This window comes from Cysteiniphilum sp. 19S12-1 (assembly GCF_052030685.1).
Taxonomy (GTDB): domain Bacteria; phylum Pseudomonadota; class Gammaproteobacteria; order Francisellales; family Francisellaceae; genus Caedibacter.
Genome location: NZ_JBQAJM010000020.1, coordinates 1 through 45,575 on the forward strand (window position 1 = coordinate 1; position 45,575 = coordinate 45,575).

General features: G+C 38.5%; 50 protein-coding genes and 1 other RNA gene. 29 read left to right on the forward strand and 22 right to left on the reverse strand.

What is annotated here, in order from left to right:
- Nucleotides 1-133: 133 nt before the first annotated feature.
- Entirely contained in the window at nucleotides 134-1,756 is a 1,623-nt protein-coding gene (locus tag ACTS4L_RS07565) for an arginine decarboxylase (RefSeq protein ID WP_440651909.1), read from the forward strand.
- 78 nt (nucleotides 1,757-1,834) lie between these two features.
- On the opposite strand, the gene ACTS4L_RS07570 is transcribed toward ACTS4L_RS07565, so the two are convergent.
- Nucleotides 1,835-2,116 (reverse strand): nucleotidyltransferase domain-containing protein, encoded by a 282-nt coding sequence (locus tag ACTS4L_RS07570; protein WP_440615521.1) that lies wholly within the window; start codon nucleotides 2,114-2,116, stop codon nucleotides 1,835-1,837.
- 26 nt (nucleotides 2,117-2,142) lie between these two features.
- A complete protein-coding gene (locus ACTS4L_RS07575) occupies nucleotides 2,143-2,556 on the reverse strand; it encodes an HI0074 family nucleotidyltransferase substrate-binding subunit (protein WP_440615520.1) in 414 nt (137 codons plus the stop codon).
- A gap of 156 nt (nucleotides 2,557-2,712) precedes the next feature.
- Between ACTS4L_RS07575 and ACTS4L_RS07580 the strand changes: the two genes are divergently transcribed.
- Together ACTS4L_RS07580 and ACTS4L_RS07585 are read left to right on the forward strand one after the other, a co-directional pair.
- A complete protein-coding gene (locus tag ACTS4L_RS07580) occupies nucleotides 2,713-2,997 on the forward strand; it encodes a superinfection immunity protein (RefSeq protein WP_440615519.1) in 285 nt (94 codons plus the stop codon).
- 13 nt (nucleotides 2,998-3,010) lie between these two features.
- The gene (locus tag ACTS4L_RS07585) at nucleotides 3,011-5,224 is read left to right on the forward strand and encodes a UvrD-helicase domain-containing protein (RefSeq protein ID WP_440651917.1); all 2,214 of its coding nucleotides are present in this window, start codon (nucleotides 3,011-3,013) and stop codon (nucleotides 5,222-5,224) included.
- Here ACTS4L_RS07585 and ACTS4L_RS07590 read toward each other — a convergent pair.
- Nucleotides 5,219-7,018 carry an aminopeptidase P family protein gene (locus ACTS4L_RS07590; RefSeq protein ID WP_440615517.1) on the reverse strand — a complete coding sequence of 600 codons (1,800 nt, stop codon included), beginning with the start codon at nucleotides 7,016-7,018 and terminating at the stop codon, nucleotides 5,219-5,221. The two genes, ACTS4L_RS07585 and ACTS4L_RS07590, sit on opposite strands and share 6 nt — an antisense overlap.
- 237 nt (nucleotides 7,019-7,255) lie before the next feature.
- Here ACTS4L_RS07590 and ACTS4L_RS07595 point away from each other — a divergent pair, with 237 nt between their 5' ends.
- The 8 genes from ACTS4L_RS07595 (at nucleotide 7,256) to ACTS4L_RS07630 (ending at nucleotide 12,189) form a co-directional block, all read left to right on the forward strand.
- Nucleotides 7,256-8,263, forward strand: a complete 1,008-nt coding sequence (locus ACTS4L_RS07595) for an OmpA family protein (RefSeq protein WP_440615516.1) — start codon at nucleotides 7,256-7,258, stop codon at nucleotides 8,261-8,263.
- A 148-nt stretch (nucleotides 8,264-8,411) separates the two neighbouring features.
- Nucleotides 8,412-8,984 (forward strand): hypoxanthine-guanine phosphoribosyltransferase, encoded by a 573-nt coding sequence (locus ACTS4L_RS07600; protein WP_440615515.1) that lies wholly within the window; start codon nucleotides 8,412-8,414, stop codon nucleotides 8,982-8,984.
- Nucleotides 8,985-9,006: 22 nt separating this feature from the next.
- The gene (locus tag ACTS4L_RS07605; RefSeq protein ID WP_440615514.1) at nucleotides 9,007-9,789 is read left to right on the forward strand and encodes a TatD family hydrolase; all 783 of its coding nucleotides are present in this window, start codon (nucleotides 9,007-9,009) and stop codon (nucleotides 9,787-9,789) included.
- A 107-nt stretch (nucleotides 9,790-9,896) separates the two neighbouring features.
- Nucleotides 9,897-10,268 (forward strand): type IV pilus modification PilV family protein, encoded by a 372-nt coding sequence (locus ACTS4L_RS07610; RefSeq protein WP_440615513.1) that lies wholly within the window; start codon nucleotides 9,897-9,899, stop codon nucleotides 10,266-10,268.
- Between the two features lie 17 nt (nucleotides 10,269-10,285).
- A complete protein-coding gene (locus tag ACTS4L_RS07615) occupies nucleotides 10,286-11,131 on the forward strand; it encodes a hypothetical protein (RefSeq protein ID WP_440615512.1) in 846 nt (281 codons plus the stop codon).
- A 115-nt stretch (nucleotides 11,132-11,246) separates the two neighbouring features.
- Nucleotides 11,247-11,624 (forward strand): type II toxin-antitoxin system RelE/ParE family toxin, encoded by a 378-nt coding sequence (locus ACTS4L_RS07620; RefSeq protein ID WP_440615511.1) that lies wholly within the window; start codon nucleotides 11,247-11,249, stop codon nucleotides 11,622-11,624.
- Nucleotides 11,621-11,926 carry a helix-turn-helix domain-containing protein gene (locus ACTS4L_RS07625; RefSeq protein WP_117003969.1) on the forward strand — a complete coding sequence of 102 codons (306 nt, stop codon included), beginning with the start codon at nucleotides 11,621-11,623 and terminating at the stop codon, nucleotides 11,924-11,926. The genes ACTS4L_RS07620 and ACTS4L_RS07625 overlap by 4 nt, the downstream gene beginning before the upstream one ends.
- 11 nt (nucleotides 11,927-11,937) lie before the next feature.
- A complete protein-coding gene (locus ACTS4L_RS07630) occupies nucleotides 11,938-12,189 on the forward strand; it encodes a hypothetical protein (RefSeq protein WP_440615510.1) in 252 nt (83 codons plus the stop codon).
- Nucleotides 12,190-12,424: 235 nt separating this feature from the next.
- Here the strand turns inward: ACTS4L_RS07630 and ssrA are convergent.
- Both ssrA and ACTS4L_RS07640 read right to left on the reverse strand, forming a co-directional pair.
- Nucleotides 12,425-12,835, reverse strand: a transfer-messenger RNA (tmRNA) gene (ssrA, locus tag ACTS4L_RS07635).
- Nucleotides 12,836-12,890: 55 nt separating this feature from the next.
- A complete protein-coding gene (locus tag ACTS4L_RS07640) occupies nucleotides 12,891-14,399 on the reverse strand; it encodes a hypothetical protein (protein WP_440615509.1) in 1,509 nt (502 codons plus the stop codon).
- 180 nt (nucleotides 14,400-14,579) lie between these two features.
- Here ACTS4L_RS07640 and ACTS4L_RS07645 point away from each other — a divergent pair, with 180 nt between their 5' ends.
- From ACTS4L_RS07645 to ACTS4L_RS07660, 4 genes are read left to right on the forward strand one after another with little or no spacing between them, the layout of a single operon-like run.
- Nucleotides 14,580-15,332, forward strand: a complete 753-nt coding sequence (locus tag ACTS4L_RS07645) for a YebC/PmpR family DNA-binding transcriptional regulator (protein WP_440615508.1) — start codon at nucleotides 14,580-14,582, stop codon at nucleotides 15,330-15,332.
- A complete protein-coding gene (gene ruvC / locus ACTS4L_RS07650) occupies nucleotides 15,329-15,844 on the forward strand; it encodes a crossover junction endodeoxyribonuclease RuvC (protein ID WP_440615507.1) in 516 nt (171 codons plus the stop codon). The genes ACTS4L_RS07645 and ruvC overlap by 4 nt, the downstream gene beginning before the upstream one ends.
- On the forward strand, nucleotides 15,841-16,488 hold the full coding sequence (gene ruvA, locus ACTS4L_RS07655) for a Holliday junction branch migration protein RuvA (protein ID WP_440615506.1): 648 nt from the start codon (nucleotides 15,841-15,843) through the stop codon (nucleotides 16,486-16,488). Before ruvC ends, ruvA begins: the two co-directional genes overlap by 4 nt.
- Nucleotides 16,485-17,039 carry a DNA-3-methyladenine glycosylase I gene (locus ACTS4L_RS07660; protein WP_440615505.1) on the forward strand — a complete coding sequence of 185 codons (555 nt, stop codon included), beginning with the start codon at nucleotides 16,485-16,487 and terminating at the stop codon, nucleotides 17,037-17,039. The genes ruvA and ACTS4L_RS07660 overlap by 4 nt, the downstream gene beginning before the upstream one ends.
- Here the strand turns inward: ACTS4L_RS07660 and ACTS4L_RS07665 are convergent.
- The 4 genes from ACTS4L_RS07665 to smpB form a co-directional block, all read right to left on the reverse strand.
- On the reverse strand, nucleotides 17,013-18,209 hold the full coding sequence (locus ACTS4L_RS07665; RefSeq protein ID WP_440651911.1) for a multidrug effflux MFS transporter: 1,197 nt from the start codon (nucleotides 18,207-18,209) through the stop codon (nucleotides 17,013-17,015). The two genes, ACTS4L_RS07660 and ACTS4L_RS07665, sit on opposite strands and share 27 nt — an antisense overlap.
- A 395-nt stretch (nucleotides 18,210-18,604) precedes the next feature.
- Nucleotides 18,605-19,861, reverse strand: coding sequence for a C4-dicarboxylate transporter DctA (gene dctA / locus ACTS4L_RS07670; RefSeq protein WP_440615503.1), 1,257 nt, complete (start codon nucleotides 19,859-19,861; stop codon nucleotides 18,605-18,607).
- A gap of 94 nt (nucleotides 19,862-19,955) precedes the next feature.
- On the reverse strand, nucleotides 19,956-20,741 hold the full coding sequence (ttcA, locus tag ACTS4L_RS07675; RefSeq protein WP_440615502.1) for a tRNA 2-thiocytidine(32) synthetase TtcA: 786 nt from the start codon (nucleotides 20,739-20,741) through the stop codon (nucleotides 19,956-19,958).
- Between the two features lie 5 nt (nucleotides 20,742-20,746).
- The gene (gene smpB, locus ACTS4L_RS07680; RefSeq protein ID WP_440615501.1) at nucleotides 20,747-21,238 is read right to left on the reverse strand and encodes an SsrA-binding protein SmpB; all 492 of its coding nucleotides are present in this window, start codon (nucleotides 21,236-21,238) and stop codon (nucleotides 20,747-20,749) included.
- A gap of 74 nt (nucleotides 21,239-21,312) precedes the next feature.
- On the opposite strand from smpB, the gene ACTS4L_RS07685 reads away from it, so the two are divergent.
- The 7 genes from ACTS4L_RS07685 to ACTS4L_RS07715 all read left to right on the forward strand — a co-directional run bounded on the left by ACTS4L_RS07685 (nucleotide 21,313) and on the right by ACTS4L_RS07715 (nucleotide 27,000).
- Entirely contained in the window at nucleotides 21,313-21,756 is a 444-nt protein-coding gene (locus ACTS4L_RS07685; RefSeq protein WP_440615500.1) for a type II toxin-antitoxin system RatA family toxin, read from the forward strand.
- Nucleotides 21,753-22,055 (forward strand): RnfH family protein, encoded by a 303-nt coding sequence (locus ACTS4L_RS07690; RefSeq protein ID WP_440615499.1) that lies wholly within the window; start codon nucleotides 21,753-21,755, stop codon nucleotides 22,053-22,055. The genes ACTS4L_RS07685 and ACTS4L_RS07690 overlap by 4 nt, the downstream gene beginning before the upstream one ends.
- Nucleotides 22,056-22,072: 17 nt before the next feature.
- Nucleotides 22,073-22,219, forward strand: a complete 147-nt coding sequence (locus ACTS4L_RS07695) for a hypothetical protein (protein ID WP_440615498.1) — start codon at nucleotides 22,073-22,075, stop codon at nucleotides 22,217-22,219.
- Nucleotides 22,206-23,243 carry a PDDEXK nuclease domain-containing protein gene (locus tag ACTS4L_RS07700; protein WP_440615497.1) on the forward strand — a complete coding sequence of 346 codons (1,038 nt, stop codon included), beginning with the start codon at nucleotides 22,206-22,208 and terminating at the stop codon, nucleotides 23,241-23,243. The genes ACTS4L_RS07695 and ACTS4L_RS07700 overlap by 14 nt, the downstream gene beginning before the upstream one ends.
- Nucleotides 23,244-23,324: 81 nt before the next feature.
- Nucleotides 23,325-23,747 (forward strand): PaaI family thioesterase, encoded by a 423-nt coding sequence (locus tag ACTS4L_RS07705; RefSeq protein WP_440615496.1) that lies wholly within the window; start codon nucleotides 23,325-23,327, stop codon nucleotides 23,745-23,747.
- Nucleotide 23,748: 1 nt separating this feature from the next.
- Nucleotides 23,749-25,737, forward strand: a complete 1,989-nt coding sequence (gene mnmC / locus ACTS4L_RS07710) for a bifunctional tRNA (5-methylaminomethyl-2-thiouridine)(34)-methyltransferase MnmD/FAD-dependent 5-carboxymethylaminomethyl-2-thiouridine(34) oxidoreductase MnmC (protein ID WP_440615495.1) — start codon at nucleotides 23,749-23,751, stop codon at nucleotides 25,735-25,737.
- 51 nt (nucleotides 25,738-25,788) lie between these two features.
- A complete protein-coding gene (locus ACTS4L_RS07715; protein WP_440615494.1) occupies nucleotides 25,789-27,000 on the forward strand; it encodes an MFS transporter in 1,212 nt (403 codons plus the stop codon).
- On the opposite strand, the gene ACTS4L_RS07720 is transcribed toward ACTS4L_RS07715, so the two are convergent.
- The 8 genes from ACTS4L_RS07720 to ACTS4L_RS07755 form a co-directional block, all read right to left on the reverse strand.
- The gene (locus tag ACTS4L_RS07720) at nucleotides 26,997-28,211 is read right to left on the reverse strand and encodes a multidrug effflux MFS transporter (RefSeq protein WP_440615493.1); all 1,215 of its coding nucleotides are present in this window, start codon (nucleotides 28,209-28,211) and stop codon (nucleotides 26,997-26,999) included. The genes ACTS4L_RS07715 and ACTS4L_RS07720 overlap by 4 nt on opposite strands.
- A gap of 13 nt (nucleotides 28,212-28,224) precedes the next feature.
- On the reverse strand, nucleotides 28,225-29,394 hold the full coding sequence (gene bamB, locus ACTS4L_RS07725) for an outer membrane protein assembly factor BamB (RefSeq protein ID WP_440615492.1): 1,170 nt from the start codon (nucleotides 29,392-29,394) through the stop codon (nucleotides 28,225-28,227).
- A gap of 23 nt (nucleotides 29,395-29,417) precedes the next feature.
- Nucleotides 29,418-30,065 carry a YfgM family protein gene (locus ACTS4L_RS07730; protein ID WP_440615491.1) on the reverse strand — a complete coding sequence of 216 codons (648 nt, stop codon included), beginning with the start codon at nucleotides 30,063-30,065 and terminating at the stop codon, nucleotides 29,418-29,420.
- A 113-nt stretch (nucleotides 30,066-30,178) separates the two neighbouring features.
- The gene (locus ACTS4L_RS07735; protein WP_440615490.1) at nucleotides 30,179-30,940 is read right to left on the reverse strand and encodes a TatD family hydrolase; all 762 of its coding nucleotides are present in this window, start codon (nucleotides 30,938-30,940) and stop codon (nucleotides 30,179-30,181) included.
- A 372-nt stretch (nucleotides 30,941-31,312) separates the two neighbouring features.
- A complete protein-coding gene (locus ACTS4L_RS07740; protein ID WP_440615489.1) occupies nucleotides 31,313-31,573 on the reverse strand; it encodes a BolA family protein in 261 nt (86 codons plus the stop codon).
- 4 nt (nucleotides 31,574-31,577) lie between these two features.
- Nucleotides 31,578-32,198 carry a 5-formyltetrahydrofolate cyclo-ligase gene (locus tag ACTS4L_RS07745; RefSeq protein ID WP_440615488.1) on the reverse strand — a complete coding sequence of 207 codons (621 nt, stop codon included), beginning with the start codon at nucleotides 32,196-32,198 and terminating at the stop codon, nucleotides 31,578-31,580.
- The gene (secB, locus tag ACTS4L_RS07750; RefSeq protein WP_440615487.1) at nucleotides 32,179-32,637 is read right to left on the reverse strand and encodes a protein-export chaperone SecB; all 459 of its coding nucleotides are present in this window, start codon (nucleotides 32,635-32,637) and stop codon (nucleotides 32,179-32,181) included. The genes ACTS4L_RS07745 and secB overlap by 20 nt, the downstream gene beginning before the upstream one ends.
- Nucleotides 32,638-33,018: 381 nt before the next feature.
- A complete protein-coding gene (locus tag ACTS4L_RS07755; protein WP_440615486.1) occupies nucleotides 33,019-33,906 on the reverse strand; it encodes an NAD(+) kinase in 888 nt (295 codons plus the stop codon).
- A 375-nt stretch (nucleotides 33,907-34,281) separates the two neighbouring features.
- On the opposite strand from ACTS4L_RS07755, the gene nadA reads away from it, so the two are divergent.
- From nadA to nadC, 3 genes are read left to right on the forward strand one after another with little or no spacing between them, the layout of a single operon-like run.
- On the forward strand, nucleotides 34,282-35,316 hold the full coding sequence (nadA, locus tag ACTS4L_RS07760) for a quinolinate synthase NadA (RefSeq protein ID WP_440615485.1): 1,035 nt from the start codon (nucleotides 34,282-34,284) through the stop codon (nucleotides 35,314-35,316).
- A gap of 13 nt (nucleotides 35,317-35,329) precedes the next feature.
- A complete protein-coding gene (locus tag ACTS4L_RS07765; protein ID WP_440615484.1) occupies nucleotides 35,330-35,773 on the forward strand; it encodes a GNAT family N-acetyltransferase in 444 nt (147 codons plus the stop codon).
- A 1-nt stretch (nucleotide 35,774) separates the two neighbouring features.
- A complete protein-coding gene (nadC, locus tag ACTS4L_RS07770; protein ID WP_440615483.1) occupies nucleotides 35,775-36,644 on the forward strand; it encodes a carboxylating nicotinate-nucleotide diphosphorylase in 870 nt (289 codons plus the stop codon).
- 1 nt (nucleotide 36,645) lies between these two features.
- Here nadC and ACTS4L_RS07775 read toward each other — a convergent pair whose 3' ends face one another.
- The 3 genes from ACTS4L_RS07775 to ACTS4L_RS07785 form a co-directional block, all read right to left on the reverse strand.
- The gene (locus tag ACTS4L_RS07775; RefSeq protein ID WP_440615482.1) at nucleotides 36,646-37,125 is read right to left on the reverse strand and encodes a hypothetical protein; all 480 of its coding nucleotides are present in this window, start codon (nucleotides 37,123-37,125) and stop codon (nucleotides 36,646-36,648) included.
- Between the two features lie 196 nt (nucleotides 37,126-37,321).
- On the reverse strand, nucleotides 37,322-38,149 hold the full coding sequence (locus ACTS4L_RS07780; protein ID WP_440651913.1) for a glycosyl hydrolase family 18 protein: 828 nt from the start codon (nucleotides 38,147-38,149) through the stop codon (nucleotides 37,322-37,324).
- A gap of 14 nt (nucleotides 38,150-38,163) precedes the next feature.
- Nucleotides 38,164-38,568: a hypothetical protein gene (locus ACTS4L_RS07785; RefSeq protein WP_440615480.1), complete on the reverse strand. Its 405-nt coding sequence runs from the start codon at nucleotides 38,566-38,568 to the stop codon at nucleotides 38,164-38,166.
- 223 nt (nucleotides 38,569-38,791) lie between these two features.
- On the opposite strand from ACTS4L_RS07785, the gene ACTS4L_RS07790 reads away from it, so the two are divergent.
- From ACTS4L_RS07790 to ACTS4L_RS07805, 4 genes are all read left to right on the forward strand, one after another.
- Nucleotides 38,792-39,556, forward strand: coding sequence for an enoyl-CoA hydratase-related protein (locus ACTS4L_RS07790; RefSeq protein WP_440617878.1), 765 nt, complete (start codon nucleotides 38,792-38,794; stop codon nucleotides 39,554-39,556).
- Between the two features lie 18 nt (nucleotides 39,557-39,574).
- Nucleotides 39,575-40,705: a CaiB/BaiF CoA transferase family protein gene (locus ACTS4L_RS07795; protein WP_440617879.1), complete on the forward strand. Its 1,131-nt coding sequence runs from the start codon at nucleotides 39,575-39,577 to the stop codon at nucleotides 40,703-40,705.
- 92 nt (nucleotides 40,706-40,797) lie between these two features.
- Nucleotides 40,798-41,895 (forward strand): WD40 repeat domain-containing protein, encoded by a 1,098-nt coding sequence (locus ACTS4L_RS07800; RefSeq protein ID WP_440651915.1) that lies wholly within the window; start codon nucleotides 40,798-40,800, stop codon nucleotides 41,893-41,895.
- Nucleotides 41,896-41,906: 11 nt separating this feature from the next.
- Nucleotides 41,907-42,911, forward strand: a complete 1,005-nt coding sequence (locus tag ACTS4L_RS07805) for a hypothetical protein (protein ID WP_440617881.1) — start codon at nucleotides 41,907-41,909, stop codon at nucleotides 42,909-42,911.
- Nucleotides 42,912-42,914: 3 nt separating this feature from the next.
- On the opposite strand, the gene ACTS4L_RS07810 is transcribed toward ACTS4L_RS07805, so the two are convergent.
- A complete protein-coding gene (locus tag ACTS4L_RS07810) occupies nucleotides 42,915-43,526 on the reverse strand; it encodes a hypothetical protein (protein WP_440617882.1) in 612 nt (203 codons plus the stop codon).
- Nucleotides 43,527-43,560: 34 nt separating this feature from the next.
- Nucleotides 43,561-45,495, reverse strand: a complete 1,935-nt coding sequence (locus ACTS4L_RS07815) for a DUF1554 domain-containing protein (protein ID WP_440617883.1) — start codon at nucleotides 45,493-45,495, stop codon at nucleotides 43,561-43,563.
- Nucleotides 45,496-45,575: the final 80 nt, after the last annotated feature.

Sequence of the window (45,575 nt, forward strand, 5' to 3'; positions counted from 1 at the left end):
GGCGAATCAAGCAAGTTATCAAATGTATTTAAAAATGAAACATGAATGTGAGAAATTTAAAAGTGCGTAACTTCAGTCATTTAACACACGTAACACATTTCAGCCTTACTTCAGTTATGATCAAAACAATCAGTTGTGTGTTCATTATGGTCAGAGCTTCACACAGTCGAAACCATTGACAGAAATCATTGATAAAGTACTAGAAAAGGGCGGCAATAAGCCTTGCGTGCTAAACTTTAAACATATCACCGAAGATAGGATGTTAAGCCTTTATCAAAGCTTTGCAAATGCAATGGCAAATTACCGTTATCAAGGTGCTTATCAGTTAGCGTATCCCATCAAAGTAAACCCTAATGCCGTGGTGATGGAAACCTTAAAAGAGTGCGCTTATAAACATGATTTACCTTTTAACTTTGAGGTTGGTAGCAAGTCTGAGTTATTAAGTGTGTTAGCACTTGCCGCGAAGGAAAATACTATCATTTGCAATGGCTTTAAAGACAAAGCGTTTTATGAGCTTGCCAATTTAGCTGGCAAGCTAGGTTACACGGTCATTATGGTGTTGGAAAATGTTGATGAGTTAGCAGTTGTTAAATCGCTAAGCTATGAATCGGTGATTTACTTTAAGTTGGGCTATCGCACAAAACCCTTTCATGAGGATTTGCATAGTGTTAAATTTGGTCTTAGCTTAAAAGATATTCATTCTGTCAATAATGAGCTAAAAGCACTTAATCTTAATGACAAAGTAGTGTTGCTGCATGGACATATCGGTTCACAGCTTAAGCAATTAAGTCAGGTTGAGAAGCATATTAATATGATGGTTTGCTTATATGGCAATCTATTAAATGACTGTGCAAATCTCACTATGATTGATTTAGGTGGTGGCATAGGTATTGATTATGAAGACACCCAAAATCCACGTTTTCAATTGCCATATTATGCTGAAACGATTGTTAGAACATTTAGCTATTTTATCGATCTTTTTCAACTACCACATCCGACGATTATTACTGAGTCAGGCAGAGCGGTCAGTGCGATGTCAAGTGTGTTAATCGTTTCACCTCTTTATCAAAAAGCAGAAAATGAAATCGTTACTCAAACAAGCTATGATGAGGCTTTACAAGTAGGTTGGTTAAATGGTGAAATTGATTTAGCTGATTTAGTTGACAGCCCAAGTGTTAGCTATTTGGGTGATCACAATGCGCAAAAACTATGGCTTAACTTTTCGTTGTTTCAGTCGTTGCCAGATCACTGGGGAATTGGACAGCATTTCCCATTATTACCAGTAACACACTACTCAGAAGCGCAAACTATCGACTGCCAGTTATTTGATATCTCATGTGATGCTGATGGTGTTTTTAAAGACAAAGAAGGCAATGATTATATTAACTTGCCATGCACTGAGATTAATGATCTTGCCTTTATGTTTGTTGGCGCATATCAAGATATGCTCAGTAGCAAGCACAATATTATAGGGCGTACAACATCCGTTGAAATCGATTTTGATAGTTATGATAACTGTTTATTACATGTTGAGCAGGCTGAAGATTATCATGCGCTGTTGTGTCAGTATGGTCATAACCCATTGCAATTAAGCTCAAGATTACAACGTTTGGCTCACTTCCATTTAACGGAAGAGTTAACTGAGCATGAGCAAAGTCTGTTGGACAATATTCTTAGTGGTAATCCGTATTTGCAATCTACAAACTCAGATCAAGCCGTTTATAGTTATCAGCAACAAACATTAAAGGAAATATGAGATGAGTGATGACTTGATTTCATAGTCATCGACTTTTGGTATAGCTGTTTAAGTACGAATAGTGTGCCGTCACCAACCTTATCTAGGGACGGAATAGATAGTAATTCCTACATCATTGATATGCTTTAATAGTGCTTCCGAAGCAATTGTTTGATAATCAACAAGATCAACGAAATAGGGAATATTACTATTTTCAAATTGATCTTTAAGGTTGATCAATACTTTGAAGTTAATTTCTTTACCAAGAAGAGCGATATCAATATCTGATGCCTCTTTATAATTGCCCATAGCGCGTGAGCCAAATAAAACGGCTGTTTTAACCTCAGGGAATGAGGATAAAATAACATGAATACTGCGCATTTGATCTTTGCTTAACCCGCATTTTGTCATTGCTGTGACTCTAAGGTTTGATAAAGTTGTGTGACGAGCTTTAGATACTTATCAACAATAAATGTAAGCATTATCTTCGTGGTTGTTTCATCATAAGTATGACTTGCTAAGTTTCTAAGCTGAAGCGCTTCAAGCCAAAGCTCTCCTTGATCGATGATGTTTGACTGATACGCTTGACGTATCACCGTCTTTGGTGTGCTAACTTCCTGAAAACCTTCATTCTCAAGATAATCTTTTAATACTTTCCACGATAGCTCTATAATGATTTCAAAACCTTGAATTAGAGCCATTTGATAGGCTTCTGAATCTTGATGTTGCTGATATTCAGTTACTCGTCTTTGTAATACATGATAGGCTTTAGAGAAGTTCTCAAACCGTAACTTCCAACGAAGCGGTGGGGTTATTGTCATTGCAGTAAACGTGTTACTTTAGATTGGCAGTAAGCATAACAAGATTAAGCCAAAAAGACAGTAATAAGTAGATAAAAATACGATTGCTTTGGTTTTTACAAGCAATCTTTGTTATGATTTTGTCAGATAAAAAAAGACTAACTCTGGAATCTGTTCATGCGTATTTTTCTTAATTTGCTGTTTGTTGTTGCAGTCGTTGTTGCTGTTTTGTTCTTTTTTCCGCTTTCAATGCTTGTGTTACTTGGCGTATTGCTATTGATGCTTTACTTTTTACCAAGCTATATTGCTTTTAAAAAGCAGCATCCGAGCGCCATTATCATCTTTATTGTTAACTTATTACTTGGTTTTACTTTTATTGTCTGGTTGATTTGCTTAATTTTAGCGATTGCCTATCAACCGCGTACGATCATTGTCGAAAAACATCATTATCACGGTGTGTAATGTGATGACAGTGATGCTTGATATGATCAAAACGCTGAATAAAGCGCAGCAAGAAGCCGTACTTTTAGCAAATGAAAATGCATTGATTTTAGCCGGCGCTGGCAGTGGTAAGACGCGTGTGTTAACGCATCGCATTGCCTATTTGTGTCAAGAGAGAAATATCTCGCCTTTGAATATATTGGCTGTGACCTTTACTAATAAAGCGGCGCGTGAGATGCGCGGTAGGGTTGAAGAGCTTCTGGGTTTTTCAACGGTTGGTATGTGGATTGGTACATTTCACGGCATAGCACACAGATTATTGCGCCAACACGCACAAGAGATTGGATTTGATCGACGTTTTAAAGTACTCGATCAAGGTGATCAATTACAAGTCATTAAAAAAGTCATTCAAAGTTTAAATTTAGATGAGAAATATTATCCACCTAAGTATTTTCAGGGTTTTATTAATGGTAAAAAAGATGAAGGAATGCGCGCGATTGATTTGCCAACAGCTGAGTTTGATAGCGAAGTGGTTAAAATATACCAAGCTTATGAAGCACGTTTAAAGGCAGATAATGCGTTAGATTTTGCTGATTTGCTACTATACGCGTATGAGTTGTTTAAACACAATGAAGTGCTTCGCAGCTATTATCAAAAGCGCTTTCAGTACGTATTGGTTGATGAGTTTCAAGATACCAATAGTGTGCAATATAAATGGTTGATGTGTCTTAAATCAGACAATAACGTTTTTATGGCGGTTGGTGATGATGATCAATCCATTTATGGTTGGCGCGGTGCAAAAGTTGAAAATATCGAACATTATTTAGCAGATTTATCACCCGTCAAAGTCGTGCGTTTGGAGCAGAATTATCGCTCCACACAGCTGATTTTAGATGCGGCTAATGCCGTTATTGCCAATAATAACAAACGCATGGGCAAGATGTTGTGGTCTGAAGCTGAAAAAGGTGAGCCGATAGCACTTTATGAGGCGTTTAATGAGCGTGATGAGGCGGATTATATTGCCGATAAAATTGATGATTTACATCATAATCAATCCATTTCCTTGGCTGATATTGCTATATTGTATCGCTCTAATGCGCAATCACGTGTGATCGAGGAGGCATTACTTAAGCGTGGATTGTCATATCGCATTTATGGGGGCTTGCGCTTTTTTGATCGCGCAGAGATCAAAGATGCACTGTCTTACATGCGTTTAATTGCTTTGCGCGCCGATAACTTAGCCTTTGAGCGGGTGATTAATCTACCAACGCGCGGCATTGGTAATAAAACCTTAGAAAGTATCCGTGAATATGCCAGAGCAAATGATTTGTCATTATGGCATGCGACATTACAGATGATTGAAATAAAAGCGTTTAGTAGCCGCGCCTCTCAAGCACTACAGCGATTTATTGATTTGATTGAAGATATGTCTGCATTGAAAGATGCATTGACTTTAGGGCAGTTAATGCATCACGTGCTTGATGCCAGTGGTTTAATGTTAATGCATCAGGAATCAAAAGCTGAGAAGGCACAACAAAAGCATGAAAACTTAAAAGAGTTAGTCAATGCAGCTAATGAGTTTATTCCGCCTGTGGAGGATGTTGCTGATGAGGATTTACTGGTTGAGTTTTTAAGTTTTGCCGTGCTTGAGTCTGGGGAGATGCAAGCTGAAGATAATATGGATGCAGTACAATTAATGACGCTGCATACGGCAAAAGGTCTTGAATTTCCCTATGTATTTATGACAGGGCTTGAAGATGGCTTGTTTCCATCATCGCGCTCGATTGAGGTGCGTGACAAATTAGCTGAAGAAAGGCGACTTTGTTATGTTGGTATCACGCGCGCAATGCGTTATCTTACTTTAAGCTTTAGTAAAGTGCGCCATCAATATGGGGATGTTAATTATCAGATTAAGTCGCGGTTTTTGGATGAGATTCCAGATGAGTATATTCAATATGTCCGCCAGCAGATGAAAAATATACAATCGTCAAAAATGGAAAAAACTAAAAAAACTAAAAAAACCAAAAAAACAAGTTTTGGCATGTCGCCTTTTGAGTTTATGCAAATTCAAAGTGTAAATAGCAATGCCTTTAAATCAGGTGATTGTGTTGTTCATCCAAAGTTTGGTATAGGCGTTGTTCTAAAAACTGAAGGGCAGGGTGATGATCTATGTTATCACATCGATTTTCAAGCAGGTGGTGGCAAAAAGGTATTACTTGCTAATATGGCAAAGTTGTCAAAGTTATAATGCCTTAGTTTGGGCAATTAACCATGCTTTAATCGCCTCATCACTGATCATTGGCAGAATTTCTTTTTCCACACGCAAGTGGTAACTGTTGATCTGCTTAATCTCATCATTAGTCAAAAGTGCAGTGTCAATCAAATTGCGCGCATAAGGCACGAGTGTTAGATCTTCAAAGCAATAAAAATCGCCAAAATCATGGTGTGCTTGCTCGCGCATCGGTTTAACAAAACATAAGTTTTCAATACGAATACCAAATTGATGAGGGAAATAAACTCCTGGCTCATTACTTACAATCATGCCAGATTCAAGTGGTTGATTGCTAAAGGCTGGAGAAATACGCTGTGGTCCTTCATGCACACATAGGAAGCTGCCAACACCGTGACCTGTACCATGTCCATAGTTTAACTGTTGTTGCCATAATGGCTGGCGGGCAAGTGTGTCTAGCTGCTCGCCACGCGTGCCTTTAGGGAAGCTTGCATTTTGGATTGCCAAGTGCCCCTTAAGCACTAATGTGTAATAGTATTTATGTTCCGATGTTGGGTTGCCTAGATGAAATACACGAGTGATATCTGTTGTACCCTCCAAATACTGTCCACCTGAATCTAGTAAGTAAAGGTTGTTATTATCAATGACTTTAGAAGTCTGAGCAGATGAGCGATAGTGGATAATTGCGCCATTTGAGGCAAAGCCGCTAATGGTATCAAAACTCGCACCTTTGAAATTAGGCTGTTTTTGACGGAATTTCAATAGCATATCTTGCGCTTTAAGCTCATCAACGCCTTCATGCCAGTGATTTTCAAGCCAATGAATAAATTCGATCATCGCAATAGCATCTTTTTTATGCGCATACTTGCTGCCATCAATTTCAGTGATGTTTTTACATGCCTTTGCAAGTGCGATAGGTGATGGTGCAAAATGCGCAAGATGATCGTTACATTCGATATTTAAGTTTTGTAAGATGGCATAATTTGCCGTGTGTGGGTCAATCCAGATTTTGCCTTGAAGCTTTGATAATTGTGGGTAAAATACATCATAACGCATGATACTAACTCCTTGAGCCTCAAGAATAGACTTAACCTCATTACTCAATTTGGTTTCATCAACAAAAAACTCACAGCGATCTTTATAAAGGATCACGTAACTAATCACTAGCGGGTTAAAATCAATATCATTGCCACGAATATTGAGTAACCACGCAATTTCGTCAAGCATGCTAACAACTAGCGCATCAACTTTGCTCTTGTGCATCAGTGCACGCATTTCTTTAAGCTTCGTCGTGGTATCTTTGCCACTGAAATGGTCTTTTTGTAAAAACACACTGCTATGTGGCAATGTGCTTTGATCTTTTAGGGTGACGCGAGCTTGATCGATTAAATTTTCTTGATCAAAGATGCACTTACCTTCAAGTGAGTGCATAACTTCCTCAAGCTGTTTAGCGCGTTTAATCGATACGGTAGTTGGGTCAATAGCGATGCTTTTGCCATAGGCATTGTCTCTTAGCCAATTCTCTAATTCGGAAGCAAAACCTTGTTGTTTTTGTAAGTTATAAATACTGCTATCAAGCTGCGCTTCAGCTTGTAAAAAATAACGTCCATCGGTCCAAAGAAAGGCATTTTCTTGACCAATTAACGCCTCACCGGCACTGCCATCAAACGCGCTTATCCAAGGACGGCGCTGCCAAGCTTTGGGTAAATACTCGTTATTATGTGCATCTGTTGAAGGGGCTAGATAAAAATCATATTGTTTTTGCTGCATTAATTGACGTAGTTTTTGAATTTTTGTGGAGATCTCCAGCATGAAATTTTCCTTATTGCTTATTTCATAAGTTATGGTTATTTAATCCTAGATAGTTGCTATAGACAATAAAATTTAAATTTTTTCATTGAAAAAGCGCTAACAACACTCCCAGTCTGCTAAAAAGTTAACTATACTAACCACGGTTTAATTAAAAGGATTAGCTTCTTATTGTGAGGCTCCCGCAATGTCCTGTTATGGATAAACTATTTTTATAACCCAAAAAAATGAGGAAGAAACATGAAGAAAAAAATCATTGTTGGTCTACTAGCGGCGGGTTTGTGTTCAGCAGCTTTTGCAGCAAATGATCATAGCAATCAATTATATGGACAGTTTGGCTTAGGCGGTTATGTCAATCACAGCTACTCTGAAAGTGGTCCTGCTGTATCAGGCACTGTTGGTTATGGCTTTAACAAAAATCTTGCGGCACAAGCAAGTGTGAGCTACATGGGCAATAACCAAAAAACTGTTTTAGCAGAAGGTATTTGGAATTTTGCTAATAATACTAAATTTACACCATATGTTGCCATTGGTGGCGGTTACATGGATATGACAACCAATTCATTTGGTCTTGATGCAGGTCTAGGTGTTAAGTATGACTTTGCTCCGAATGCTTATGTGTCAGCCGACTACCGTTATCTTCAATCCTTTGGCTCTAAGACACCAAATGGTAGTATGATTAGTATTGGTCTTGGGTTGTACTTTGGCGGTGCGAATAATACATCTGCTTATGGCGCCATGGGTTCTGTGGCAGCTGATCAACAAGCGCGTGAAAATGAATATCACGCAGCTTATGCATTGCCAAAAAATGTCATGGAATGCCACGCAGGTACTTCGAGTATGACACGTGAATCTATCGGCTGCTACACGGTTGATGGCGATAAAGTAACAATGCATTTAGATGCTAAGTTTGCCTATAGCAGCTACGCATTAAACGCAAAAGCTAAAGCGGCAATTGAAAACCTAATCAATTTTATGAACGAGTATGATATCAAGAAAGTGGTATTACAAGGCTTTGCTTCACAAGGTAAAAAAGGTCCAGCATTTGCACAATACAACCAACAGTTATCAGTAAATCGCGCACAAGCTGTTAAATCGTACATGATCTCTAAAGGTGTTGATGCTAGCAATATCGAAGTGGTTGGTTATGGTTATACACGTCCATTAGTGCCAAATACAACAAAAGCTAATCAGTCAATCAACCAACGTGTTGAAGCAAGTATTCCTGTTCCTTTAAAGGCTCAGTAATTATTTTTGTTTGAATTACAAGCAGCCTTGTTTTGTCAAGGTTGCTTTGTTCCTGATTGTTATCTATTTCTTAAATTTTTTAGTTCGCATTCATTAGGAAATCGGATAGAATAGCTTGAAATTTCCATAAAGCGAAACGTCAAAATCCATGTCAAAAATTACACCTACTTTCATTAAAGAAGTCTTTGATGCTTCACGTGTTATTGTGCCTCAGCAAACTTTAGAAGCATCATTTGAAAAAGTAGCGACTGAGATTACACAAAATCACATCAAAGATAATCCGATTGCTGTGTGCGTGATGAATGGTGGCTTGTTTATTACCTCAGAAATTGTTAAACGCTTGCGTTTTCCATTACAGGTTGATTATATTCATGCGAGTCGCTATGGCAATGAGTATACGGGTGCCAATATGCTAAATTGGGTTAAAACACCCAATATTAATCCACAAGGTCGCACGGTTATTTTGTTTGATGATATCTTGGATGGTGGTTTAACTTTATCTGAAGTTAAGCGTTATTATGAAGATCGTGGTGCTTTAAACGTCTTAACAGCGGTGATGCTTGATAAAAAAGCGCCAAGGGATAAAGGGGGGTTGATTAAAGCAAATTACTCTGGTCTTGAAGTCGAAAATGAATTTTTATTTGGATTTGGTTTGGATTATCACGGTTATATGCGCAATGTGCCAGAGATTCGTGCTGTTGATGCTAAACACATGATTTAATCACTCTTTTGTTATTATTCTTATGATTATTGATTCTCATTGTCACCTCAACTATTTACAAAAAGAAGGGCAGCCGACACTTCAGGAAATTGTCACTGAAGCCAAAGCGAAAGGCGTTGAAAAAATCATCTCTATTGCGACTACGTTAGAAGATGTCAAGGCAATTAAATCCATTGCTTTAGATTTTCCCGAAGTTTATTACTCTGTTGGTGTGCATCCCAGTGAAGTTGAGGGCGTTCAACCGCTTGATGCACAAACTATTATCGATTATATCGACCATGATAAATGTATCGCAATTGGCGAGACAGGGCTTGATTATTATTATAATGATCAAGAGACACACTCACTGCAACAACAGAAGTTTATTGCCCACATTGAAGCGGCAAAAATACTAAAAAAACCTGTTATTGTACACACGCGTGGCGCTAAAGAAGATACATTAGCTATTTTAAAAACGCATGGCATTGACCAGTGTGGCGGCGTGCTGCATTGCTTTACCGAAGATTGGGAGATGGCAAAAAAAGCGCTTGATATGGGAATGTATATTTCAATCTCAGGCATTGTGACCTTTAAAAATGCGCAAGATGTGCAATCGATGGCGCAGAAAATTCCGCTAGATCGACTACTTATCGAAACCGATGCGCCATACTTAACACCCGTGCCATATCGCGGTAAACCCAATTATCCAGCTTATGTTTATTATGTTGCGGAGTGCTTAGCCAAATTGCGTGGTGAGGACTTTGAGCGCTTTTGTCACGCAACAAAAGAAAATACTAAGTGCTTGTTTAATGGAATCAATGCGTAAAAAGAACTTTTGAATCGATTGCTAAGCTGCAAAAAAATATTTCTCAGGCTATACTTTTATTAAGTCTATGATAAGCATGTATCATTGAGACAATCAAGGAAGCGGCTATGGTATGTAATAGAAAATATAAGAAATACACAAAGCAGATACGTAATAAACGTTATTATAAGTCACGCAAACAAGCCGGGTTTGGTTTGATTGAGTCTTTAATCGCATTGACTATATTAGTCTTTGTCTTTACCTCATTTATGGCAGTGATGCTGCGATCAGCCACTGTGGCAAGTCGCACAAATAATGAGGTTGACATCGATATTCTATTGGATAACCGAATTGAACGATCATGGATTACCGGAGAAGCAATTGAGCTTGCGCCTGAGGGGAATATTGTCTTTACTCAAGGAACAACGCAATTAACAGGACGTAATACTTTGTTAAACGTTGAGCAACAACGTACTTACACAGTGATTCTGGATAGCTAAGGATGATAGGTGATTGAATGAATACAAAAGAAAAAGGAGCCAGTTTAATTCAAGTATTGATCGGTATTGCTGTTGCTGCTTTTGTTTTGGTGATGGCAGGTGAGATGTATTACACCGTGCGTCATAGTTATACTCGCACAGTCACACAATTGGTGGATAATACTAAGGCAAGTGTTGTTGCTCAAACCTTTCGTAATCTTGTGGATCAATCAACCTCGCCATCGCCTTATGGTTTATGGCCATGGCAGCAGGTTGACTTACGTGTGACAAGCTCCACCTTTAATCCGTTATCTTATCCACCGGTTTATGCTGCAAGTTCGCTGAGCTTCTTTGCGCCAAGCAATCATGCTCCGGGAACTGACTTTTTAATGTTGCAGGGGGTTGTTTCTAGTGAATTATCGGGGGCGATTTCAGCCAGTGCCTCACCGATGAATATCACAACGGGGTTAGATATTGGCAATAATGACTATATATTGCTTGCAGATGGAGCAGGCTATCAAGTAATGAAAGCAACGGCAGATGCATCAGGCGGATCTGTGCCTGTTGAAGAGGGGCCAGCGCGCAGCTATGCCCAAGACAGTTTTTTGGCACAATACCATGTCTATATTTTATATCTACGCGAACAAAGCGGCGTTAAAAGTCTTATGATTAATATTGATAATGCAGGAAGTTCACAAGAGCTTATTGATAATGTGGATGATTTGCAAATTCTCTACTATGCCAATGGCGTTTGGGAAGAAGTTGATGGTGCGCCTAATGATCGTGAGCTTTGGTATAAGGCAGTTAAGGGGATCGAGATTAGATATACTGTGTCAGGGCAGTCTTATGAAATTTACATCGCATTAAAGGCAAATATTTTGTAGGTGAGTGACCTCTCTTGTCAATTGGCTACACTTTTGATGGTCTTATAGATCTTATGCAATAGTTGCTATAGTTCTAGGTCAGAATCTTAGCAGGGAATAACGGTGGGGATAACTATTGTTTTATAATATCTTGATTAATACTTTTTATCGTACTACTATAAAAGGAACTAAAAGAGAAAAAGTTTTAGATATGTGGGAAATAAAGTATCTTAAAATAGTAGAAAAATGGCTAGATGCACTAACTATTCCCCAATATAAATCAGTTGCCAAGGAACTTAAGCTGTTGGAGATGTGTGGTAACAAACTTAAACTCCCACACAGTAAAACACTTGGTGGCGGATTGTTTGAGCTAAGGAAAAGAAAATTTGGCTATAGAATATATTATAAATTTGAAAAGGATTGTGTGGTTTTGTTATTGCATGCGGGTGACAAAACATCTCAACAAAAAGATATAAAGAGAGCTAAAAAATTATTAAAGGAGATTCACTTATGAAAATTAAAAGTTTTTCAGAGCATCTTGAAAAAAGGCTTGATAAAGAAGAAATTAAAGAAATTGAACAAGCAGCTAAAATTGAATTTGATGCGCTGCAAGCATTGCAAAATGAAGTGTCACAGGCAGTGATACACTATATGTCTGATAACAATATAGGCTTTAATGACATGGTTTCAAAGCTAGGTAAAAGTCCATCACAATTATCTAAAATAATTAAAGGGGAGGCTAATTTAACAGTATCTACCATAGCTCAAATATCTTCTATTATGGGTTACAAGCCTCATTTACACTTTGCTAGATAGGTTATTTGATTATGAGTAACAGCTATCGCAAAAATCCTATTATTGGCTATACAACTTGTCAAAGTGAGAAGCAAGATAAAAAGCTTTGGCATAAAAAATGGCGATCAAAAGAGAAAGCCAACATAAATACGGCACGCAAAATTAATTTTGACTCATATTTACCAATATCCATCAATCAAGTCAGCAATACTTGGCTGATGGGTAAGGATGGAAAGCAATATTTAGATAAATCACATCGCTCATACAGATATACTGCGAAATGATTTTATTTATAAGGTTTTGATAGTGCTTATTTTTGGTGGAGGCGGCGGGAGTTCTTGCTGCACTTGGCTTCCTGCCAAGTTTGCAAGTCGGCCTTTTGCAATCCATGCTTCAGGCGTTCGCCAGCAAAAAGCTAATCACTTTTTGTGCCCTAGCTCACCCCACGTCCCGCGAGTTCAACTTTAGCGGTTAAAAGCGTTATTATAAGGTTATTAGTATATTGATTGGTTTTTGATTTGGTGGAGGCGGCGGGAGTTGAACCCGCGTCCGCAAACTCGCAATCTTCAGATCTACATGCTTAGATTTATCTATTATCTTTAACTTAAATCCACCCGATAAATCAGGGTAACATTTAAGCGAGTCTTACGATTTAACCGCAGTGTTTAGACAGACACTTTGGCGATCTTGTGAAAGATATGAACGAACGTAAGATAGATTCACAAGCAAATACTATCGGTTCGTGCGTATCTAGGTTCTTAAGCTAGATTAAGCAGCTTTACGAGCAGCGAAAGCTGCATCGTTAGCTACAACGCGGTTTGCTTTATTTTTGCCAGTTATTAGCAAATTGTAACGTGTTTTACGAGGTAGATACACCCTCGGCATGCACCGTAAGACATTGACATTCCCGTCGAAGCCATATTCGCCCCCAGTGAGGTTTGTTATTGTAGGTAATGACTCAGATAAAGGCAAGTAACAACAGGGATTATTTTATGCATTTTGATGATTTTGATCTCTGTGCAAATCGGGCATAGACAACAATGCCAATTAATGGCGCTAATAAACCAATAACTGAGACGGTGATTAAAAGCAAGCCTAGTTCACTATAATTCGCCGGTGTGGTAATGGTGTTGTTGGTGTGATTCACAACCTCACGTGTGATGACAAAGATTTGATTAAGGTATTTACTCAACAGTGATCCTGCGGTTAGGGCTAAATTCATAAAGCTTGCCATTAAAGCAAACCAAGTCGCAGCATTGCCCTTAGGTGCGTAACGCGCGATAAGGGCTAACATTGGAATCATTGCCAATTGAGCAAAAGGTGAGGCAATTGCGCTATCAATCAGTACAATGGTGCGAGCACCAAAACCAAAATAAACCATGGTCCACTCATGCAGACCATAATAAAGTGCGATAAGTGGTAATTCTAATAAAAAGCCTGCAACAGTGAGCCATAATAGTACCCATGCGATGGATTTCTCGGTGATAAGGCGCGCGAAAAACCACATGCCGACAATCGACATAAAGGCACCAATTTGTGAAAGTGTGCCAAAAAAAGCTTTATCAAATCCAAGTACATCGATCATAAACCATTGTGCACCGGGGCCAGCCGTAGGCGAGGCGCGAAAGATAAAGATCATAAGGGCGGCGACAAAAATAGCGCGCAATAAATCTCGCGGTAATTCTTTAGTAATTGATTTGAGTAAATAAATAATAATCACTAACGACACGACAAAAACAATCTCTTGCGCAAAAGGAATATTACTTAAGCCGATGACAATAATAAAAACAGCGTATATCAGCCCACCAATAAGCACGGTTTTGTTGATCGGTTTTCTTGGGACTTTATCCAAGCGGATACACAAAATACCCGTAATACTAATCAATGGAATCGCTAAGGTCAGTAGAAATAGATTTTGATAACTCATCACTTGTGCAAGCCAGCCACCAAGACCAGCAACAAGAAACATGCCTAAACTTAAACTTAAGCGTCCTAAGAGTTGAACCATTGCCAAGTCTTTATCGATATCTTCTTGAGGTCGCCCCTTGCGCTCAACTACTTCAACACTCATGGCATCAGCTACGACATCCTGTAACACAACACCAAGGACTGTTAGAAGTGATGATATAAAGAAAAGGGTATTATCAGGTGCTAAAGCCACGACAAACGACCAGCGTCCTGCCAACCCTGCCATCAATAGTGAGCCACAAACCATTAAGATCGCAGCAAGATAGATATAGGCTTTGCGCTGTGAGCCAAACAAGGGCAAGCTGTCAACAAATTGCCCAAAAACCATTTTGATATTCCATGGCAAGCTTAACCATACACCGATAACAATCAGGCTTTCAGCGGATAAGTTTAATTGTTCTTTGACAAAAAATGACTCGCCGATGCCTGAGAAGATGCTGCAACCATAAGAGAAGTAAATCATTAATAGCGGCAAATAACGCAGACGCATTGCTTTGATTGGTTGGATTAAGCTATCAACTTGCATACTAAAATCATCCTTGCCTGATATTCCCTGTAATGTTAAGCATAGCTAAGATTATATAATTTACAAAAATCATATCAAACACACTAATCACGGCATTGTTTTGTCATGTTTTATGATACAATTGCCGCGTTTTATTAAGCTGAATATCAAAAGAATCAAAGATTTAACAGAGGTTTTAATATGGCAGGTCACAGTAAATGGGCAAACATTAAACATAAGAAAGCAAAAGAAGATGCAAAACGCGGTAAGGTGTTTACTAAGCTTATTCGTGAGATAACCGTCTCAGCTCGCCTAGGTGGAGGAGACAAAGACTCAAATCCACGTTTGCGTGCAGCAGTGGCAACCGCATTGTCGAATAATATGACCAAAGATACGATCGAGCGCGCAATTAAGAAAGGTGCCGGTGGCGAAGAGGGCGATAACTTAGAAGAAATTCGTTATGAAGGTTATGGGCCTGCCGGTGTTGCATTTATTGTTGAGTGCATGACCGATAATCGTAATCGTACGGTAGCTGAAGTGCGTCATGCCTTTACTAAAGCTGGAGGTAACTTAGGTACCGATGGTTCAGTGGCGTATATGTTTCATAAAAAAGGTATTATCAGCTTTGACACAGGCTTAGATGAAGATATGGTAATGGAAGTCGCGCTTGAAGCGGGCGCTGAAGATGTAGTGAGCTTTGATGATGGTGCAATTGATGTGATTACTGATCCAAATACTTTCTCAGAAGTCAATGATGCGCTAGAAGCCAAGGGGCTAAAGCCAATTTCAGCTGAAGTAACGATGGATGCGGATGTTAAAACCAATATTGATGATGCCGAAGTCGCACAAAAAATTATGAATATGATCGATCGGTTAGAAGACTTGGATGATGTACAAAGCGTTTATAGCAATGTCGAGTTTGACGAAAGCGTTATGGATGCACTTAATTCGTGATCATTTTAGGCATTGATCCAGGTTCGCGTATTACTGGATTTGGTGTAATCAAAGTGCAAGCAAAAGAATGTTTGTATGTCACCAGTGGCTGTATCCGTATTACGAAAGAATCAACTGCTGAGCGCTTAAAGCAAATTCAAGATGGCATCAATGACATTGTTGCCGCTTTTCAACCAACGGAAGCGGCAATTGAGCAAATTTTTATGTTTCAAAACCCAGGAGCAGCATTAAAACTTGGACAAGCACGTGGTGTCGCCATGTGCGCTTTGGCAAATCAAAATCTCACAGTTAATGAATACTCAGCTAAGCAGGTCAAACAAGCTGTTGTTGGAAATGGTAATGCAACAAAGTTTCAAGTGCAGCATATGGTGCAATCTTTTTTGCAACTAAGTAGCAAGCCACAAGCCGATGCTGCAGATGCTTTAGCCATCGCAATTTGCCATTTTCACAGTCGCAATAGTTTGCAGTTTATTCCGGGGGCTAACAAAGTTGTACGAGGACGATTACGATGATTGGAAGAATAAAGGGCGAGCTTATTGAGAAGCAACTGCCATTGATATTGGTTGAAGCCGCTGGTGTCGGCTATGAGATATGGGTGCCAATGAGCTCGATTTATAAGCTTGGTGATATTGGGCAGGAAGTGATATTGCACACCCATTTTGTCGTTCGCGAAGATGCGCAACAACTCTATGGTTTTGCCACTAAGTCAGATCGCAGATTATTCCAAGAGCTTATTAAGATCAATGGCATTGGTGCTAAGATGGCATTAGCGATCTTATCAAGCATGGACGGTGTGACTTTTGTTGGTTGCATTGAGTCACAAGATCATGGGTTGTTATGTACCATTCCTGGCGTTGGCAAGAAAACGGCTGAGCGTATTATCATTGAGATGAAGGATAAGATAACGAAATTAGTCCTTGAGTTAGATGCTTTAACGCAGAATATGCCACATAGCGTACAAGAGAATCCAAGCCCTATTGATTCGGTAAGCACGAATTATCAGGCAAGCTCAATGGTTCATCAGGCGGTTGATGCATTGGAAGCACTTGGTTATAAGCGCAAAGAAGCGGAAAAATACGTTCAAAAAGTCAAAAATGACGCGGATAGTATTGAGAGTCTTATTCGCTTGGCATTGCAAGGGACGCAAAAGATATGACCCTAATGCGTTGTCCTTGGGCAAACTCAAGTCTTCAGATGCAAGACTATCATGATCATGAATGGGGCGTGCCACTGTATGATGAGCAAAAGCTGTTTGAGTTCTTATGTTTAGAAGGAGCACAAGCAGGCTTAAGTTGGCAGACGATATTAAAGCGACGTGAGAATTATCGCCGAGCTTTTTATGGTTTTCAGATTGATAAAGTTGCTCACATGACAGCGGATGATGTTGAAACTTTAATGCAAAATACAGCTATTATTCGCAATCGTCTTAAGATCAAAAGTGTAATTAATAATGCAAAAGCTTGGCTTAAGTTATCTAAAGCACACTCTATGGTGGACACGCTTTGGCAATTTGCCCCTAAGCAAGTGATTGTTTATACAGAGCATGAAGCAATTCCGGCATTTACTGAAGAATCAAAAAAGATGAGTAAATGGCTTAAATCACAAGGTTTTAGCTTTGTCGGACCAACGATATGTTATGCCTTTATGCAGGCAACGGGGATGGTCAATGACCATTTGAAATCATGCTTTGTCTTTAATGCCAAATAATACGATCGCGGCAACTAATGACATCACAAGGATCAATAAAGCGATCAGTAGATTTGGTTCTAAAGGTAGAGATAAAGCAAAGCCACTGATTAGACCTGCAGCAAGCATACTAATGCAGCCATATAGGCTACCCACGGCACCTAAGCGTGCTTTGAATGTCACAATAGCCAAGGTGCTACTGGTTGGAAAAATGACACCTGCAGCGAAGTTAAAGATAATGACTGCGAGCATGATAAATTCAAGGCTATGGCTAAAGAACACAGCTTGAATCGTGATGAGTATTCCTGAAAGTAAAAAAAGCATCACAGCAATGACTTGAGATCGCTCAATGGAAATATATTTAAGCGCCATGCCATTGGCAAACATCCCTACAGCAATTAAAGCTTCACCGATACCAAAAACGATAGCGTAATGTATCTCGCTTAAGCCAAAGTATTGTTGAAATAAGAAGGCACTTATTGATAAGTAGGCAATGATAGCGCCCATAATGGTGCTCGATATGATCATGTTTTTAATAAATGTTTTGTTTTTCATAACCCATAAATAGGTTTTAACGGATAGTTTAGCCGAAAGACGCTTTTTCGGGTTTAGCAATGTTTCAACCAAATAAATATAAGCGCCAATATAACAGAGTACACTTAAAATTAAGATGAAAATAAAATCGGCACGCCAATGATAAACATGCGCTAGAAATGCGCCAACAATTGGTGCAATCACAGGTGCCATTAAGGTGCCAATACCCATAAATGACATAAAGCGCGCATATTTGACTTTATCAGGAATAACATCACGTAAAATCACGCGCCCCAATGACATCGGTGCTGCCATACCAATGGCCTCGAGTGTGCGTCCGACCATTAACATGCTAAAGTTTAGACTAAACACGGTGATTAGTGTGCCAATAATACTAATAGCAAGTCCCGTGAGAAAGATTTTGCGTCGCCCAAAGCGCTCTGATAAAGGACCATAAATAAGCTGGGCGCAGGCAAAAACAATAAAGTAGTAGGTAACACTAAATGCTAATAAGTGGGCTCCCGTGCCAAAATCCTCACTAATACTCGGTAACGACGGGACATAAATATCAGAGACAAAAATACCCAGCATCGAGGTGACCATAATAATAAAAACGAAAATAACCTTAGCCGATGTAGATGCTTTAATATGTAACATGAATTTTGCCCAAAAAATGTATATTGTGGTTTTATAAAATGAACGATGGTTCAGTATAAAGTAAAACTATTTGTTGTGCTAGCTAGATTCGGATGAATTTTGTAGTGAAATTGTAATAATTCTATTGTAAGCCCCATCGTAAATCATTTTGCGGTGTTTTATTGCAAAGTAGTTTATGAAGTAATGGCACCACCTTAATGAGTCGCTTGTAAATATAGGTTTTGCAACGAACTCAAATCAACCATCCCTGACAAAATGGATTGCCACGCATCCATGCTCGCAATGACACCCTCTGATTTGTCATCCTGAGCCAGGATGGCGTGAGGATCCAATGCGAAGCTGCCATGGATGGTTATTGAGTGCCATTAGTTTATGATGGACATAGCTATTAGAGATTACGTTGTCTTTTGTAAATGCTTTGCCATGACGGATAAATCTAATTTCTTTTGCCATTTGGCGATAATAATAGTGGCAACCGTATTGCCAATCATATTGGTAATTGCACGTCCTTCAGACATAAAACGATCAATACCTAGAATAATAACAATGCCAGCGACAGGCACTGTACCAACCGCAGCTAATGTACTTGCTAAGATCACAAAGCCGCTGCCGGTGACACCTGCTGCACCCTTAGAGCTAATAAGCATCACCCCAAGCATAAAGAGTTGTTGCTCGAGTGTTAATGGGACATCTAATGCTTGAGCAATAAAAATAGCCGCTAAAGAAAGGTAAATAGCTGTTCCATCTAAATTAAAGGAGTACCCAGTGGGGATAACAAGCCCAACAACACTTTTATCACAACCTAATTTCCCAAGCTTTTCAATCAAGTTAGGCAGAACGGTTTCTGATGATGAAGTACCAAGGACGATCAGAATTTCTGTTTTTATATAGCGAATCACACTAAATATACTAATCTTGCAATAGATGCGTAAGATTAAACCAAGAATGACGACAAGAAAGATAATACACGTTAGATAAAAACAAAGCAGTAAGCCAATAAGACCGGCTAATGTATGAAGTCCATATTTGCCGATTGTAAATGCCATTGCCGCACATGCGGCAAGTGGTGCATAGTACATAATGCTATGGATGATCTTGAAAAATACTTTAGACAAGTGCTGGATGCCTTCTAATATTGGTTGACCTTTTTCACCATACATTAACAACCCTGTAGCGAATAAAATGGCAACAAATAAGACTTGTAAAATCTCACCGTCACTAAATGCACTGACAAAAGTGTGGGGGATAATATTTAAAATAAAACCAGAAATACTATCCATTTGCTCAGCTTTGCCAATATAGGCTGATGCTGCGTGCATATCTAATGTATTGGCATTAATATGCATCCCTGAACCCATTGGGATAAGGTTCGCAACAATTAAGCCAATAGTTAATGCTAAGGTTGTGGTAATCAGAAAGTAAATGAGTGCAGCGCCGCCTATTTTGCCAACCGATTTCAAGCTTTTCATAGCTGCAATACCTGAAACGATGGTCAAAAATATAATCGGTGCGATTAAAACTTTAATTAATTTGATGAAAATATCGGCAAATGGCTTTAAACTCACGGCAAATTGAGGAGACAATGCGCCTAAAATAATGCCGATAATAATCCCTAAAATAACTTGTGCATACAGGTGTTTAAATAAACGCATAGCTTTTTCCAGTTACTGCAACTTAATGTAATAAATTGTATCAGTTAGTAGCGGAAGTCAACTTAATTTTTTTTATTGTAATTTTGTCGTTTTATTAAGCGTTGGTGGTGTTGATGCGACGTTGATCACATTCACGGATATCAAATAGCTCTTGATCATATAAATGAGTTGGTACGACATTGCTAAGCGAGGCAAAAATGTTTTGAGGAATGATTGGGTTTTGCTTAGCCAAATCATGAATAAGCGCTTTAACCTGTTGGCGTTTTAGATTTTCCTGTGTGCCACATAGATTGCATGGAATGATGGGAAAGTTTTGTTCTTTAGCAAAGTGCGCAATATCACGCTCTTGACAGTAAATCATGGGTCTGATCACCACGTTTTTTTTGTCTTCAGTTAATAGCTTGGCAGGCATTGACTTAATCTTGCCTTGATAAAACATCGACATTAATGCCGACTCAATCACATCATCTTTATGATGCCCCAACATAATCTTATCAACGTTGTTATCGCGCGCAAAGCGATAAATATTACCACGACGTAGGCGCGAGCATAATGAGCAATAAGTCTTATTCTCAGGTACTTTATCAATAACAACAGAATAGGTATCACGCTTTTCGATAATATAGTTGATATGATGATTATCAAGGTATTGTCTTAATTCGGCATCATCCCAACCGGGTTGGGTTTGATCCAAGGTGTAGACAGTTAAATCAAGATCATAAGTACCATTAGTTACCAAGTCATGTATCACTTTAACCAGTGTGAAAGAGTCCTTGCCACCGGATAAGCAAATCATCACCTTGTCACCTTTTTTTAGCATCTTATAATCGGCAATTGCTTTGGTAATATAGAAATGAAGTTTCTTTTCTGTTTGCGTCATGGTGGTTATAGGCTCTTTTTGAATAAACGCTCTTTTTCACGTTTCCAATCATGTTCTTTAGAGGCTTGACGTTTATCATGCAATTGCTTGCCTTTAGCAATTGCGATCTCAATTTTGACACGAGAACCTTTCCAGTACATAGCAAGTGGCACAATGGTATAGCCTTTGATATCAACTTTACCTAAGAGCTTATTGATTTCTCTACGGTGTAATAGCAATTTGCGTGTGCCTGCAGGAACAGGTACGACATGCGTTGACGCAGAATGTAAAGGGGTAATGAGTGCATTAAAAAGCCAAGCTTCATTATTCTTAACATGAATGTGACTATCGGTTAGTTGAACGCGTCCAGCACGAATGCTTTTGATTTCCCAACCTTGAAGCACGATACCGGCTTCAAAGCGCTCTTCAATCAAATATTCATGAAAAGCTTTTTTATTTTTGGCAATGGTACTATTGGTTGCCGTTGATTTTAGTTTTGTATTTTTTGTCTTTGCCATTGTTTTGCAAAATAGTGCATAAGCGTTACAATAGCCAAGATTCTAACATGAACTTATGACATAAGAGAAACACTATGACAACAATTCATCGAACGGCATTGGTTGAATACAGTGCTAAAGAGATGTATGACCTTGTAAATGATATTGATAAATATCCTGAGTTTTTACCCATGTGCCAAGCAGTAGAGGTGCATATGCATACTGAAACAGAAGCCGAAGCGACACTTAAAATTGCCAAAGGCGGTGTCAAAATTGATTTTGGTACACACAATGACATGATCTCAGGCAAAGAGATTAAAATCCGATTAATTAAAGGCCCTTTTAAGCGTTTACTGGGTGTGTGGCATTTTATTCCTCTAAATGATAAAGCCTGTAAAGTAACACTTGATTTAGAGTTTGAATTTTCTTCTAAAGTCATGGCATTAGCATTAGGTGTTGTCTTTAATACACTGGCTAATACAATGCTTGATGCCTTTTGTAAGCGTGCTAAAACAGTGTATGGAGCAGAAGCTGTATGAAAGTAGAAGTTGTGTATGCCAATCCCCAAGAGCAAAAACTATATCAAATTGAGTGTGATGAAAATAGTTTTGTCCAAGATTTGATAACACAAAGTGGGGTGTTGAGTGATTTCCCAGAGATTGATCTAACAACACAATCAATTGGCATTTATAGTGAAATAGTGACTCTTGATCATATTGTAAAGCCTGATGATCGTATTGAAATTTATCGCGAATTAACCATTGATCCTAAAGATGCCAGAAGAATTCGCGCGGAAGAGAAACGTAAAAAAGATGGCTTGAAGTTGTTTGGCGCTTAAATTAAAAGAGAGTAAAGATGGCAATTAAAAAATCAGAGTTATATTCATCCCTGTGGGCAAGTTGTGATGAGCTACAGTTAAGCATTAAATATTATTTTGTAGGATTCTTGCAAACAATGGATATCGTTATAGGTATTGAGAGACAAGTAGATGAGCCTTTCTAAAGATACTCAATTTGTGAGCTTGATTAATGATATTGCTATTATTATTGAAAGCAGTAGGCAACAAGTACGCCAAACAGTTAATCATGCCATGGTTCAAAGCTATTGGGAGATTGGTCGGCTAATAGTTGAGCATGAGCAAAACGGAGAAAGTCGAGCCGCTTATGGTAAGCAGCAGTTACAGTTACTTTCCAAAGAACTTACCAAACGCTTGGGGAAGGGGTTTGATGCAGGTAACTTACGTAATATGCGCCAATTTTATATTACTTTTCCAATTCGCTACGCAGTGCGTAGTGAATTGAGTTGGACACATTATCGTATTCTTATGCGCATAGATAGTTTGGTTGCTCGCGAGTGGTATTTGCAAGAAGCAATTATGCACAACTGGAGTGCCCGAGCATTAGAACGCCAGATTAGTAAGTTATATTATGAGCGATTATTATCAAGCAAAGACAAAAAACTGGTGGAATCAGAAGCTCAGAAAGCAACAAAACCTCTGGTTGAAAACGCCAAAGACTTTTTGCGAGATCCTTATATTTTAGATTTTCTTAACCTTCAAGACAAAACCTATCAAGAAAGTGACCTTGAAGAAGCTATTATTAGTAATTTACAACAATTCTTATTGGAGTTAGGTAAAGGCTTTGCATTTGTAGAACGTCAGCAACGTATTCGCTTTGAAGATGAAGATTTTTATATTGATTTGGTGTTTTACAACTTTAAGCTTAAATGCTTTTTATTGGTTGATTTAAAGCTAGGTAAACTTAAGCATCAAGATATTGGACAGATGGATACTTATGTGCGTTTGTATGATGAACAGAAGAAAAGCCAAGACGACAACCCAACGATTGGTTTAGTGTTGTGCAGTGAAAAAAGTGAAGCAGTTGTTAAATACTCAATATTATCAGATCAAAAGCAGTTATTTGCCGCAAAATATTTGCCTTACCTACCTACTGAGGAAGAGCTGATAAGAGAACTTGAGCGTGAGCGGACACAAGCACTGATAAAGCTTAGTCAAGCTAGCGAATAATATTGCAAAAGACTCGTTAAAATTCTTTCCTCTGAATATTTTAGGGGACAAAATAAATCTTATTAAAAACATGGAGAAAAAATGAGCATTTGGAAAACACCCGTAACAATAGAACAAATGAATGAGCGCGGAGCTGATTTATTCTCTGATACTTTAGGTATTCGTTTTACGGAAATTGGTGATGATTATTTATTGGCAGAAATGCCTTTGCAGAAAAAACACAAGCAACCCTTAGGGATTATGAATGGCGGGGTTTCTTGTGGTATTGCTGAAACCGTTGGCAGCACTGCTGCGAATTATGCCGTTGATCTGACAAAGCAGTATTGTGTTGGGTTGGATATTAATACTAATCATATTCGACCGGCAACAGAAGGTGTGCTAACGGCTAAAGCCTATGCACATCATATTGGACGGACAACCCATGTATGGGCAATTGAAATTATTGATGAAAAGGGGCGATTGATATCGATCAATCGTTTAACGATGGCTGTTAAGGATCGCTAAATTGCAATATGCAAAACTCAAATGGCAAGACACAGGTGAGCCATTTTCGGATGAATTTGATGATGTTTATTTCTCAAAGCATAATGGGCTTGCTGAAAGTGAATATGTTTTTATAGATGGCAATCAGCTGAAAAAAAGATTTGAAAATCTTGATGAAAATGTGCATTTTGCCATTGCTGAAACGGGTTTTGGTACGGGATTAAACTTTTTAGCAACCCTAAAGCTTTGGGCGCAATACGCACCGGAAACTGCTAAATTAAGCTTTATCAGTTGTGAGAAATATCCATTAACTTATAGTGATTTAGAGAAGGCATTATCTATATGGCACGAGATCAAACCTCAAGCTGATCAATTATTTCAGGTTTATCCAACGAGTTTTTACAGTGGTGCAACAACTCTAAATATTTCAGAAAATGTTCATTTAACCCTATTGATTGGTGATGCAGCTAAGATGTTAGCAGCAATTGATCTTAGTATTGATGCTTGGTTTTTAGATGGTTTTGCTCCGGCTAAAAATCCTGATATGTGGTCGGATGATTTATTTAAAGAGATCTATCGTTTAAGTTATGGGCAGACGACTTTATCAACCTTCACCGCAGCGGGTTTTGTGAAGCGTGCATTGGAGACTCAAGGTTTTGAAATCAGAAAACAAAAAGGCTTTGGTCATAAACGTGAAATGATTTGTGCTGTTGTTAAAGACACACAAAAAGAGGTAAAAACTAAAATTAAACCGTATTTTGCCAAGTCGCAATGGACTCTTAACAAAACTCATAAAATTGCAATTATCGGTGCTGGCATGGCAGGATGCGCGTTAACCTATGAACTAAGTCAAATAGGTTTTGAGGTGGATTTATTTGATCAATGTGACGATATTGCCCAGGGTGCATCTGGCAACCCTTATGGCATACTGAAGCCTTACATGACTGTTGATGGTAATATCTCTGATAGCTTTCATACTCAAGGGTTTATGCATACCAGAGATTACATTCTTAAACATAAAAGCGAGATTGATTTTAATGAATGTGGTGCTTTGGAGTTATTGAGTGATAATAAAACACGACAACGTTTTGACAATATTATCAAAAAGCGCGCCTCTCTTGAGGATTTGTTACAAATCGTGGATAGAGAAACAGCTTCTAAAATAGCAGGATGTGATGTTTCATCAAATTGTGCTTATTATCCAACGGCAATGGTGGTTAATCCTTATTCGTTATGTCAGAGTCTTATTGGTAATAGCAAAAACGTAAATTTATGTTTCTCACATCACTTAGATGAGTTTGTAAGATTAGATAATACTTGGCAGCTTAGCTTCAGCGATAACAAAAATAATAAAAAAAATCAAAAAACGTTAGCATATGATGCGGTGGTTTTTGCGGGTAACGCTTCGCTTATAAAAGATCTTGAGGCATTTAAACATATAGAGATTTATCCTTCATACGGACAAATCACCCAAGTGCAAAAGGTATTAAATAATAAAGCAATCCTGATGGATAAAGGTTATATTTTACCAAGTGTTGATGGCAAGCAATTACTGGGCGCTACATTTCGTGATAACGATGATTTAATTGCTGAAGTGCGCAATAGTGATGACCAGATTAATTTAATGCAAATAAACAATATCATTGGCAATCAAACAAATGCGCAAATTAGCGCACAGCGCGTATCCCTACGATGTGTAACGTCTGATCATGTGCCGATGGTTGGCGCAGTTGCTGATGCACTTAGTTTCTCACAGCAATACTATCAAAGATTACAAAAAGGTGTTATTTTAAAGGCAATGCCTCAAGCTGAGTACTTATCCGGACTCTACTTATTAACAGGCTTCGGCTCAAAAGGATTATGTTCAATGATATATGGTGCTAAACTATTAAGTCAGTTAATGGTTAATGGGCATCAAGCTTCAGTGCCAAATCAATTAATAGAAGGACTTCATCCATTGAGGTTTAACGTTAGAAAGTTAAAAAAGAAAGCTGATTTTTGTGAGTTTTAATCTATAATAGCGGATGACAATATTAGGACAGGAAATGGATATTAAAAGACCATGGAAATAAAGAAACCATCAATAGTCACCAGACCCAGCAAAATAATATTAATCATTCTATTTGTTGCTGCAGGATTTGTCTTAGCTTATCCGCAAGCGATGATGGATATTTATTTGCCGGTGTTGCCATTTTTGGATAAAGCATTAAATACCTCAAGAGAAATGGTACAGTATACGGTGGCACTATTTCTGTTGGGTAGTGCGATTTCACAACTTATTTCAGGGGTGTTATCTGATCGTTTTGGACGTGTACGCATTTTAATTTTAGGCTTGCTGATTACCATGCTAGGCAGTGCAGTGTGTCATGTTGAGCATACGATAGAATGGATGCTCGTTGGACGTGTTTTACAAGGTATTGGTTCTGGCATGGCTGCGGTTTTAGCGCGTGTCATTGTCGCGGACTCTTTTCAGGGCAAGGCTTTCTCAAAAATCTATGCCTTATTGATTGCTTTTTCAGTATTTACCGTGTCAATTTCTCCAGTGATCTCAGGTTACTTAATGCAATATCAGGGATGGCATAGTGTCGTTAGCTTTATGTTTTGGTATGCTTTGATGATTGCATTAATCGTAGGTTTTGGTTTGATTGTTGGTAGAAACAACATTAAATCAAATACTTCACATATAAAAATAAATATCGCTCAAGTACTAAAAATTATGTTTAATCTACGTTTTTTATGTGCGACTTTAGTAATGTTTTTTGTGTATGGTGTCGTTGCAAGTGTGCTTTTAACCTATCCTTATATTTTTGTTCAAGAATACAATATGCCAGTTGCTGCTTTTGGTTGGGTTGTTGCGTTGGTTATATTATGCATGCTTATTGGTGCATGGTTAAATGGTATGCTTCTTAAGAAGTGCGCGATGATGACGTTGGTAAAAGCGGCATTGATTGTTATGTTTATCAGTATGGTGGGTGTGACGTTATCATCCAATACCAGTACCTATATTACAGATATTATTTGCTTATCGGCTTTTTGGCTTGTCTATCTGTGGGTTTACCCCAATATGATGGCAATTGCTACATCGGTTTATCCAGAGTATAAAGGCACATCAATCGCGATATTTAGCTTCATTCAAATTATTGGCGGATTTGTATTTACTGCACTAGGCGCTTGGCATATTTTGGATACGGTTTATGAGCTTGGTGTAACGGGCATGGTTGGAGTTGTTTTGGCTTTGATTTGTTTTGTCATTGTTGAGCGTCTACCACGCTAGTTTTTTGGTTCAGCCTGCCTTAGCCAAAGCATATAAATGATCAAAATCACAATACTTAAGCTAGATAGAAAGGTGAAAGCAATCGGCATTGACAGTGTATCGCTAAAGGGTAATACCGTCACAATTGCGGTGATAAGTGATGCCGCACCCATTTGAAAAAAGCCCATCATTGCAGAAGCAGAGCCTGCGGTTAGGGTAAAAGGAGCAAGTGCCTTTGCGGTAGCGATTGGAATCACAAATGATATCCCAGTAAAAAGAATGATAACAGGTGTTAATAAGCTATATAAATGCACAATGTTTAGTGACATAAAACACAAGAGCATAATTGCACCTAAAAGGCTTATCAGCATACCAATCAGTAAAATCCCATTTTGACTGATCTTATGTACCAAATAAGTGCATAATACCGAACCAATCATAAACGCCAGTACAATCCCTGCAGCAATGACGATAAACCAGATTTTGTCTAAATGTAGTATGTTGATGACAATGCCTGGCGCTTCCACCAAGCAGGCATAAACCATGCCGATATTAAGCCCCAATAAGCATAGATAAACAAAGTAGCCGCGCGCTTGATATAGCTTGAAATAGTTAGTAAGCAATTTCTTGGGACGTGTTGCACCATAGTTCTTTTGGCGCAGTGTCTCAGGAAAGAGAAAAATAACCGAAATAAGTAAAACAATTGCTAATATCAATAGCACGATAAAGTTCGTTTGCCATGAGATAAAGGTGCCAACAATCGCACCAGCTCCAGGAGCTATGGCAAAAGCTGCATTCATCTTAGCAAAAACTTTGCCTTGATCCTTTAGCGAAAAGGCATCGCGTACTGCGGCACTAGAGATAACTGCCCCTGCACATGCGCCAAAGCCTTGTAAAAAACGTGCAAAAATCAGGATGGTGATATTAGGGCTAATCAAGCAAACAATCGAACCAATTAGAAAAATAACCGCACCGATAATCATAATTGGTTTACGTCCAAATCGATCAGAAAAAGGACCATACAATATCTGACTGATAGAGTAACCCAATAGATAAAAGGTAATGGTTAATTGGACATTATGATAAGGGGTATTAAAAGCTCGAGCAATACTAGGCAAAGAGGGTGCATAGATCGTGTCACCAAAAGGACCCACTGAAATCATCAGCACCAGAATAAACAAAGAAGGGGCAATAAATGCCGCAATTTTCTGTGAAGTGTTAGCGCTAGACATTTACAATGTGTTTTTATAATTGGATAGCAGCAAGTGTGCCACGGTTGGTTTGGACAATAATCGATTTGCCCGCAGCGATAGGTGTTGCATTAATACCATCACCGCCAATTTCAACACGAGTGAGATATTTACCAGTTTCGGCATTGAAAATGTGTACATAGCCTTCGTAATCGCCCACGGCAATCATGCCATTAATATATAAAGGTGCTGATGGTTTACGCCCTTCAAGCTCAGTAGCTTGCCAGAGCTTATCACCTGTTTTGAGATTATAAGCTGTAACATCACCTTTAGTGTCAGTGGTGAAAATCGCCTTTTGCCCTAATGCTATATTGCGATAAACAGACGCTTTTTTCTGCCAGTTCATGCTACCTAGTTTTGTATTGAAACTAATCAAGTTGCCTTGGAATGTTGCTACATAAAGCGTGTCATTATGAATAAGTGGTGTGGCAGTAATATCAACCATCTGTTGCGCAGGTGATCCTGATTGTGGTAAAGCAATCGGGTTATCCCATTGTTTTTCACCCGAGGCTGTTTTTAAGCCCCATAAGCTACCAGATGAAGTGCCAACAATTACCAAACCTTGGTATACGATAGGCGAACTATTACCAATTAACATTAAATCAGGCGTGGCAATGCTTTGAGTCCATATTTGCTTACCGTCTTTGAGGTTATATGCTGAGATACTGCCGTCATGTGTTTGTGTGTAGATGACATTGTCAACAATAGTGGGCGCTGAAAATAAGCTGCTCGGTAATGCGCTTTGCCACAGTACTTTGCCAGAGCTAGTATCAACTGCCACTAATGTGCCACGTAAGCTACCGGCAACAACAATATTGCCACTAACAGCAATAGCAGAGCTTAACTGAAGCTTGGTGTCGGTTGACCATAGGCGTTTGCCTGTTGTTGCATTTACCGCTGAAATATAACCATCATAGCTTGACGTATAAATCACACCGGTTTCAATAGCAGGCGTTAACGTCAAATCGATTTGTCCATCATTGCCATTGCCAATGTTGGTATCCCAGACATACTTAGCATCTAAGTTTGATTTAAACTCAACAAGTGGTTTAGGTGGCGTGTCATTACTTTTGTTGCCACAAGCAACTAAAGCGCCACCAAATACAGCAATCAATGCTGTGCTTAAAATAATTTTTTTAGTATTTTTGATTGTTAATTTTGTCATATGTTTATCCGTTATCATTTGCTTCATTTGCTTAATGCAGCAAGATTATCGATTTTCATTTGTAATAAGCTTTTAATATTTGCTAACTCTGGCTTGTCAGCTTCAGATAGGGCGCTTTGCCAGTATGTTTTTGCCTTGGTATAGTCTTTATTGGCGAAATAAGCATCACCCAATAGCATGTTGCTTGAAAGACTAAAGCCTGCCAATGTGATGCTATTAACTGTGGCAATGGCATCAGTTATTTTGTTTTGCGCTAATTCAACGCGAGCAAGACGAAGTTTGGCAATGGCTTGCAGATTTGGATTAACACTACTATCAGCAACCTGCTTAAGGCTTGCGGCTGCTTGGTCTAATTGATTTTTTAAAACGGATTGTTTGGCGATTTCTAAACGCGCAAAGTCCGCATAAACTGATTCAGGATAAAGGTTTATAAGGTTTTGCGCTTGGTTTAAAATCGCTTCTGAATTGCTTGATGCATTATCGGCAATAAGGGCTAACTTTTGGTAAAGCTCAGCCGCTTGAACATTGTTTTCAAGCTTTCTTTTTTGCCAATATTGCCAAGCGACGATCATTATTAAAATAACACAGATAAGTGTCACTAGCTTCGAGCCATATTTTTTCCATAAAAGTTTTACTTTATCTAACTCATTATTATCCAGTTGTTCAGCCATATCTATTGTTCGTTTTGATCAAAACATTGGGTGGCAATATATCACAAAGCTTGGTGTCACTGTAGTGGATTATTGGTGTTTGACAGATAAAAACGGCAAAATATTGAGGTTGATCAGTGACGTTGTATTCCAAATATTCTCGAATTTTGTGCTAGGGCTTGATGTGTATCGTCTTTTGATAGTTTAAAAATGTCAATAAGCAGATCACGGGTTTGCAGTAGAGATAATGGTGTGTTTATTTCGTTAACACTATTTGGGATAGGCATATCAGGCGAGTCGGTTTCAAGTAAGATATTTTCAATGCCAATGCGTTTTAAAACATTGGGTAATTTGCTATTAGGGTAATGCAGAATACTGCCAACACCGAGTTTAAAACCAAGGTCGCAATAGGCTTTTGCAATATTGAAGCTACCTGAGAATGCATGAATAATGCCACCATGCTTAAAATCATGATGCTTTAATGTGGCAATCACTTCACTATGTGCTTTAACACTGTGAATAATCACCGGCTTTTGTAAGTCTTGAGCAATAGCTAGTTGTTCATTAAAGAAGAATATTTGCCGATCAAAACTATCAATAAAGCGCTTATCTAAACCAATCTCACCAACCAGTGGAATATGGTGCGCTAGAAGCCAAGGTTTGAGCGTTTCAAGGTGTTCGTTCTGATGTTTTTCAACATAACATGGATGTAAGCCCAATGCTGGGGTGATTGATGGATATTGTAAACTTAAATCAATTACTCTTTGCCAGTTACTAAACGCTACAGTCGGATTAATGAAGTGAGTAATATTTTGCTCAACACAATGATCTAAAAGATTGTTGCGCATGCGATCAAAACAAGGGAAATCAAGGTGGCAATGACTATCTGTAAGCATAAAGTTAAGTGTTATTTACAAATCATGGACAATATTGTAATGCAAATATAGGTTTTATTGCTATAGTCAATAAGGCTTAAATGGCGCTACCTAACTTGATCGATTTGTTATTGTTGAGTCCGGTAGTGTTTAAATTGTCTCATGCATATTTTCGTAAAAATAAGCCGGCTATGACCATATGCCCGCCCACTTTGATTGCGTAAACGTTGGCTGAGCGTAAGTCGAAGCCTCCATGAAGTGTGATTTTCCTAAGCGTATCCACTTCGACTGATTCTCAGTGCATCGCTTCGATTTATGCTCAGGGTATGGTGAGCACTTGTGGGTGAATATTTAGTCTTAGCCAATAAGTCATATTACTCGTAAACCATTCATTTAGCTTTTATCAATCTCAATTGATAGGGCATGAATTTGGGTTTGCATGAGCTCACCTAAACAAGCATAGATTGCTTGATGTGCCTTTAATGTGCTAAGTGAAGTAAGCTGTTCACTGGCAATGCGTAATTTAAAATGCGATTTCCCTGCTTGAAACTGTTTGTGTTTTTGGTGTTTATGCGTTTCGTCAATAAGCTCTAATGTAGAGGGCGAGAACGCTTTTTCAAGCTTGTGAATGATCTCTTTATATAGTGTATTCATATAATCAGCGAATAATGCGCGTTGGTGTGATAATGGTATGCATTTTAATATCCCAATCATTCATTGCAATGGGCTTATGTTCAAATTCGTCAAATTGTTGTTCATCAAAAGCAATGCCAACAAACTCAGTATTATTAAAAGCTTTGCATAATGCTAATGAGCTATCATAAAATCCACCACCCATGCCAATGCGATTTTTATGTGAGTCAAACCCAACCAATGGCACGATAATCAGATCAAGCTCCCATGGTGCTAAAATATTTTCAGCGATAAATAATGGCTCTTTTAGGTAATATTTGTTTAGTCGTTTGTTCTTTGTTCGCTTCGCAAAAAAAAGTTGACGCTTTTTAAATGGATGTAATGCAGGATAGTAAAGCTCATGAGTTTTACCTAATATTTCATCAATCCATCGTGGTGAGATTTCCTCAGCAGATGCATAGTAGCTGGCTATTTTTTTCGGACTTGACGTTAATAAATATTCGTAATAGTCAAAAAAATTCCTGTGAAGCGCTTTAGCATAGGCTGCTTTTTTTGTCTTAGGAATTGCTTGCCGTTGTCGACGTAAGGCTTCACGAGTGATATGTTGCATAGCAAGCACAAGCGTATTAGTGCTGTGTTTGCTCACCTGATTGCTGTTGTGCAAGTCTTTGCATATAAAGTGCATCAAAGTTAATTGGTGCTAGATTAATCTGTGGGAATCCACCACGATTAATTAGGCTATCAATGGTTTCTTTGGCATATGGGAATAGTGTGGTTGGGCAGAAAGCACCTAGCATTGGTGCAATTTGATCTTCTGGCATATTTTGTAATGTGAAAATGCCTGCTTGTGAAACTTCGATCAAATAAGCATTGTTGTCATTATTTTTAACGGTGACAGTTAAGCTTAATTCAACCTCATAAACATCATTATCAAGCTTTGAAGATGTTGTATCGACGTTAACATTAGCTTCAGGTTGCCATTGTGCTTTAAAAACGTCAGGCGTGCTTGGCGCTTCAAATGAAATGTCTTTTGTATAAATTTTTTGAACAACAAAGTTAGGTTGATCGTTTTGTGTGTTTTCCATGTTTAATCCTATTATTTTCAGTCAAATTTAAGCCGTTATTATGCCCGATCAAAGCCTAAATACCAATAGTTTTACTGGCAAACAAAGACATTGATTGTGGTGATGATTTTACTCCTGCCCACAACCCTTGTGTAAGTGTTGGCTAAGCGTAAGTCGAAGCCTTTTTAAGCATAGTAATAATTCAAAAATAAGTTGAGCTTCAATTACTCCCCTCACCCGTGCAGCTTAAGCTGCACGACCTCTCCCGCAAGGGGAGAGGTGCTAACTGACGCAACTTATTCTTGATTCATTACATGGTGTTTACAAGCGTACTCTTTGACTTACGCTCAGGGTATGAAGGAGTATTTTGGGCGAATACTTAGTTGTAGCGTTGATTAGGGCTTAGGGGAAGAGCATTTTGCCCCAATGAAGTTTTGAACGTAATGAGTGAAAATAGTCATAATCAAGAGGGTGCAAAATTGTCACTGATTTTGGGCAGCGACTAAGCTTAATAGTATCTCCTTGCGAGAGTTGTAACTTCATATGTCCATCAAAACTTAAACTGGGTTCTGGATTGTTATATTCTCCAACGGTTATTTGAATATCACAATTGGCATTTAAGACAATAGGGCGGCTATTTAAGGAGTGCGAGAACATTGGCACCATGACGATCGCATCAAGCCCTGGATGCATAATAGGACCTCCTGCAGATAATGCATGCGCAGTTGAGCCGGTAGGCGTTGCAATAATCATACCGTCAGCACGTTGGTCAAAAGCGTAGCGACCATCGATGTGGACATGCATTTGGAATAAACGACTATGTTGACCTGCGGCAATAACAATATCATTTAATGCAACGGTTTTTTCAGGTGGGCAGATATCGCTTTTAATCGATGCTTGTAGCATAAAGCGTTGTTCTTGTTGATAATTCCCTTCAAGCACATCAAACAAACGTGTGCTTAATTCATCCGGATTAATATCAGTTAAAAAGCCCAGTTTACCACGGTTAATCCCGACAATGGGAATGCTGCTTAGTAGAGATAAGCTTCTTGCAGCATTTAAAAAATTACCGTCCCCGCCAACGACTACTGCCACATCGCAGTGTTTGGCAATGGCTTTTAAGTCATAACCTTCACCAAAGCGATGATCTAAGCTCTCTGCCGTCTCAGATTCAAGATAAATGCGTGCCGAGTGCTCAATCAATGTATGTGCTAGATATTCAACAGTCTCAGAAACCGCTGGATTATCATGCGTGCCAATGATGGCGATTTTCTTAAAAATAAAACCCATGCTGTATAGATTGTCCTTAATTTTTTAAACCATAAAATTTTCAAAAACCACTTTACAACATAAGCGTCGCATAATGATTTACAACATATTGTTAATTGGTTGGTTTTTTGTCACTAAAAGTTGTTAATTATCATATATCAGTTAAGTATTCTTTACCAAATGCTTTTGTTCAAAATTGCATGTACTCCTTCTAAAGGCAGTGTCATTATTGCTTATATGAATAAATAGGCAGTTACATTGGAAAAAGAAGTTGAACATCTCAATGGCGTGAGAAAGCGATAAAGAACAAGAAAAATGCTGCTACTTTTTCTTATTTTTAACGGTCTGTGGTACACTCCAAAAACTTTTTAGTATTAGATTAAAGCCATATCAATTATGATCAGTGATGTTGAGTTTCAATCACGTGTTGCCAAAGCTTGGCCAAAAGCCAAAAGTCTTCAGGTAACAGATGAACAAGAAAAAACATTTTATCGTGAGAAAATAAAACGATTATTGAAAGAAAAAAATGCCTGTTTAATTGCTCATTACTATGTCGATGCCGATATCCAAGCATTAGCAGAAGAAAGCGGTGGCATGTTAGGCGATTCATTAGCTATGGCACGCTTTGGGAAGGATCATCCAGCAGATACGCTTGTCGTTGCCGGTGTCCGCTTTATGGGCGAGAGTGCTAAGATTTTATCTCCGCATAAAAAGGTGATTATGCCAACATTAGAAGCTGAGTGTTCACTTGATGTGAGCTGTCAAGAGGAAGAGTTTAAAGCATTCATTGCTGAGCATCCTGATCGTACCGTCGTGGTATATGTGAATACTTCAGCACGTATTAAAGCTTTGGCTGATTGGACAGTTACCTCGTCAAATGCCTTACAAGTATGTGACTATTTAGATCAACAAGGTGAGAAAATCCTATGGGCGCCAGATAAGTATTTAGGGCGTTGGATTGAGAAGCAAACCGGTGCGGATATGGTACATTACAATGGAGCATGCGTTGTGCATGAAGAGTTTAAGGCACGCGCATTATTAGATTTAAAAACGCAGTATCCAGAAGCTGCAGTATTGGTACATCCTGAATCTCCGCAAGAGATTGTTGCATTAGCCGATGCAGTGGGCTCTACTTCGCAGTTGTTAGAAGCATCGAAAAAACTGCCAAATCCTATCTTTATTGTGGCAACAGAAGCCGGTATTTTCTATAAGATGAAACAAGCGTCACCACATAAGGTATTTATTGAAGCACCAACCATGGGCAATAGCGCGACGTGCAAGTCTTGCGCGCATTGTCCGTGGATGGGGATGAATACCTTAAAGAACCTTGCTGAGGTGTTAGAGAAGGGTGATAACGAAATTCTGGTGCCAGATGATGTACGTGAGCGTGCAATGGTACCATTAACACGGATGGTGGCGTTTAATAATTAGGTGAATTATATTAATGAATAGCGACATATTAGCTGCAAATGAAGGTGACTACCCTAGATTGCTTCAAATTTGGCAAGCTGCCGTAAAAGAAACACATGATTTTTTAGAACAAAAGGACTTTGAATTTTTTAGTTCAAAAATAGTATCGTCCTATTTTCCACAAGTCAAAATATATAAATATATGCTAAATGGGCAGATCGTTGGTTTCATCGGTGTTAGTGATGATAAATTAGAGATGTTATTTATTGATCCAAAATTTTTTGGGCAAGGGATTGGTTGCACATTGGTTGATTTTTGTATCAATAAACTGTCTATTTATCAAGTTGATGTCAATGAGCAAAATACCAAAGCAGTACAGTTTTATTTGAAAAGAGGGTTCTGTGTTTTATCACGTCAGGAAGTAGACGGTACTGGTAAGAGATACCCAATATTAAAAATGAAGTTTAAAAAAATGTAGAGTGAGAGATTTTATGCATTTAAAGACCGAGCAAATTACCGAAATTCCTAAAGATCTTGTGGCAACCATGGTAACTCAAGCTTCAGCTGAGGATATTGATCAAGGTGATATTAACGCTTTATTGATCAATGAACATGAACAAGCTTGTGCACGTGTGATAACACGTGAGCCGATGGTGATGTGTGGCTATGATTGGGTTAATGAAGTCTTTAGACAGGTTGATCCCAGTCTAAAGATTCATTGGTATCATCATGATGGTGATGAGGTGCTTGCTAATAAAACACTTTTTGAAGTTGAGGGTTTAGCACGCAGTATCTTGTCCGCTGAGCGCAATGCGCTTAATTTCTTGCAAATGCTTTCAGCCGTTGCCACAAAAACGCGTGAATATGTCAAGGCGATTAAAGATGCAAAGTGCGCAATACTTGATACACGCAAAACGATTCCAGGGTTTCGTTTGGCACAAAAATATGCCGTCACCTGTGGCGGGGGGATGAATCATCGCATTGGTTTATTTGATGCCTTTTTAATTAAAGAGAATCATATTGCAGCTTGTGATCACTCCATTACCAAGGCGATTGAAAAAGCGCGAGAAATCGCGCCACAGAAAATGGTTGAGGTCGAGGTTGAGAACTTTGATGAGCTCAATGAGGCACTTAAAGCACATGCTGATGTGATTATGCTTGATAATTTTTCTTTAGAGGATATGAAAAAGGCCGTAAGCATCGCTAAAGGAAAAGCGCAACTTGAGGCCTCTGGTAATATGTCTCTTGATATGATTTATACTGTTGCACAAACCGGTGTTGATTTTATCTCGATTGGTGCATTGACTAAAAACATTCAAGCAATTGATTTATCGATGCGGTTTTTATAAATTATTCAACTTTCCAGTTAGTTGTTACAACCTGATCACCATCTTTTGTATTTGTGCTGTAGACAGGGTGGAATAAGGCACCACAGATTGGCGTTGTTAATTGAGCATTTAATGGTTGTCCTTTATCAAAAATATTCGTTGATTCAACATTAACAGTACAGGTTTGAGCACCGCCACCTGTAGTGTTTACCATATAAGTTAAACTAATTTTAATATCCTTTTGTTTCGAGTTTATTGAGTAAAAGGTTACTAACCCTGCGTTTTTATCATCTTGTGATAATGCTGCAGGTAAACCGCCTTGAGGAAGACTAAAGGCAGTATTTGGCGTGTCAGCTGTTACCTTTGTTAATGTAGCGCCAGCGACTAAAGCACCACCATAAACACTATATGCATAAGCATATGGTGAAACTTGGTTTGCATTTGCAAAGCTAATCAATCCAAGTGAAGCTAGAAGTGTGATAGCAGTGGTTAGTTTTTTCATAAAATGAACTCCTCAATATATTAATGTTGCGATTTGGTTAAGCAGTATGCTTTGCTGCTTGATGTTAATTTAACCAATGCTGAGTTCAATTACAAATGACTAAAAATGACTCAAGACATTTTGAGATATTTGATAGTGAGAAAGTGTCAATTGATTGCTAACAGATGTCTTTGTGACAATGCTAACTTTGATGTCATTAATTAAATGTATTGGATAAAGTATCAATCAATGATGGATCTGGATTAGTCTCAGGGTTTGGGGCATCACCTGAAGTATCCCAAAACATTGCCCCTTTTAAACCTTGTTGTTTTATCCAATGTGCTTTGATTTCGACCATTGTCGCAGAATCATAGGTGATAAACATGCGTGATATAGGATTGTAATAATAGCTTTCAACGATTCGATCAAATGGATACGTGACGCCTGATACGGTGTAACCATTCATGCTGATCTTGCCAAAGTTACCAACACTTCTCAAGCTATTATTATTATCGCGCACAAGGATATAGGTATAATCAGACGCTGAGTTAGCAAAGCCTGAACAAACCTGATTGTCTTTGATGTTAGAAAAGCTATCACCCATGAGGCAATTATATCCTAAGCTACCATTTTCCCATTCACCAGGTCCTGTGACACCTGACTGATAAACGCCTGGAATATGCGCTTGTCCTTCACCTACCTCTATCCATTGGCGACCATATAGTGGAATGCCGGCAACGATTTTTGGGTTAGGGATGCCATTAGCGTTAAGGGCGGCAACACTGCTGATTAAATTCCATTGCCCTTTGGTGGTTACATAATTTGGAGCATCAGCTCCTTCAGTAGCAGATAAGGGAGATTGATGCCCTGTTATGCTGTCCCAAGTTCCTGCTGCATCATAGGACATGATGTTGATAGAATCAAGATAAGGCAGCATTTCACTATAATGGTTAAGGGCGATATTTTCAGGTGCCTGATTGATTGCAATACTTAAATGATAGGTTTTACCCGTTATATTACTCAAATTATCAAGCTTTTGACGCACGACTTTAATAAGCTCTACATAGTTGGTAGCATCATCATATTGTAAGTATTGATCAAGAATCGATTGCTTTTGTTCGTTTGTGATCCCAGAACCTTTAAACTATAGCTGATAACCTCTTGATTTGGTTTAATAAAATTGACCGTGCCATCGGCTGTTTCAGGAATACCATTTGCTATAAATTGCACGATATTAATTGATGGTATTGGTGTCGGTTCAACCTCGGTTTCAGGTACTTCAGAATCGGTGTTTTCCGTGTTTCCTATCGTTGTGTTTTCAGATGATGGTAAGGTTTGGTAGTCTGACTCAGACGGTGGTGTTGATGTCGGTGATGTTTCATTGCTTGCGCCATCAGAGCTACCACCGCAAGCACTTATAATAAAAGCAGTTAATGTGAGAAAATAAAGTTGGGATAATTTCATGTGCTTCTCCTTAATAGTTCATAACATAAGCAGAACAAATAATTGCAAAATGCCCAATCAACTGTAAGTACATATTTAGAACAGTAGTGCGCGCAATTTATGCAGCCCTGATTGAGAAGCGCGTTACTTTAGTAAATTCGTGCTCGTTTTAATAATCTCTGGCTATACTAGAAGGTACCGGCGCAACGCGTTTGGATTAAGTAAAATACAAGGAGACAGTTTAATGGATAAGATACTATGTCAACACGGTGACAAGATCACAACAATTACGATTAACAACAGTGACAAGCGCAATGCTTTTGATAGTGAGATGTCAAAAGCAGTTACGCAATCTATTCACGAGGCACAACGTAAAAAACAGCGTGTAATTGTGCTTAAAGCCAATATTTCACATGGCATATTCTCAGCAGGACATGACTTAAATGAACTGACATCAGTCGATGAGATCACCAATGATCCGATGTTTGAAATGTTTGATGCAATGACTGCGTCACCTTTGCCAATCATTGCCCAAGTAGAAGGTGCAGTCTATGCTGGAGCGTTGCATATGCTTATGGTTTGCGACATGGTCTATGCCACCAATGATAGCAAAGTGATTATTACAGCCAATAAAATGGGCGTTCCTTTTTCACTGCGTAATTACCAAAACTGGCTATCAGTGATGAGCATTCATAAAGCCAAAGAGCTCTTTTTTACTGCCAGTAGTATTGATGCCATGGATGCTTATCACGCAGGAATTTTCAACACGGTTTTTAGTGATAAGGCAGCACTTAAAGCACGCATTGATGAAGTATGTCAGGCGATCATAAGTTGTTGTGCTGAGGGCGTTGCCAATAGTAAGTTACAGCTTAATGTATTAGCGAATGATGTTACGATTAATTATGATGAAGCGGTTTTAATTGAAGAATCGCGACATAAGATTTTAAATAGCCCACAATTTACAAAGCGTGTAGAAGCGCTGATCGCGAAAATTCATCATAAAAATTAAAGATTCAAGGAGAGAAAAATGTCAAGAGTATTAGATGGTATATTGGTATTGGATTTTACCCAAGCATTAGCTGGTCCCTATTGTACAATGCTTTTAGCTTACAATGGCGCGCGCGTCATTAAGATTGAGCGACCGGGTGATGGTGATATGTTGCGCTCAGCTGCACCCTTTACTAAAGAGGGTACTTCAGTATTTTGGGCGTCAGCTAATGCCAATAAAGAAAGCTGTGCGCTCAATTTGAAAAATCCAGAAGATATCGCATTGATTAAAAAAATTATTCAAAAGGCAGATATTCTGGTGGAGAACTTCAGACCTGGCGTGATGGAGAAATTAGGCTTAGGTTATGAAGAGGTAAAGAAATTAAATCCTACAATCGTGTATACCTCAATTTCGGGATTTGGCACAACAGGGCCAATGGCGCATGCGCCAGGCTTTGATTTGGTGGGTCAAGGTTACTCAGGCATGATGTCAATCAATGGTGATTTAGATAAGGACACTGGACGCATTGGTTTTCCAGTGGGCGATGTCAGTGCGGGGATGTGGGGCTATATGGCAACAATGACAGCATATTGTGGACGTCTTCGTAGTGGAAAAGGTGCCTATGTTGATGTCTCAATGCTCGATGGTTTGTTTGCAATGATGCCTGCTGAAGTGGTGGCTTATACTAAACTCAATGAAATTGAACATTGTAGTGGTAATATCGATCCGGCAGCGGCTCCTTTTGGTGCTATACGTACAAAAGATGGTGCCGTTATTGTGGCTGTTTTAGGAGAAAAACTTTGGTTAAGTTTTTGTCAGGCAATGGATAAGATGGAGTGGCATGATAATCCTAAGTTTAAAACGGGACCTGATCGCATTAAAAACCGTGCTGATTTGCAAGCTCTTGTACAGCCACTTTTTAGGCAAAAGACGACGGTAGAATGGCAAAAGATCTTAACTGACGCAGGTATTCCAAATGGTATTGTGAATAACATTAAAGAAGCCTGTGAGCTGCCACAGATAAAAGCACGTAATATGCTGGTTAATGCTGGAGATTATATTGTGCCAGGCAATCCAATGAAGATTAATTCAAGTAGTGATTTAAATAAACTCAATACCCCAGAGGCACTGGGTGCGTCAACAAATAAAATAAGGGATGAGTTTAACTAAGGCTAAATTATTAAATATGGCAGGTTGATATTTAATCAAAATTGCAAAGCTGGAACTTTTTATCTATATTTTTCTAAGGAATGTAAACAAAAATGGAGAATAAAATGTTTAATATATATTTATCAAGGTATTACACTTTGGTGTTTTCTTTAATCATTATATTTTTAACTTTCTGCCACTCAGTAAATGCACAAGAAAAAATCAAATTGCCGACAAGTACAAAAATTTATGCATTTGAGTCTGCTGGAGCTAAAAAAGAGTATGTCGGTATCACTGGTGGATTAGCATTGGGTGATATTACAGATACAGGTATTGAGTTTACAAAAATTTACAATCAAAAAACAATACCATCTATCGTAGGGCAAACAGTTAAAGCTATTGCTAAATCAGGTGATCTTATCGCTATTGGTAGTAATAAAGGCTTAAGTGTTTGTTCTATTAATAGCGGTATGCTTTTAAAACAATGTACGGTATATACGCAAAATACTATACCTAAAATGGAACATATTACAGTAATCGATCTTATTTTAGTTGATGATATACTATACATAGCAAACTATCATGGTGGTTTATTAGTTGCAAAAGTTGATTTAAAGTCTCATCAACTATTATCAGTAAAGCCATACAACCAGCATACGGTTGATACCATGATGTATCAACCTGTTAAATCAATAGCGCTTACTATGGATAAGAAAAAAATTGCTTTTGCAACACGTGGTGGAGGTCTTGGTGTTGCATCTATTGACGATAACCATAATCTGAGTCACATTAATTACTCTCAACCTGGAAATAGCAAATTTTCTAATGATGTGCATGGTGTTGCGATTAGTCCCAAAGGAACCGTAGCAGTTGCAACTTCATTTGGATTGTATCTTGGTAGATTAACTGATGTTAATACTTTTATCACGGTTACTACTTACAATAAAAATGACACAAATATCCTCTCGAATAAATACAATGCTATTACTTTTAATCACGATGGCACTATGCTAGCAGCTGCGACAATGGATAAAGGGGTGATGGTTGCAAAGGTAGACGATCAAAATAATCTTATAGCTATCAAATTCTATAATACTCAAACTACTCCAGCATTGTCGTTACGTTCTATTAATGCGATAGCATTTTCAGAAAATGAAAAGCAGCTTTATGTAGGCAGTGACTCTTCTACCATGACTATAATCGATTTATAAGGAGCCAAGATATGACTATTTTCTCAAACTTCTCAAAGTTATTTATCCTTACGCAATTCAGTGTTATATATGCATACGCAGATTCAAATCAGATCAATTTTAATAATAATCAAACAGGTGGACTCTTTAGTAATGTTGTTGCCGATCCAAATATCCAAGAAGGAGTGCAAAATGCGCAGTGTAACAATAGTTGTGAACCATCAAATAGTTGTCCATCTTATGCAGGTGTAGCGACTAGCGGTGAAGGAGATTCATCTTGTGCTGGAAATTTTTTAGCACCATCAGGAACTGTTGATGCAATTGAATTTAGCAGTGTTAATTGGAGAGGAAATTCAATTACGATAGAGGCTGGAAGGTCAGATTCTTCAGCTATGGGGGCAACTTTGCAAGCTCTTAGTCAATGGGGAGTTTCTGGGGCAACACTTTTAAATACAAACATTGCTGCACTTCAAAAGGATCCGAACTCTGGCACTTTGGTAAATGGAGGACCTGGTGAGGCAAATTTTGTAGTCTCTTTAAATCTTGACATTGCTGGTTGTACGTGTGGGTCTGTTATTTTAGGACAACAAGGTTCTGATACCGTAAAGCCAGTTTCTGCAACTCAGTGGATTACAGATGGTGTTGAAGCAGGATGTGCAGCGCTAACATTTAGCTTAACCGATGGCACAGAATGGAAGCCATCCACAGTGGCTTTGATCAAAAATTTAGCAAAAGACTTCTCTCAAGAAATTGACTATGCTTTGCATGAGTCAAACACTTGGTGGATTTCACAATGGTCACTTGAAAGTACCGATAATTATATCGGTTTTACCATGAACGCTGTTACTCAAGACCAACATGATTATATTGATAAGTTCACTACATATTGCAATGGACATTATTATAACTCAGTTGCTCTAGAATGTGTTTGTAGCGACGGGGGACAGCAGGGTAAAGGCTTACTGCTAATACAACCATCTAAGGATAGCGATGATACTTTTGATGCATGCTGGCAGGGAGTAACGGATCCATCTTAGTGTCTATTCATCTACTTTAGATACTGTAAATGAACTGCCTCCACCTTGCAGCGTAATATGCTTAACTTCTTGTTTTGCACTCTCACAGTTTAGAGTGAGTTCCCATGTTTTACTTGTTTCATTATATTTCCTTGGTAGGCTTGACTTAGCGCCAAGTGACCAAGTTGCTGTGAAATAGCTAAGTTTAACAGCACCTAATACAACGTCTTTACAAACATAGTGATGTTGGTGATCTTTGGAAGTGAAAATAAGATCACCGTATAAGCCAAGACCTGCCGTACTATTGCTCATTTTGCTACCAATTGCTTTGCAATTAGTATCATCACTATCACATGTGCCGCGGATATTTTTAAGCCAATTAGCAATATCACCATTTTCTAACGCAATATTATATCCAATATCAATAGTAACCCTATCAGTATCAACAATTAGCGTTGGAGGTGTTACTTCAGGATATGCACTCGCGACAATAAATTGTGTTTGCGTTGCATCAAGATCTTCTACTGCTGGGTCAACATAAATCGACACGGTAGAGTTGGCAAAACTGCTGCTAATAAGACTTAGGCTAAGTAAACCAAAATAAGCGATTTTTTTACTCAATTTTTTAATAATCATAATGAATGTTCCTTGTTGCTGTTGAGTTGGATAATTAAGCTTTTTGTGCGCAATAAAGTTTGTTTGGTGTGTTACAGCTTGCCATTTGCAAAGTTTGTTTGTCATGATCAAAAGCCGCAGCCCATGAATTATCTATTGCTAAAGGATTGGCAACATTGGCAAAATATTGTGGGTTGTTTGAAGTGCCATCATTTGTCCAGTTGTTGCAATTACTACTTAAGCCAAACACATCATCATATAAGGCAAACCCACTCCAAACATAGGTCTCAGTGTCCTTGGCAATGGCATGTTCTAAATTGCCGGAGAAGAGCGTATCGGGTGAGGCGATAACTTCATGATTCACATTAAGATAATATGCCTTTTGATCATAACCAATATTATCTTTAATACTACGTTCATTAGCAGGAAGTAAGGCCTTATATTCACCACTCAATCCAAGGGCATTTGCTTCAAGTTGGCATTTGCTGTTAGCCCCTTCAATTCCACCTAAATTGCCACTATAGTTTTGTGCAGTTGTAAAAATAAAACGCGTGGTTGCTTTGGTGATACTAACAGGAAGTTCAGTAGTTGTTTCACTCATATTATCAGCGGATACTGTAATTTTGGCAGAAAGAGGATCATCTAAATTATAATCGGCACTAATGATTATTTCACATGATTGATCTGCATTTAAGGTTGATTGACAAGCTTGATTGTTAATGCGGATCACATCAGCTTGATCACTGCTAAAGCTTACGTTTTTAAGATTTCCTTTGCCAATGTTTTTAATGACAATCACTGCCTGATTATCAATGCTATTTAATACAAGTTCTGTCAGAGGTGTCCCATTTTCTGATTGAAATTGTGCTTGTCCTTTCTCAGTTTCAATGACTGAAAATATCGCTGTATGATTATCATCAAGATTGGTGTAAACAGTGCCATCTTGAGCCTTAGCATATAGATTAAATTCATAGGTGCCTGCCTGTGTATCTGAATCAATAATCATTATCGGCATCTCACAGCTTTGATGAGGTGCTAAACCCGTTTCGCTTAATGAAAGACAATTGGTTGCATTGCTCGATGTAGTGTAAGTATACTCACTACCAACGAGTTGCACTTTATAGGCATCCTTTGTCGATGCTGTTGCTGGATACCAGTTAAAACTGCCATTATTGGTAATAAGCGTTGCTACTTCAATGCTTTGCTCACTTTTCTCAAAAGGATTGTTATCATTGATTGCTGACAGCGTGATATTGGTATTGGCAACGCTCATTGGAATATTGACTGTCTCAGTTATGCCATGATCGTGTTGATATTCAATAACCAACTCACCTTGACCTTTTGCCGATGCTGATGCATTAAGGGTGATCGTTGTACTTGACAGTGGTGCAATCTCCTGTGAGTTAGCATTCAGATTAATACCGTCAATCTCACCAATAATGTCGATGTGATTAATGGTAATGGAGCTGTTTGATGTATTCGTTAAGGTAATATTTTCATTCATGTCTGCTTGTTTAAAATGTACATTAGCGTGATCAGTAATAAGTACACGATCATCATAGGCTAATGCAATATTGGTTTTTACAATATTACTGGCATCAATGTTAAGAAGATGACCATTGTTAATATTATCTAAAAGTTGTGCTTGATGGGTTTTATCGTCAAGGGCAGCTTTGAGTTTAATCGGATCAAGCTGTAAAGTGATAACACCTTCCTCGCCAGGCAAAATGTTTTTCTCATCATCAATGATTTGGTTGTTTGCATTTAGTTCATTTTGTGTTGCCTCATCTAATAAATCGATAAACCATTTGCTGTCATCATTTTCGGCGATATTTAACAGCACACGATTAATTGCTTTATCTGAGATATTTTTGAAAACAACATTCATCTGACCGTCGCTATGAATGGTAATCGGTGTGACATTTGCTTTAGCTAATGATTCTGCCGTTGCGATATCTTCTTCTTTAATAAAATCGCCTTGATAATGCAATACCTGAAGTTTAGAGTTTCAGAGTATTTTTTATTGTGTGGGGATTTTTAAATCGACTTATGGCATGGTGATTGGCAGGC

What these genes read in the sequence shown, in the direction of transcription:
- ACTS4L_RS07595 (WP_440615516.1), top strand. Translation starts at nt 7,256, where the DNA reads ATGAAGAAAAAAATCATTGTTGGTCTACTAGCGGCGGGTTTGTGTTCA.
- ACTS4L_RS07570 (WP_440615521.1), bottom strand. Translation starts at nt 2,116, where the DNA reads ATGCGCAGTATTCATGTTATTTTATCCTCATTCCCTGAGGTTAAAACA.
- ACTS4L_RS07580 (WP_440615519.1), top strand. Translation starts at nt 2,713, where the DNA reads ATGCGTATTTTTCTTAATTTGCTGTTTGTTGTTGCAGTCGTTGTTGCT.
- secB (WP_440615487.1), bottom strand. Translation starts at nt 32,637, where the DNA reads ATGGAAAACACACAAAACGATCAACCTAACTTTGTTGTTCAAAAAATT.
- ACTS4L_RS07810 (WP_440617882.1), bottom strand. Translation starts at nt 43,526, where the DNA reads ATGATTATTAAAAAATTGAGTAAAAAAATCGCTTATTTTGGTTTACTT.
- ACTS4L_RS07795 (WP_440617879.1), top strand. Translation starts at nt 39,575, where the DNA reads ATGTCAAGAGTATTAGATGGTATATTGGTATTGGATTTTACCCAAGCA.
- bamB (WP_440615492.1), bottom strand. Translation starts at nt 29,394, where the DNA reads ATGACAAAATTAACAATCAAAAATACTAAAAAAATTATTTTAAGCACA.
- ruvA (WP_440615506.1), top strand. Translation starts at nt 15,841, where the DNA reads ATGATTGGAAGAATAAAGGGCGAGCTTATTGAGAAGCAACTGCCATTG.
- ACTS4L_RS07585 (WP_440651917.1), top strand. Translation starts at nt 3,011, where the DNA reads ATGCTTGATATGATCAAAACGCTGAATAAAGCGCAGCAAGAAGCCGTA.
- ACTS4L_RS07735 (WP_440615490.1), bottom strand. Translation starts at nt 30,940, where the DNA reads ATGCTTACAGATAGTCATTGCCACCTTGATTTCCCTTGTTTTGATCGC.
- ACTS4L_RS07705 (WP_440615496.1), top strand. Translation starts at nt 23,325, where the DNA reads ATGAGCATTTGGAAAACACCCGTAACAATAGAACAAATGAATGAGCGC.
- ACTS4L_RS07590 (WP_440615517.1), bottom strand. Translation starts at nt 7,018, where the DNA reads ATGCTGGAGATCTCCACAAAAATTCAAAAACTACGTCAATTAATGCAG.
- nadA (WP_440615485.1), top strand. Translation starts at nt 34,282, where the DNA reads ATGATCAGTGATGTTGAGTTTCAATCACGTGTTGCCAAAGCTTGGCCA.
- ACTS4L_RS07610 (WP_440615513.1), top strand. Translation starts at nt 9,897, where the DNA reads ATGGTATGTAATAGAAAATATAAGAAATACACAAAGCAGATACGTAAT.
- ACTS4L_RS07575 (WP_440615520.1), bottom strand. Translation starts at nt 2,556, where the DNA reads ATGACAATAACCCCACCGCTTCGTTGGAAGTTACGGTTTGAGAACTTC.
- ACTS4L_RS07700 (WP_440615497.1), top strand. Translation starts at nt 22,206, where the DNA reads ATGAGCCTTTCTAAAGATACTCAATTTGTGAGCTTGATTAATGATATT.
- ACTS4L_RS07800 (WP_440651915.1), top strand. Translation starts at nt 40,798, where the DNA reads ATGGAGAATAAAATGTTTAATATATATTTATCAAGGTATTACACTTTG.
- ACTS4L_RS07715 (WP_440615494.1), top strand. Translation starts at nt 25,789, where the DNA reads ATGGAAATAAAGAAACCATCAATAGTCACCAGACCCAGCAAAATAATA.
- ACTS4L_RS07665 (WP_440651911.1), bottom strand. Translation starts at nt 18,209, where the DNA reads ATGTTACATATTAAAGCATCTACATCGGCTAAGGTTATTTTCGTTTTT.
- ACTS4L_RS07790 (WP_440617878.1), top strand. Translation starts at nt 38,792, where the DNA reads ATGGATAAGATACTATGTCAACACGGTGACAAGATCACAACAATTACG.
- ACTS4L_RS07695 (WP_440615498.1), top strand. Translation starts at nt 22,073, where the DNA reads ATGGCAATTAAAAAATCAGAGTTATATTCATCCCTGTGGGCAAGTTGT.
- ACTS4L_RS07605 (WP_440615514.1), top strand. Translation starts at nt 9,007, where the DNA reads ATGATTATTGATTCTCATTGTCACCTCAACTATTTACAAAAAGAAGGG.
- ACTS4L_RS07685 (WP_440615500.1), top strand. Translation starts at nt 21,313, where the DNA reads ATGACAACAATTCATCGAACGGCATTGGTTGAATACAGTGCTAAAGAG.
- ttcA (WP_440615502.1), bottom strand. Translation starts at nt 20,741, where the DNA reads ATGACGCAAACAGAAAAGAAACTTCATTTCTATATTACCAAAGCAATT.
- smpB (WP_440615501.1), bottom strand. Translation starts at nt 21,238, where the DNA reads ATGGCAAAGACAAAAAATACAAAACTAAAATCAACGGCAACCAATAGT.
- ACTS4L_RS07630 (WP_440615510.1), top strand. Translation starts at nt 11,938, where the DNA reads ATGAGTAACAGCTATCGCAAAAATCCTATTATTGGCTATACAACTTGT.
- ACTS4L_RS07775 (WP_440615482.1), bottom strand. Translation starts at nt 37,125, where the DNA reads ATGAAAAAACTAACCACTGCTATCACACTTCTAGCTTCACTTGGATTG.
- ACTS4L_RS07785 (WP_440615480.1), bottom strand. Translation starts at nt 38,568, where the DNA reads ATGAAATTATCCCAACTTTATTTTCTCACATTAACTGCTTTTATTATA.
- dctA (WP_440615503.1), bottom strand. Translation starts at nt 19,861, where the DNA reads ATGCGTTTATTTAAACACCTGTATGCACAAGTTATTTTAGGGATTATT.
- ACTS4L_RS07740 (WP_440615489.1), bottom strand. Translation starts at nt 31,573, where the DNA reads ATGAATACACTATATAAAGAGATCATTCACAAGCTTGAAAAAGCGTTC.
- ACTS4L_RS07730 (WP_440615491.1), bottom strand. Translation starts at nt 30,065, where the DNA reads ATGGCTGAACAACTGGATAATAATGAGTTAGATAAAGTAAAACTTTTA.
- ACTS4L_RS07660 (WP_440615505.1), top strand. Translation starts at nt 16,485, where the DNA reads ATGACCCTAATGCGTTGTCCTTGGGCAAACTCAAGTCTTCAGATGCAA.
- ACTS4L_RS07720 (WP_440615493.1), bottom strand. Translation starts at nt 28,211, where the DNA reads ATGTCTAGCGCTAACACTTCACAGAAAATTGCGGCATTTATTGCCCCT.
- ACTS4L_RS07645 (WP_440615508.1), top strand. Translation starts at nt 14,580, where the DNA reads ATGGCAGGTCACAGTAAATGGGCAAACATTAAACATAAGAAAGCAAAA.
- ACTS4L_RS07765 (WP_440615484.1), top strand. Translation starts at nt 35,330, where the DNA reads ATGAATAGCGACATATTAGCTGCAAATGAAGGTGACTACCCTAGATTG.
- ACTS4L_RS07600 (WP_440615515.1), top strand. Translation starts at nt 8,412, where the DNA reads ATGTCAAAAATTACACCTACTTTCATTAAAGAAGTCTTTGATGCTTCA.
- ACTS4L_RS07625 (WP_117003969.1), top strand. Translation starts at nt 11,621, where the DNA reads ATGAAAATTAAAAGTTTTTCAGAGCATCTTGAAAAAAGGCTTGATAAA.
- ACTS4L_RS07640 (WP_440615509.1), bottom strand. Translation starts at nt 14,399, where the DNA reads ATGCAAGTTGATAGCTTAATCCAACCAATCAAAGCAATGCGTCTGCGT.
- ACTS4L_RS07690 (WP_440615499.1), top strand. Translation starts at nt 21,753, where the DNA reads ATGAAAGTAGAAGTTGTGTATGCCAATCCCCAAGAGCAAAAACTATAT.
- ACTS4L_RS07805 (WP_440617881.1), top strand. Translation starts at nt 41,907, where the DNA reads ATGACTATTTTCTCAAACTTCTCAAAGTTATTTATCCTTACGCAATTC.
- ACTS4L_RS07615 (WP_440615512.1), top strand. Translation starts at nt 10,286, where the DNA reads ATGAATACAAAAGAAAAAGGAGCCAGTTTAATTCAAGTATTGATCGGT.
- ACTS4L_RS07755 (WP_440615486.1), bottom strand. Translation starts at nt 33,906, where the DNA reads ATGGGTTTTATTTTTAAGAAAATCGCCATCATTGGCACGCATGATAAT.